Source organism: Stenotrophomonas thermophila (assembly GCF_001499715.1).
GTDB classification, from domain to species: domain Bacteria; phylum Pseudomonadota; class Gammaproteobacteria; order Xanthomonadales; family Xanthomonadaceae; genus Stenotrophomonas; species Stenotrophomonas hibiscicola.
Genome location: NZ_CVIW01000056.1, coordinates 113,337 through 168,470, shown reverse-complemented (window position 1 = coordinate 168,470; position 55,134 = coordinate 113,337). Strand labels below are relative to the sequence as shown.

Below are 55,134 nucleotides of genomic sequence, written 5' to 3'. Positions count from 1 at the left end.
GCGGGCCTTCGGGTGGTGCTGGAGATCCTGCTGGCCGCGCAGCGCGCCCGCGAGAACGGCGAGGTGGAGCAATACGTAGGCCCGCGCGTGATGGAGGGGCTGATCATGGCCGGAATCGGCCTTACCGCACACGCCAGTACCCGACTGCATCCGGAGGGCTGAGTGGCCTGGTGGCGCTGGGTGGCCACCGCGCTCTGTCTTGTGGTGGTGGTTGCGGCACAGACGCAGTGGCTGGCGCCGCCGGTGCACTCGCCTGTCGCGTTCCAAAACATCAACGACGATCGATTCTCACAGCTGCGCCGCTAGGCGATGCAGTTCGTGGACTCTCGGCCAGGACAGGGCTTCCAGTTCGTCGAGCGGCATCGAGATGCCGCGTTCCAGGTTCATTGCCGAGGCATACCCGTGCTGTGGCTGGAGAGGCGCTCGCACCATCTGCTGTTGCAGGTTTCACTAGACGCGGAGCAGCGGGGGCCCGCCGTTGTTCGGTTGCGGGCGCTCCTCCAATGGCAGTTGGAGCCGTTGGATTACCTGGAGCAGGTACTGGCTGGCGTGCCGGAGCCTGTTCTGTTGGATCGGGTGCTGCAGATTCTTGCTGGTGATGTGCCTGATGGGGCGCGATGTGGCGTGCCGTAGTCGAGCATGGCTCGACTCCACAGGGCTGCGGGCAGCGAGGGTTCGGGCTCCAGCTCTGCCGCTCGTCACCTGCGCGACAGGCATTGGCCTAGTGATCATGCGAGTCACCTCCCGGCATCGATCCAGCCCGCATCGCGCGAACGCGCAAGATCTTCTGGCGTATCGATATCCAGGCCCAGTTCCGGTGCCTGTAGGACATGCACCGTATCGACGGGAAGTTGCCGCAGGCGCGCTCCGAAGCCGCGGTCACCGGTTGCACCGACAGAGGTGAACCATGCACGCGGCACTACTGCAGGAATGCCAAGCGCGTCTCCATGACGCGTGCCAGCGCACCCTGACGCCGAGGCGCGGGCACCCGAAAGCAGCGCCTGCAGATGGGAGCGCTCGATTGCGGGCTGGTCGCATGCCACGACCATCACCGCGGTCACCGTGGGCAGCAGGTGTGCGCCGGCAACCTGCAGACTGCTCGCCAGGCCGCGTTCCCAGTGGGGGTTGGTTACCGGAGTGGCCTCCAGCCCGGCAATGCTGGATGTCACGGCCTGTGCCTTCGCGCCCACTACGACTAGGACCTGCGCTGGCGCGAGCTCCCGCGCCAACCGCGCCACGCGATGTACCAGGGTTTCGCCCTGCCGGGTCAGAAGCTGCTTGGGCTGGCCAAGTCGGGTGCTCCCGCCGGCAGCCAGCACGACGACCGCATGCGCGTCAGTCACCTGCCGTGCGCGCTTCGCCATTGCTGCAGCTGCGCGGCGATGCTGAGCGAAATTGCCTCGGGCCCTCGGCCGCCGATGTTCAGGCCGACCGGTGATTGAAGTCTCGGGGAAAGGCAGTGGCGCTGATCCGGTGTCAGCAGCTTGAACAGGTCCTCGCGCCTTCGACGCGGACCCAGCAGTCCAATGAACGCGACTTTGGTATCAGCCAGGGCCACCAGCGCCTCCCGGTCCAGTTCGAAGTCGTGATGCATCACCAGTGCCGCGTCGCACGGGTCGTCATGAAGGGCCTCGGCCGGGCTGGCCTGAAGATGCGCATCCGCGCACTGCCCGGCAGAGGCCCAGCGCGCTCGCCGTTCGGCCACGCTGACCCGCCACCCCAGGCCCCGCAGCAACGGAACCAGGAAGGGCGTTTCGGGACCGCCCCCCAACACCAGGACCCGCGGAAGCCGGAGCAACGGCAAATGCCATGCGCCCTCGCCAAAGGACTGCGCCCCGTCCATCGGATGCAGCTGCCATGCCTGCTCGCGATGGCCGGCGCGGAAAACGACCTGCCCCGACGTGCGAAGGTCGCGCTGGAGTGACACACCCTCGCGCAACCAGGCCTCGATGACGTCGTCGAGGCCGGACATGGCACGCAACGGCAGAAGCGCAATTCGCAGCCGGCCGCGGCAGCCGAGCGCGGACCCGCTCAACAGGTCGTCGTCACTGCGGGTGTCGATCTCGATCCAGTCGACCCGCCCTGCCGCGCTCACCTGCTCCGCGCGTCGCGCGAGCTCGGGCTCCAGGCATCCGCCGCTCAGCCAGCCGACCTGGCTGCCGTTGCAGAACAGCACCATGTCGCCGGCACCGGCGTAGGTGGAGCCATCGGTTTCCAGCACCAGCGCGAGCACGGCGTGCTCCCCCGCGCGCAAGCGCGTCAAGGCCGTCTCGAGTACGCCGCGCGGGCTGCCTTCGGCGAGGAAGCCCGGCGCTGCGGACAGGTCCTCGGCAAGATCGCCGGGCTCCCCTCCGCCTGCGGCGGAGACCTCCAGAGTGGGCGAGGCTACGGGTCGGTCCATGCGCAACGTCAACCTATGTCGGGCAAGCCGGGCAACAGCTTGTCCAAGGTGATGGGATAGCTGCGCACGCGCACGCCGGTTGCGTTGTAGATCGCATTGGCGATCGCGGCGCCAACCCCGCAGATGCCCAGTTCACCTACGCCCTTGGCCTTCATCGGCGAGATCACCGGATCCAGCGTGTCGAGGAAGACCACTTCCTGGTACGGGATGTCGGCGTGCACGGGAACCTCGTAGCCGGCCAGGTCGTGGTTGATGAACAAGCCCAGCCGTTTGTCGACCACCAGCTCCTCCATCAGGGTCGCGCCTGCACCCATCACCATCCCGCCGATGACCTGGCTGCGTGCAGACAGCGGATTGAGGATCCGGCCGCCATCGCATACGGCAAGCATGCGGCGAATGCGCGTCTCTCCCGTATAGGCATGCACGGCAACCTCGCAGAAATGCCCTGCATAGGTGCCGACGTCGTAGCCTTGCTTGAAGTCGCCGAAGGCAATGCCGTCCTCCGCCGACAGTGTGCCCGCCTCCGCCAGCTTGATCGTCCGCCCACCCGCCTGGATGCGGCCATTGGCGAAGTTTGCGGTGTCGCCGTCGAAGCCGAGTTTCTCGCCCACCTTGCGGCGCAGGCTGACGCACGCCGCGTACACGCCTGCGGTGGAGCTTGCCGCGCCCCACTGGCCGCCGGAACCAGCGGAGGCGGGATGACGGGAGTCGCCGAGGGTCACCTGGACCCGCTCCAGCGGCACGCCCATGGTCTCGGCTGCCGTCTGCGCGATGATCGTGTAGGAGCCGGTGCCGATGTCGGTCATGTCGGTCTCGACAATCACCCCGCCCTGGCCGTCAAGCCGGACCCGCGCCGCCGACTTCATCGTCGGTGCGCCGCGATAGCCCGCAGACACGCCCATACCGACCAGCCAGTCCCCTTCCCTGACCTGCGCCGGCCTGGGGTTGCGCTTGTTCCAATTGAAGCGCTCCGCGCCTTCGCGCAGGCAGCGCACCAGGTTGCGGTCGGAGAACTTCTTGGACGGATCGCCGGGTACTACCTCGGGCTCGTTGAGGATGCGGAACGCGATCGGGTCGAGGCCCAGCTTCTCGGCCATTTCGTCCATCGCAACTTCCAGCGCCATGTGGCCCGGTGCTTCGCCCGGTGCGCGCATCGCATTGCCTTCGGGCATGTCGAGCGTGGCGATGTAGTTGGCCACCAGGCGGTTGGCGCCTGCATAGAGCTTGGGCGTCTGCAGGGTGCCGTTCTCGCCGTCCTCGCCGTTGATGTTGCCCGACCAGTTCTCATGGGCGATGGCGGAGATCCGGCCATCCTTTCCGCAGCCGATCCGCACGCGCTGGAGGGTGGCGTGCCGGTGCGTGGTGTTGTTGGGCATCAACGGGCGTTGCAGCGCGATCTTCACCGGCCGCCCGACCTGCTTGGCCGCCAGCGCGGCCAGTACCGCGTCGGCACGGATGAACAGCTTGCCGCCGAAGCCGCCGCCGATATAGGGGGAGTCCACACGCACCTTGGCAGGATCGATGCCAAGGATCGCCGCGATGCCCTGCCTGGCCCAGTCGACCATCTGGTTCGCCGTCCACAGCGTGAGCGTGTCACCCTCCCAGGCGGCGATGGTGGCGTGCGGCTCCATCATCGAATGACTTTCGTCGGAGGTGTGGTAAGTCTCGTCGAGCTTGACCGCGGCGCTCGCGTAGGCGGTGTCGAAATCGCCCAACGCCTGCCGGTCGGGCTTGCCGTCACGCCCCTTTGCCAGCGGCGCGGTTGGTGCCAGAGCGGGGAAATCGAAGCGGCCCTTGCTGCGCTCGTAGCGGGTGCGGATCAGCGCCGCGGCGGCGCGGGCCTGCTCGAAGGTCTCTGCCACCACGCAGGCGATGGCCTGATGGTAGTGCGCCACCTCGGCTCCGCCGAACAACGGTGCATTGTTCCAGTTCGATGTGCCGACCGGCTTGGTTTCCGGTGCGGTGATGACCGCCAGTACGCCGGGCGCGGCACGTGCGCGGGAGGCATCCATCGAAATGATGCGCCCCTTGCCGATGCCCGCACCGACGATGTAGCCGTAGGCCTGGTTCGGCGCCACGTCATGGCGCTCGTAGGCATAGGGGGCGGTACCGGTGGTCTTGCGTGGACCGTCGATGCGCGGCGTCGACTTGCCGACGACCTTGGCCTTGTCGAACAGGTTGTCGCCGGCGGGGGCGTTGAATTCAAGGGGCATCAGCGCTCTCCTTCCACCAGCACGGCTGCGAGAGTGCGCTCGGCGAGCGCGATCTTGAACGCGTTCTCCGGCGTCGGACGGGCACCGGCGAACACCTGCCGGGTCGCGGCCTTTACACCATCGCGCAGCAGCGGTTCGGCTGCCTCGACGCGCCACGGTTTCGGCGCGACCCCACCGAAGGCGAACCGCGCCGAGCCGTCTCGCTGCACGACCGCGGCGACCGACACCAGTGCGAACGCATAGGACGCGCGGTCACGTACCTTGTGGTACACGTGCCGACCGCCCAGGGGTTGTGGCAGCGTGACGTGGGTGATCAGCTCACCGCGCTGCAGCACGTTGTCCTGCTGCGGCTTGTCGCCGGGGGAGCGATGGAAATCGGCAATCGGGATGCTGCGCGTACTGCCGTCACCCCTGACGGTCTGGATCGAGGCGTCCAGCACCCGCAGGGCCACCGCCATGTCGCCCGGATAGGTCGCGATGCAGCTGTCCGAGGTGCCGATCACGCCCATCTGCCGGGAGAACCCCTCGAGTGCGCCGCAGCCTGATCCGGGCAGGCGCTTGTTGCAGGGCAGATTGGGATCGTAGAAATACGGGCAGCGCGTGCGCTGCAGCAGGTTGCCGCCGGTAGTGGCTTTGTTGCGCAACTGCCCGGAAGCGCCTGCCACGATCGCGCGGGTCAGCACCGCGTAGTCGCGGCGCACGCGCTCATGCGAGGCCAGCGCGGTATTGGTGACCAGCGTGCCGATGCGCAGGCCGCCGTCGTCGGTGGGTTCGATCCTGTCCAGGCCGATGTCCTGCACATCGACCAGGTGCGCTGGCGTCTCGACCTCCAGCTTCATCAGGTCGAGCAGATTGGTCCCTCCGGCCAGGAACTTCGCGCCCTCGATACCGGCGACGGCCTTGGCGGCCTCGGCCGGGGATTTGGCGCGTTCGTAACTGAAGGCCCTCATGAGCGCCTCCCTGCAGAGGTCACGCCAGCAACCTCTTCCATCGCCTCGGCAATGTTGGAATAGGCTCCGCAGCGGCAGAGGTTGCCGCTCATGCGTTCGCGCATCTCCATGTTGGTGGCCCGGGGCCGTGCACTGACGTCTGCCTGTACATGGCTGGGGACACCCCGCTTGATCTCGTCCAGTACCGCCACCGCCGAGCAGATCTGCCCCGGCGTGCAATACCCGCACTGGTAGCCGTCATGCTTGATGAAGGCGGCCTGCATCGGATGCAGGTCATCGGGGGTGCCGAGGCCTTCGATGGTGGTGATGGCATCGCCCTGGTGCTGCACCGCCAAGCTGAGGCAAGCGTTGATGCGCTCACCGTTGACCAGCACGGTACAGGCACCGCATTGACCGTGATCGCAGCCCTTCTTGGTCCCGGTCAGCTTCAGATGTTCGCGCAGGGCATCGAGCAGCGTGGTCCGGGTGTCGAGTTCAAGCTCCCGCCGCTTGCCGTTGATGGTGAAGGCCACCGTGTTGATGACCGGCGGCCTGGGCGGCGGTGGCGTCGCCAGTTCGGCGGCGAGCGATGACGCCCCCGGTGCGGCGGACATTGCCACGGTCGTGACGCCGCCGGCGATCACCTGGCGACGCGTCAACTTCATTCCTTCATCACAACTTGGCACAGTGACCTCCTGGCGTTCGGGAAAATCCCGTGGCTGGATGGACGCGCTCACACTACCCAAGGGCCACTATGCCCATCTGCGGGGTACAGGTCTGTGAAGTCGGTCGGAGGCGCGCCGGCATCATCGGCCGAGCCTACTGGCCTTCCTCGGCTACCAGCTCTACTACCCGACCCGGTAAACATCCCTAATCTCAAAACTCGAAGGCAGCCGAAGGAGCACTTTCCCGACCATCATTCTTTTCGAACCTCAAGCTGACGTTGAATCGCGACGCGAACACGTTCGGCAGCCTCGAGGCTGACGCGCTCCTCAAGCACATCGGCCAGATCGTATAGCTGCCCCGGCCGCAGGCCGATGTTCATGCTGATTCCAATGTGGGACTGCAATTGGGGCTCCACCCCGTACATGGCGGCCAGCATGCTGACCGTAGCCAATTCGCGGCTTTGCCAATCAAGATTGTCGCGCTCGAAGATGTCGCCGAAGAGGTGCGTACGGAGGTATTGATTTGCTTGCGGGGCAAAATCGAACAAAGGCCCTGAGACAGGAGCGCCGGCCAGCCTGGTCTGGTTTGCCGTGCCTGCAGCGAGCAAGGCATCGCCTGTGGGAATCGGCTTGCGGGGCTCGCGGCCGGCGTGATCCTGGATGCCCTGCTGTCTACGCGCATCCGCCACCTTCATCAGTTCGCTCAACGCGTTCAGGCTCCGAGGAAACCCCGCATAAGCGTAGAGCTGCATCAGGAGCTCTCGCGTTTCGGCCAAACTCAATCCCGCGTCCAGGCCCTGGTTCAACGCCTGACGAAGGCCATCCAAGTCGCCGGCCGCTGCGAAGGCGCCGATCGGAATGATGGCTTTCCGGCGCGGATCCAGTTCAGTTGTGGGGGCTTGATTTGATTTGGTGTGCATCGCTATTCCTTCGTGTGCGAAAGCCATCTGACCAGGAACGGCAGCAAGCGTCGCCGCGACCAGCAGATTGGCAAGAAGGCTGGGCCCCAAGATGGGCAGCCAGCCTCTAGAACGACTCAATGCGGACCTCTACGGCCCCGGTCTTGCGAAGGAGCTGCAGCCCTCCTTCGATGCGACCCAGCCTTACGAGACCCTTTGAATAGCCAAAAGGCCTGTGAAAAATCGCCAGGTTTCCCCAAGGCGCATAGAAGGCCATATCACCTGCCACGGGCGTGATTCCCTCCGGCTCGCCCTCCACGTTCAGACTGCGCGGCAGCTGCGCAATCTTCTCAGTCGCGGCGTAGTCTTCAAGTTGTAGGGTCAGCGGCAACTGAGCAATGAACTCGCGTGCAGGAAGGCTGTCCTCCAGGGTGGCTGACAGCACTTGATCATTGATGATCAGTCGAATTTTCATGGGATGAATCTCCTGATTGGCCTCAGTTCTGGCGGCAGCCACGGCTGGATGATCGGGCGCGGCTGAGCAAGCTGCTACCGCCCCAAAAGCAACAAGGAGCACGAGCAGCTTCGCCGCTATGGAAGTGAGGCGCGTCATCGTCTCCGGGCCTGTGTGGCAATCCCCGCGGCTGACGTGTGCATCTCTTCAGCCGCAGTGGCGTAGGCAAGCAGCGCGGCAAGCAACAGGATGCCCGCACTGGCCAGGAACGTACTGGCAAAGCCAAGGCTGTCGAACAGCAGTCCGCCGAGGGTGGCGCCCAGCGCGATGGAGCACTGCACCACCGCAACCATCAGCCCGCCGCCGGCCTCGGCGTTGTCGGTGAAGGTGCGCGCCAGCCAGCTCCACCAGCCGACCGGTGCGGAGGTTGCCAGCAGACCCCACGCCGAGAGCAGTGCGGCGGTCGGCCAAAGATGGGGCCCGAGTGGAACCAGAGTGACGGCAATCAGCGCCATGAGCGCGGGAACAATCACCAGCGTGCGGTAGAGTCCGCGCCTGATGAATGCCCCGATGGCAAGTGTGCCCACGAAACCGCTCACTCCGATCGCCAGCAGAACCCACGGAACAGCAGGTACCCCAGCATGCGTGACCCGCTCCAGGAACGGCCGCACGTAAGTGAACAGGGCAAACTGCCCCATGAAGAACGCAGCGCAGGCCATCATGCCCAGTGCCACCACGCGTCGCCGCAGCAACACGACGACTCCGCTGTGTGATCGGCCTTCCTCCGCTTCCATGGACGGCAGACAAATCCACTGCCAAGCCAGGGCGACAGCTGCCACCGGCAGAAGACAGAGGAATGCGCCGCGCCATCCGATCATGCTGCCGAGATAGCTGCCCAGTGGCGCCGCAATGACCGTTGCAAGGGCGTTGCCACTGTTGAATATCGCCAAGGCTCGCTGGACCTCGGCCTCCGGTACCAGCCGCATCGCGGTTGCGGCAGACAATGACCAGAAGCCGCCGATCACTACGCCGATCAGCGCACGGCCTGTCATGTAGACCGGATAGTTCTGGGCCAGCGCCACCACCAGTCCCGACACCGCCATCAACGCCGTGAGAGTCAACAGCAACGTTCGGCGGTTCACGCTACCCGCCAATCGCGAGATCGACAGGCTGGTCAACACTGCAAATACACCCGAAATGGCAATACCGTAGCCGGCAAGGCCTTCGCTCACGTCCAGGTCTGCTGCCAAGGGAGTGAGCAGGCTCACCGGCATGAATTCCGAGGCGATCAACGCGAAGACGCACAGCGTCATTGCGAGCACGCCGCCCCAGTTGGCGCGATGTGCGAGGGCGTCGGTGCGGCTCATTTCCCGGCCAGGCCGCGCTGGAAGAACGTGGCCAGCTTGTCAAAGGGAATCAGCTGGATGCGGTCGTACAGATCCACGTGGCCAGCACCCTTCACCCAGTAGATCTCCTTCGGCTGCCCTGCCCTTCGGTAGGCGTCTTCGCTGAACTCGCGGGAATGCGCGACGTCGCCGGAGACGAAGAGCATTGGCCGGGGCGAGATCGTCTCAATGTCGTTGAAGGGATAGAAGTTCATGAATTTGACCAGGCTGCTGAAGAGCGGCTGGGTTGTCAGTTCGGCCTTGTCACCCTTTGGCGTATAGGCGCCGCGCGGGGTGCGGTAGAAGTCGAAGAACTCACGCTGGATGGCGGGCGTGTCAGCATCGAGGTGGTTCACGGTGCCAGGCACGAACACCGGCGGTCCGCCCTTGAATTCGGCCAGACGCTGGTCTGTTGCGGCCTGGATCACCGCCTTCCGCTGCTCCAGCGACTGGCCACTGTTCAGCCCCTGCCGTGCTGCCGCGCCCATGTCGTACATGCTGACCGTGGCGATGGCCTTGATGCGTGGATCGATCCTGGCGGCGCTGATCACAAAGCTGCCGCTGCCACAGATGCCCAGGCCGCCGATGCGGTCCGGATCGACAAAGGACTGCGTGCTCAGGAAATCCACGGCCGCACTGATGTCGTCCGAATAGATTTCCGGCGCCACCAGGTGTCGCGGTGCGCCGCCACTCTCGCCCCAGAAGGAAAGATCGATCGCTAGCGTGACGAAGCCCTGCTCGGCCAGCTTCTGCGCGTAGAGCAGGGAACTCTGCTCCTTCACTGCGCCCATCGGGTGGCCAACTACCACTGCGGGGGCGCGGCTGCCGTCGGGCAGGCATTGAGGGCGGTAAAGCGTACCCATCACCTGCATCTGGTACTGGTTGTGGAAGCTCACGCGCTCCCCCTTGACCGTGGGGCTGCGGTAGAAGTTGTCGGATCCATGGGGCGGGGCCGGCACCGGTGCGTCAGCGGCCATGGCCGAAGCTGGAACGTAGAGGCTGGCGAGCAGCGCCAGTAATAGCGTGGTGCGTTTCATCGGCGTATGGCCTCGGTTGGGGACTCGGGTCGCCACGATAGGCCCCAGCCCCTATATCGATAAGCCGGTTGAAAGTTGATGCATTACTGAGTTGCGCTCACAATTGACCCATGAGCACCGTGAAGACCCATGACCTGCAAGCGTTCCTGGTAGTGGCGCAGGAGCAGAGTTTCACCAAGGCGGCCGTTCGTCTTGGGGTAACGCCCTCTGCGCTGAGCCATTCGATGCGCCTGCTGGAAGAGCGCCTGGGAATTCGCCTGCTCGCGCGGACCACGCGCAATGTCTCTCCCACTGAAGCGGGCGAGCGCCTGATGCGCTCCATCGCACCACATTTCGAGGCCATCGGTGCCAGCGTGGAGGCGCTGGGTGACCTGCGCGACCGCCCAGCTGGAACGCTACGAATCTCCTGCACGGATGATTCCATGGAGACCATCATCCGTCCGCGGCTTGCCGGATTCCTGGATGCATACCCGGACATTACGCTTGAGTTCTACGTAGATTACGGCTTTACCAATGTGGTGGAGCAGCGCTTCGATGCGGGCATCCGGCTCGGAGAGGCACTGAGCAAGGACATGGTTGCTGTCAGGGTCGGCCCCGATTGGCGTCTGGTCGTGGTGGGCTCACCCGACTACTTCGAGAAGTTTCCGAAGCCGAAGAAGCCTGCCGACATTACGCGCCACCGCTGCATCCACATCCGACATCGCCCAAACGGTGCCATCTATGCGTGGGAGTTCGAAGAGAAGGGCAAGGAATTCACCGTGCGCGGCGACGGGCCGTTGGTCTTCAACAGCATGACCCACGTTATCAATGCCGCACTGGATGGCTTGGGCTTGGCATATGCACCGGAACCGCTGGTGGCCGAGCACATCGCGCAAGGCAGGTTGGTGGCAGTGCTGGACAGGTGGTGCGTCCCCTTCCCCGGCTATCACCTTTACTACCCGAACCGTCGGCAGCCATCACCCGCATTTGCGGCACTGGTTGCGTGGTTGAAGCTGGATAGGTGAAGCGGGCCGCAGTGTAGTTCCCCTTAAGTGTCCTGTATGGGCTGGAAATCGGCACCCGCCTTTTCCCGATGAACATCCCTGATCAGTACTGACCACTAGTCCCACTGTGACCAATCATCATCAGGGCATGGAGCGATCTTGGAACATGGGACGGGGCGCTAATCCGCCATATCGGGAGAGCCTCAGCTGGCGGGGGTGGGGTGCCTTCTCGGGATTGCCAGCCATGGGGGATTAGGAAGGAGCAAATACAGGGTTGAGGGCTAGACCTTTGGCACCAGCCGCATCTAGAGCTTGTCAAAGCGACGGGCAAGTCAGTCACGCTGCGGTGACAGAAGGCACACGCCGCTTCAGGCTGCGCCGGCGCATGTTGAGCCCGCAGCCGAGGATGTTCCTTGGTGCTACCGGAGATCGACATGGCACAGAACAATCAGAACCAGCAGAACCAGCAGAACCAGCAGAACCAGGATCAGCGCAATGAGCGCAATGAGCAGAATCAGCAGGAACAGCGCAACGAGCGCAATGAGCAGAACCAGCAGGAACAGCGCAACGAGCGCAATCAGCGCTGAGTTACGCCGGGGGCGGGTCGACTGACCCGCCCTTTCCCAATCTGGTGGAGGGTGCCATGAACTTCTCGATTGATAGCCTCTTCAAGCACCGAAAGGTGCTTTTTTTGTCTTCGCACCACCGAAATGCGGGCCTTGCCTACGTAGTGTCTGCGCCTGACGCTGGGACAGACGACTATCGGTCCTCGCTCTGGTTTACCCCCTCTGCCGGTTCAGTCGCCCCGGTGTTGCTGGCGTCCCAGGGGGGTGTCAGCTCCCCGCAGCTAAGCCCCGACGGTCAATCAATCGCCTTCCTATCCAGCCGCGGCTCGGCCGGTCGCCCAGAACCCCATTTGATTCGCACCACTGGCGGGGAGGCTCAAGCGCTGGCGGGTGTGTCCGAGTTGAATGTATCCAGTCTCCTGCAATGGCACCCCGACGGCCGTCGCCTCCTTGCCTTGGTCTCCCTTCCCCATGCCGAGGACCCCGACGATGATGCCGCGCATGCTCAGCGCCCACTGGTAATCAACCACTTGCCCTACAAGCTGGATGGAACGGGGTATACAGTCGGCACCCGAACCCATTTGTTCTCCTTGGACGCACAAGGCTGCACGAGGCCGCTTCCCCTGACAGCAGGAGATTACGACGTGCGGTCGGGAGCTTGGTCGCCAGACGGACGAACGTTGGCCTATGCACGAACATCTTCTGGTTGCCTTCGTCATCGCGTGAACCTGTGGCTGGTTGGGCCAGAATCGAACCATGGGCAGATCACCGCGGACTTTGCGACTGTGGCCAGCGTGTGCTGGTCACCGGATGGGTCGCGCCTTGCATTTGCCGGCAACAAGCGGGAAGGCGACTCAGCGACGTTTCTCTACATCTGGTCCCACGAGGAAGGCGTGGTTGGCCCCGTCCTGCCCTTCACTTTGGAAGGCATGCAGATTGCGTGGGCCCCCGATGGCCGATCAATTGCCACCGTGATCACGCATCGAGGCTGCTTTGAAGTGGCCGTTGTCGCTCTCGAATCCGGAGAACACTATTTGCTTCCGGCACATCAGGACCAGGTTTCAACGATGCGTCCATGCGGTGAATCGTTGGTGCTCGGTGCATCTAGCTACACACAGCTGGACGAACTCTACCTCTCAGCGTGGGCACCGGAAGCAGAACGTCGCCGCCTGACTTCGCTCAATACAGAGTTAAGCGCGACCCTGCCGGTGTCCTGCACCCTGCGCTCCTTTGAGGTGCCGAGTGGGAACGGGTCGGCGGAGTCCGTGGACGCTTGGATTCTACAGCCTACAAAGCAGCAGAAGGGCCCGTTACCCCTCTTGGTAGATTTCCATGGCGGCCCCCACAGCGTTGCACTTATGGACTTCGCTGCGCACGTCTACGTTTATCAGGCAGTGGCGGAAGGCTGGACCGTGGTGGCGCCCAATCCGGTCGGTTCAAACGGATACGGCAAGGACTTCGAGAAGCGTCTGATCGGTCGGTGGGGCGAACTGGACCTCCCTCAAGTCGAATCCATCGTTGAGCAGCTGCGCCTGGAGGGGATCGCTGGCGAAACGGTGGCCTGTGCAGGGAAATCCTACGGGGGTTTTCTCAGCGCTTGGGCAATATGCCACAGCGACACCTTCTCGGCGGCCGTGGTCAGCGCGCCCGTGGCCAACATGCAGTCACATGCCGGCACCTCAGATTCGGGCTACTACGTCACCCCGTATGCGATGGATGGCCAACCGGACGCGTGCCCTGACCGCTACCGCAGACTTTCTCCTCTGTCCCATGTGTCGTCCGCCAGAGGACCAGTACTGTTGCTCAACGGAGCGGAAGATCAGCGTTGCCCTACGGGACAGTGTGAAGAGCTCATGGCTGGCCTGGCATGTAGATCGAGGCAACCGGTGCAGATGGTCGTATACCCGGGAGGCACCCATTCGTTGGCAGCCACAGGCCGACCCAGCCATCGTCGCGACTACCACCAGCGCATCGTCCGATTCCTAAACCGCGCTCGAAAAGCAGAACAAGAACAGGGGAAGGAAGTGGCCCAGGAGACAACGTTGACGTAGTCGACGAGTCTGGATGGATCGGATGCTGCGGGTTGTTGCTGGTGAGGTGCCTGACGGGGCGCGATCCGGCGCACAGTAGCCAAGCGTGGCTCGGCTCTACAACGGCGTTGGCTGCGCGGGCTCGGGTTCGTGGATGGACCCTTCAAGCAGGGCGACGTAGGTATCCAGCCGGGTACGCAAGCCGATCAGCATCCAGCCCAGCACGTACAGCAGCACCATGGCGAAGATCAGTAGTGCGCCCAGCAATCCAACATCAAAAGCGCCCGCCCAGTCGCCCCATTTCCATCCGCGGAACTGCAGGTAGAGGGCAATCAGCAGCGGAAATGGCCCAAGCCGCTGCAGGCCCCCATACATCATGCCCATGCGCTCCATCATGTTTGTGCGCAATGTGCTGACGAACTTGAGTCGCCGCTCGCGCTGGACGCGCGGGAATCCGCGAAGCTCGGTCACCACCGCTTGCCAGTGAGCGAAGTCTTCATCCATCTCCCGGGCGTGCGAGAGCCGCGGCTGGCTGAACTGGCGAATGCCCCTGCGGGCGGCCAGGACGCCACCGACAATGAACCCACCGATTTCGATTGCCAGGCAGGCAACAACCACCTGGAGCACTACGCCAAGAGGCAGCCATCGATCCGGAAGCTGACCCATGAGAATGCCGATGATCGCCGCACCCACGCCGATGCGAAACGCCCACGTCTCCACCCTGCCCGCCTTGGGGTAGATGCTGTGCTCAACCAGTCCCTGCACCCGCTGGTAGAGCCAGTGGAATGTCAGTTCCTGCGAATCGGTCTTTGCCGACGGATCGAATTCGCCCCCTGCCTGCATGTCCATTGCATCCCCTGCCCCACCGGCCAGGTTGCCGGCGCCACCCTCGTAGCCGAGCTGGGTTGTGGCGGAATACGGCCTAGCCGTGTAATCGTCAGGGCCAGGACCTTCCCGGAGTCGAGCGTGGCTCGATTCTACAGAGGCGGAGCCTGCGGGCCGACCCGAACATGCACCACATGGCTGACGCCGCGATGGAACATCTTGGCGTATGGGCAGACGCGTTCGGTGTTGCGAACGAGTTCGCAGGCCAGGTTCTCATCCATGCCGGGAAGATGTACCACGATCTCGGCCGACAGCAGGTACAGCCCATCTGCCGGATCACGGGCGAAGGTGACCGCCACTTCGATGCTGGGGTTATGCAGCAGCAGGCCAGCACGCGCGGCCACTAGCACCAGAGCGCCATGAAAGCAGCCGGCGTAGCTCGCGGCCAGCAGCTGCTCGGGATTGGCGCCGCCGCCAGGCCCGCCGAGTTCCGGCGGCAGGCGCAGGTCCACCGCCAGTGCACCGTCGTCCGACCGCACGACGCCGGACGCCCGCCCGTGCTGGGCCTGGCCACCGCTCACCCGCACGCGGCCGGTGTACAGCGGCTTCACGTCGTCGCCCTGGTAACGGTCCAGCATGGCGGGCGAAGGAGGCTTCAGCTCGGTCATTGCGCGGCTCCATCAGGCGCAGCTGCGGCAGGCGATCGATTCGCCGCTCAGGCAGGCTGCCGCTGCAACAGCCCGGACTGCTGCAGCCAGGCGTCGAAATCGACCTGCCCCAGCCACGCGTGTCCGACCGGCACCAGCGTGTCGATCTGCAGCGGCGCGCCGAAGTACAGCGCCTGGGCATCCGCAACGACCTGCCGGGAATCACCCGTCATTTGCAGATACTGCCTGGCCAGATCCGCCATCGCGCTACGCTGCGGCCCGGCGATTTCCAGCACGCCATTGGCCGGCGGCTGCTGCGCGATGCGTGCCACCGCTTCGGCAACATCCTCGGCGGCAATCGGCTGCACGTCGGCGGCCGGCAGCCGCAGGGTCTCCCCATCGCCGGCGGACTGGATGATGCCCGGCAAGAACTCGAAGAACTGCGTGGAATGGATGATGGTGTACGGCAGGCCCGAGTCGCGGATCAGCCGCTCCTGGGCGATCTTGCCGCGGAAATAGCCACTGGCTGCCAGCATGTCGGTGCCTACGACGGAAAGCGCAACGTGGTGATGTACGCCGGCACGGATAGCGGCCGCAAGTATGTTGTGGCCAGCGGTCACGAAGAACGAAAGCACTGCCGCATCTTCGAACGAGGGCGAGTTGGCCAGGTCCACCACCACGTCGACGCCGTCCATGGCGGCATCCAGACCTTCACCGGTCAGCACATCCACCCCGGTCGAGGGCGCTGCCACCACGATCTCATGCCCGGCTACGCGCAGGCGCTCCACCACCCTGCTGCCGATGCGGCCGGTACCACCGATGACGAGGAACTTCATTGCATGTCTCCTGGAATGTGAAAGGGCTACTGGGGTGTGGCCGGGTGCAGGCATCGTAGGTAGCGCGGGCGCGAGGCAGTATGTACGTGACGGGCCGCGCACTGTTGCCCGGCACGCACCAGTACGCTCAGGCCAAGGCAGGCTGTGCGCCTGGCTTTAGAGCGGCGCCCTGCTGGCGTGCTTCCCAGTGCGAGATCACATCCAGCTCGAGCGCGCGCACCCGCTGCGTGCTGAAGTCGATGAAGGCCCGCACGCGCTTGGGCAGCTGGCGGCGGCTGAGGTAGCACAGGTAGTGGCCGCGATCGAGCGGCGCATGCCGATCCAGGCAGGTCACCACCCTGCCCGCCCACAGCGCTTCACGCACCTGATAGCTGGGCAGCTGGGCGATTCCGAGCCCGTCGATGACGGCCTGCAGGACCAGGTCGGCATCATTGAACACCAGTGTGGCCGGCGGCTGCAGGTGCACTTCGGCACCGTCGACACGGAATTCCCAGGGCTGCATGCGTCCGCCCGGCAGGCGCCGCCCGATGCAGGCATGTGTGGACAGCGCATCCACCGACACCGGTAGACCGTACGCCTGCACGTACGCTGGTGAAACACATACGACCAGCTGCATCGGCACCAGCTGCTTGGCGATCACTTGGCTGTCTTCCAGCAGGCCGTCGCGAAACGCCACGTCGATGCGGTCACCGGCCAGGTCGGGGGCCTGCTCGTCCAGCAGCAGTTCTACAGAGACCTGCGGGTACTCGGCGCGGAATGCGGCCAGCAAGGGGGCGATCACCCGCCGGCCGAAGCCGTGGCTGGCACTGATGCGCAGGTGCCCGCGCGGCGGACCCTCGCGCAGGTCGCGCATTTCCTCCAGCGCCTGCAGGATGCAGGTCACGCCCGGGTTGCAGCCCTCCAGGAACAGCTCGCCTTCCCGGGTCAGCGTGGTCGAGCGCGTGGTGCGCAGGAACAACCGCACGCCCAGCTGGCTTTCCAGCTTCTGCACGCTGCGGCTGACGGCCGAGCGGCCGATGCCGAGGCGATCGGCCGCGCGCGCGAAACTGCCCTCGGAGGCCACTGCAATGAAGGCCAGCACGCCGGCGTAGCTGGTGGAGAAGGACGCATTGAGCGCATCGTGGCTGTCGCTGGCCGCGCGGGGCGTTGGGGCGTTCATGGGTGGCCTGGTTCCAGGCGGGCACGTTGTGCGTGCAGGTGGCTCCGCGCCAGCGCCAACCGTTGCCTGCACGCGGCAAGATCGAGCCCCAGCAGGGGCACGATGTCCTCGAATCCGGCACCCAGCACGTCGTGCAGCAACAGCACCGCACGTGCATCGGGCGGCAGTTCGCGCAATGCGGCGAGGAAGGCCTGCCAGACCTGTTCGCTTGCAGGGCGCGATGCGGTGCGCAGGTGCGATGAGGTGTCCATGCCCGGCAGACGGCCGAGCATCGGCCGCTGTGACAGGACATTGGTGTTTTTCATGCAACAGCGTGCGGCCCGGCCCCCGCCTACCGGCATTGCGAATGCAGGCCTAGCCTCGCTGTGCCCTTCACACGCTACAGGAACACACCATGACCGCACGCCTGGATTACGCCGCGCAATCCCCCGAACTGTTCAAGAAGCTCGGCCTGTACTCGCATGCCGCCCACACCGCCTCGATCGAAGGGGCCATCATCGATCTGGTCAACATCCGTGCGTCGCAGCTCAACGGCTGTGGCTTCTGCCTGGACATGCACGTGAAGGAGGCCACCGTGCGTGGTGAGCGCCCGCTGCGCCTGCATCACCTGGCGGCATGGCGTGAATCAACGCTGTTCAGCCCGCGCGAGCGCGCCTGCCTGGCCTGGACTGAAGTACTGACCCAGCTGCCGGCGCAGGGTGTGCCCGACGAGCTGTACGCGCGCGTGCGCGGCCAGCTGTCCGATCAGGAAATGGTCGACCTCACCCACGCGGTGATGGCGATCAACGCCTGGAACCGTGCCAATGTGGCCTTCCGTACCACGCCCGGCACCCTGGATACGGCCTTTGGCCTGGACAAGGCCGGCCTGGCCTGACCCTTCCGCCGCTGCCCCATGCAGCGGCCCTCCTCCACCGCTTTGGAGACCTGCCATGCGTCGTCCTGTTCTGGCCCTGTTTGCGCTGCTGCCACTGTGCGGCGCTGCCACCACCCCACCCTCTGCAGCGCCCGAGCCCCGGGTGCGCGAGGTGATGACCCGCGCCCTGCCGGAGCAGCCCGGCAAGGAAGCGCTGATCCTTACCGTGGAGTACCCGCCGGGTGGCGCCGATCCTGTCCACCGCCACGATGCCCATGGCTTCGTCTATGTCCTGGAAGGGCGGATCGTGATGGGTGTGGCCGGCGGCAAGGAAGTCACCCTTGGCCCGGGCGAAGCCTTCCATGAGGGCCCGGCCGATCTGCACACCGTAGGCCGCAACGCCAGCGCCACCGAGCCGGCGAAGTTCGTGGTGTTCCTGATCAAGGACATCGGCAAGCCGGCGGTGCTGCCGCCGCACTGATCGCACGTCCGGCGCTGGCACCAACGACAGGTTCCCGGGTGTCACAATCCGGGGACCTGTCCCGTCTACGCTGGCATGGACGAATCCACTGCGCTGTTCTCACGCCTCCGCCCACGCCTGTTCGGCGTGGCCTACCGCATGCTTGGGTCTTCGCACGAAGCCGAAGACGTGGTGCAGGATGTCTGGCTGCGCTGGCATGGCGCCGACCAGTCACAGATCGAGAATCCGGAAGCCTGGCTGGTGGCGGCCACCACCCGTCGCGCCATTGATGGCCTGCGCCTGGCCCGGCATGCGCGCGAACACTATGTGGGCATGTGGTTGCCCGAGCCGCTGCTGACCGATGACACCGCCACGCCCGAGTACGTGCTGGAAACCGCCAGCGATCTGTCGGTCGCTTTCCTCAGTGTGCTGGAACGGTTGGCCCCGGATGCGCGTGCGGCTTTCCTGCTGCACGATGTGTTCGATCAGGATTATGCGGTGGTCGCGCGCACACTGGACAAGACGGAAGCCGCCTGCCGGCAGATCGTGCATCGCGCACGCCAGCAGCTCAGGCAGGAGCGTCCGCGCTACAACGTCCCGCAGGACGTGCACCAGAAACTGCTGCGCCGCTTCGCCGAGGCTGCATCCAGTGGAGATTTCCGCACGATGAAGGCGTTGATGGCCGAATCGGCCGAGCTGGTGGGTGACGGCGGCGGTATCGTCACGAGCTTTCCCGGGCCGATGCTCGGCGGCGCACGCATTGCCCAGCTCCTGTATGCCCCGCACCTGCGGCGCAGCGCGCAATTGCGGATGGTGCCGGCCATGCTCAACGGACGGCTGGGACTGCTGCGCTATTTCGATGGCGTTCTGGAGGCGGCGATGGCCTTCGAGACCGATGGCGAGCGGATCACGCAGGTCCTGGTGCAGCGCAACCCGCACAAGCTGCAGCGGTTGGCTCGCCCTACCGCCATCCAATAGTTCCACGCCAGGTGTGGATGGCGTCCGTTGTCGGCCTCGCCCTTGCGGGATTCGAGCGGGGCGCCGATGCGCCCCGTCGAAAACCCCTGCTTGCGCTTTATCCGATCAGAAGTCCCAGAACACCGGCACCCAGCGGAACGTCTCGCCCTCCAGCGACACCCGGCCCACTGACGGGAACGGAAGATGCGTAGCCACCAGCATTTCGCCGGTGCCGGCCAGTTCCTTCAGCAGAGCGATGCGTACGCGTGCGGATTCCTCCGGGTCGTGCTCAAAACCGTTGTGCCAGTTCGGCTGGTCGAAGCCGACCGCGAATACCGCGTCACCGGCGAAGGTCAAGGCGTGCCCCGCAGACGCCACGCGCACCACGCAGTGGCCCGGGGTATGCCCACCGGTACGGCGGGCCGTCACGCCAGGGGCGATCTGCTGTTCGTCCTGGAAGGTGTGCACATAGCTGCTGTACTCGGCCCAGAAGTGCTTGGCCGTGGCGCGTAGCGCATCGGGGAAACCCTGCGGCATGTTGGTGCGGCTGAAGTCCGGCGACTTCCAGAACTCCACCTCCGCTGCGGCCACGTGGATCTTCAGGTCCGGGCGCAGCTGTTCCTTCACACCTTCAACCAGCAGCCCGCCGACGTGGTCCATGTGCATGTGGGTGATCACCACATCGGTGATTTCGCCCAGGTTGATACCGGCAGCACCAAGGCGACGGATCAGCTGGCCGGCGCGCGGCAGCTGCAGGTCCGGGTCCATGCCCAGGCCGGCATCGATGAGAATGGTGCGATCCCCGCTGTGCACCACCATCACGTTCAATGCCCAGTCGAAGGCATCCTGCGGCAGGTACATCTCTTCGAACCATTCGGCACGGTCGGCCGCCGGTACGTTGTGGCCGAGCATCTGGGTGGGCAACGGCAGGACGCCATCGCTGATCACCAGCACTTCGACGTCGCCCACTTTCAGGGCGTAGCGCGAGGGCACCAGTTCATCGAGGGCAGGGGCAATGGGCGCGGCGGTGTTTTCCATACTGAACATGAGGGATCTCCACGAAGAGCCATTTGGCAGGCAGCAATGCAAGGCTGGCGCGAACGAATCCGGGCGCTTGCCCATGGCGCAGGCAGTGACATCGCCAGGGCACGGTTGCTTGGCAGGCCAGCGCTGCGGAGTTCATGGGAAGACGGGCCACTGCGCGGGCAATGGGCCCGGAACACGGCAGGTGCCGTGTGGGATCAGCCTAGGCAGTACGCCGCAGGTGCGGTAGCGCCGTGAAGGGGTACGTCATGTTGCGTTCCGGGAAGCAATGCGGAACCGGCTGCAATGCCACCATTGCAAGCGCCTCTGGCTCGTTCGGTAGCGCGCAGGCCCAGGTCGGGCAGCTTCGGATGATCATCCAGTCGACCCCACTGTGGATCCGTGCACTCAGGACGATCTATCAAGAAATTCGGACTTGTCATATCCCTGGCTCCTGATTGCAGGCGCAAAGTACGTCTCACCACCCGCCCATGAGAGTTCCCGCATGAACACCTTCGCCCGTACGCTGGCGGTTGCCGCCCTCGCCCTCTCGGTCCAGGCCGGCCTGTCCGCGCAGGCCGCCGAACCGGCCAAGCCGGTTCCGGTCACCGCCATCGCGCGCACCGCCAGCTACATCACCACCGCCGACGGCGTGCAGCTGTACTACAAGGACTGGGGCCCGAAGGACGGCCCGGTCGTGACCTTCAGCCATGGCTGGCCGTTGAATTCGGACAGCTGGGAATCGCAGATGATCTTCCTGGCCGACCATGGCTACCGCGTGATCGCGCACGACCGTCGCGGCCACGGCCGTTCCAGCCAGCCGTGGGACGGCAACGACATGGATCACTACGCCGATGACCTGGCCGCGGTGATCAATACGCTGGACCTGCACGATGTGACCCTGGTGGGCTTCTCCACCGGTGGCGGCGAAGTGGCGCGCTACATCGGGCGGCATGGCACCGGGCGGGTGAAGAAGGCCGTGCTGATCAGCTCGGTACCGCCGTTCATGCTGAAGACCGCCGACAACCCCAACGGCCTGCCGATCGAAGTATTCGATGGCATCCGCAAGGCACAGATGGAGAACCGCGCGCAGCTGTACCGCGACATTCCGTCGGGCCCGTTCTATGGCTTCAACCGCCCCGGCGCGAAGGTGTCGCAGGGACTGATCGATGCGTGGTGGGCGCAGGGCATGCAGGGCGGCCACAAGAACACCTACGATTCGATCGCTGCGTTCTCGGCCACCGACTTCCGCGCGGACCTGAAGAAGTTCGATGTGCCAACGCTGGTGATCCACGGTGACGACGACCAGATCGTGCCGATCGATATCTCCGGCCGCCAATCGGCAAAGCTGATCAAGGGCGCCAGGCTGATTGTCTACCCGGGTGCGCCGCACGGCCTGACCGACACCCACAAGGACAAGGTCAACCAGGATCTGCTGGCGTTCCTGCAGGAAAAGTGAGTGGCAGGGGCTCCGGCACTGCGCCGGAGCCAATCCCATACCAGAGTGTCTGCCCTGGCGCGCGCCCGTTCCAGGCCAGACTCAGCCCTGCGCGGATTCGGAAGGTGCGGGATTCATCCAGGTCCGGCTGCAAGGGCTTGAAAATGGTAATGCCAGAACCTCGGTTTCTGCCGGCAATGCCCCACCCCTGCTTCGCATGAGAAATCCGCGCTACAGGGATGGAGAGGGCAGCCCGAAAATGCACGTTCGTGAAGGTGGTCACAGTTGATGACAGGGAAAGTCAATACCTTCAGATCCGCTGCAACTTAATTGGCGATACTGCGATTTGATTCCAGGCGGTGCAACTACCGGTTGTGACATGGAGGTGGGGGATGTGCATGGTCTCTGGCAGCTCTTCAGCAATGCTGTCGGCTCTACTTTTTCTGATGGCTACCTGCGGCGCATCCGCGGCCCCGTCGGCAAGCGCCAAGGATGCCCGAGCACTGGTACTTGTCACGCTCTCGCCTGCCCAAAGCAGGGTCCTTGCAACGGGACTGCTCAGGGGGGTGCTGAAACCAATCAATGGTTGTGTCTACTTCGTGGACCCAGGTGGCACGGCATATCTTGCAGCATGGCCACATGGCTACACGCTGGCCATGAAAGGAGGTGCTCCCATAGGGGTGCAGGACGTACGATCTGGCGGAATAATGGAATTCGGGCTCGTTGCACCATTCGGAGGGGGGCATGGCAGCGAACTGCTCCGTTCGAGTCTCGCTGCGAGCATCCCGGCCGGCTGCACGGGCCCACTCATGACGATTCACTTGATGCGTCAGGCAAAGGAGCAGCCATGATCCATCTGCGCACGAAATCCATTCGCGCCCTGGCATTGTCCGCCCTCGGTGCGTTCGCGTTCTCCCTGCATGGCCAGCCGATAACTGGCAACCCCACGGCACACACCTACTCGCGAACTTTCAATGTATCTGAGGCCGAAGCAAAATACAGATCGATGAAATCGATCTCTGCGGCAGCGCTGGAAGCCAGGATTCAGACGTCTGAGCCGGACACGTTTGGTGGCTTGTACGTTGAGCACAAGCCAGAATTCAAAATCGTAGTGCTGTTCACAAAGAAGCCGAGAGAGACCCTGGCAAAGTACACGCAGGATCCTGTTTTTACCGGCCGCACGTCCTCTCAATCGTTCGAGATGCTCTTGGCGACCCAGGCCGAGGCGGAGGCCCAGCTTCTCGCAAAGAAGGTTGGGTTCGAGTCGGGAGTCGATATCAAGCGGTCCATTGTGACCTTTTACGTGAAGGATGAGGCGGCCGCTAGGCGTGCACTCCGGCCGCTGCTGGGCGCTGTTGATTTCATATCGATCAAGCAAGTGAAAGGCTTTACGATCACTACCGCCATCTCCGGCGGCCATAAGCTGACCGGTACTGCTTTCAATTGCACCACGGGCTTCAACGTCTTCGACGCAGATCGCGAGCTCGGCGTCCTCACGGCCGGTCACTGTGACAATACGTTGACCTATCAGGGCATTACCGCGCCTCTCGTTTTCCAGAGCGAGCAGAACGTAGGCGACTACGATGTCCAGTGGCACAAGGAGCCGCCCAGAGGCCCACGCCACGCACAGAAAAATGAAATCACCCTGATCAATGGCCCGTCGCAGACGCTCGAAATAACCAGCACGCTCCCCTCCAGTTCGATGCATGTGGGGGATGTGATCTGCAAGAGTGGAATTCATGGCCACTACGCATGCGGGACCATTGAAGATATGAACTCAAGGTCCAATCATAATGGAGCCATTGGCAGGTACATCCGTGCGCGCAACCTTTCCCCAGGCCCTCTCAGCGTCGAAGGTGACAGCGGTGGGCCGGTCTTTTCGAACAATGCGGCGGTCGGCGTTATTCACGGCAGGGGCGGTGAAGACACGGGATTTGAGAATGACCTGTTCTACATGCCCATCGAGCGGGTTTCAGTGCTTGGCGTTTCCGTATTGACGGAGGCCTTCAAAATTACCGGCATCGCAGATCGTACAGAGAATTATTTCAGGCCATTTTCCGTTCCGGTTGCGTACAAGGGGGTTCCCAAGTTCCCAATAGAGTTGACACTGGAGCGCCCCGTGTGTCCGAGCGGGCCCTGCGAACCCGCGATGGAAACGTTGCCGGACAAGATGCCCTCCCCGCTCAGCTACACATGGACCTGCTTCTATCCCATCGTGCTCTACCCGCCTCCCGTCATCCCACCGCCGCCTCTCACCTGGAGGGAGCGGGTCACGCTGAAAGACGCATCAGGAATCACTGCCGATCCAGTTGAGTACAACCTGCACTGCAGTGGATGTCCTGATTGCCCATAGGCTCACAGGTGCTGGCTGATGTGCCGGATGGATCGGGTGCCGCAGATGCTCACTGACAAGGTGTCTGATTGTGGTGATGTGGCGCTGTGTATTGGAGAGCGCTAGCCGAGCATGGCTCGGCTCTACAGTGGAGCCAGCTCGCGCGCAAGGAACGGCGCGGTCCTGCTGCCCTTGGCGCGGGCCACCTGTAGCGGCGTGCCAGCCGCCACGATGGTGCCGCCCGCGCTGCCTGCGCCAGGCCCGACATCAATCACCCAGTCCGCCTGTGCGACAGAACGCATGTCGTGCTCGATCATCACTACCGTGTTGCCTGCGTCCACCAGCCGCTGAAGCTGCACCAGCAGCCTGTCAGCGTCTGATGCATGCAGGCCGGTGGTGGGCTCGTCCAGCACGTACAGCGTGCGCCCGCGCTGGCTGCGCTGCAGCTCTGTGGCCAGCTTGATGCGTTGCGCCTCACCCCCTGAAAGCTCCGTGGCCGGCTGGCCCAGCCGCAGGTAGCCCAGGCCGATCTCCTGCAGCAACTGCAGCGGGCGGGCGATGGCCTCTTCCTCGGCGAAGAAGCCATGGGCCTGGTCCACCGTCATCTGCAGCACCTCGGCGATGTTGCGGCCGTTCCACTGCACCTTCAGCGTGGCTTCGTTGTAGCGGGCGCCATGGCAGGTGGGGCACGGCGCATAGACGCTGGGCATGAACAGCAGTTCGACGCTGACGAAACCCTCGCCTTCGCAGGTCTCGCACCGGCCCTTGGCCACGTTGAACGAAAAGCGGCCCGCATCGAATCGGCGGCGGCGCGCGTCGGGTGTCGCGGCGAACAGCTTGCGCACGTGGTCGAACAGGCCCGTGTACGTAGCCAGGTTGGAGCGTGGCGTGCGGCCGATGGGCTTCTGGTCCACCTGCACCAAGCGCTGGATGGCGTCCACGTCGCCGGCCAGCTGGCCGCGCGTGGCTTCGATCACGGTGGGTCCATCCGTGGGCGCGCTGTCGGCGCTGTCATCTACCGTCTCGTGCCCCAGGTGCAGCAGTATCAGCTCTGGCAGCGCCTGCGCCATCAGGCTGGATTTGCCCGATCCGGAAATGCCGGTCACTGCAGTCAGCAATCCCAACGGCACCTGCGCATCCACACCGTGCAGGTTGTGGCGATGGATGCCTTTCAGCGCCAGCCAGCTGTTGGCATTGCGCTGCCGGCTGGCCGGCGCGGGCACCCGGTCGAACAGGTACTGCGCCGTGCGCGAATCCTGAACGTTGCGCAGGCCATCGGGCTCGCCACTGTAGAGAACGCGTCCGCCATGCTCTCCTGCCTGCGGGCCCACATCCACCAGCCACTGCGCGCGGCGCATCAGCTCCAGATCATGTTCAACGACAAACACCGAGTTACCGCCGTCGCGCAGCCGTTCCAGCGCGTCGTACAGCGCCTGGCTGTCGGCCGGATGCAGGCCGGCCGAGGGTTCGTCCAGCACGTACAGCACGCCGAACAGCAACGAGCTGAGCTGGGTGGCCAACCGCAGGCGCTGCAGCTCGCCGGCCGACAGCGTGGGCGTGGCGCGATCCAGCGAGAGATAGCCCAGGCCGAGCGCGCGCAGTTGCGCCACCCGCGCCATTACCCCACCCGCCAGGCGTTGTGCCGCCAGGCGCTTTTCCTCAGACAAGGCTGAGGTCAGGCGCACGTCGGGGGCGCCTTCGTGGGTCGCGCGGCCACTTGCTGCCCGCTTGGCGCGATCGCGGGGCGTTGCACGCCTGCTGGTACGCGCGCCGTGGCTGTGCGCACTGAAGTCGCCCTGCGCGATGGGCTCGAGCAACGCCGCCAGCTGGTCCAGCGGCAGCCGCAGGAACTCGCCGATGTCCACGCCGGCGAAGGTGACCGAGAGCGCTTCCGGTTTCAGGCGCTTTCCGTTGCAGGCGGGGCACAGCCTGCCTTCCATGTAGCGCGACACACGCTTGCGCATCAGCGCGCTCTGGGTGTTGGCAAAGGTGTGCAGCACGTAGCGGCGTGCGCCGGTGTACGTGCCCATGTAGCTGGGCTCCAGCTTGCGCTTGAGCGCGGCGCGGGTCTCGGCGGGCGTGAAGCCGGCATAGACCGGCACGGTCGGGGTTTCCTCAGTGAACAGGATCCAGTCGCGGTCCTTCTTCGGGAGCTTCTTCCACGGCACATCGATGTCGTAGCCCAGTGTGACCAGAATGTCGCGCAGGTTCTGGCCATGCCATGCCGGTGGCCAGGAGGCGATGGCGCGCTCGCGGATGCTCAGCGATGGGTCCGGCACCATCAGCGCTTCGGTCACCTCATAGACGTGCCCCAGGCCGTGGCAGGTGCTGCAGGCACCCTGTGGGGTGTTGGGCGAGAAGTCTTCGGCGTACAGCATGGGCTGGTGGGCCGGGTAGGCTCCCGCCCGCGAGTACATCATGCGCACCAGGCTGGACAGGGTGGTCACGCTGCCCACCGATGAGCGCGCATTGCTGGCACCGCGCTGCTGCTGCAGGGCGACCGCCGGTGGCAGCCCGTCGATGGCATCCACATCGGGCACGCCAGCCTGGTCGATCAGCCGGCGTGCGTAGGGCGCGACGGATTCGAAATAGCGACGCTGCGCCTCGGCGAAGACCGTGCCGAAGGCCAACGAGGACTTGCCGGACCCCGACACGCCGGAGAACACCACCAGCGCATTGCGTGGAATGGAGACATCGACATTGTTCAGGTTGTGCTCGCGCGCACCGCGGACCTCGATGCGGCCGCTTGCTGCGGCAGCACATGACGACTCGCCAAAGGGGGTGTTGGACATCTCAGCATTCCTGCAATCGGTGGGCGGATCGCGCATGGTGCGCCCGCGGGGCCATTGTCGCCGCTGCGGAGTGAATGGCGCGAGGGCGCCGGAGGCGGGATGTTGTCTTCACCTCCCCTTCGTACGGCGTTGCCCAGCCAGGGGCTAGCGTGGGGTGCCCACACATCGGAGGCCCTCATGCACCCCGACGTACTTGGCTGGGCCGCCACGGCGGTGCTGATGGCAACCCTGATCCGGCAGATGGTGAAGCAGTGGCGGTCGTCCCACCCGGAAGCCGTATCCAGGTGGTTGTTCGCGGGCCAGATGACCGCTTCTGCGCTGTTCACGGTGTACAGCGCGATGCTGGGGAGCGTGGTCTTCGTGGTGACCAATGCGATGCTGCTGTTGACGGCGGTGGTGGGCCAGGTGATGGCGTGGCGCCGCCGCGGCCGACGCCGGGCTCCTCCACCCTGCTGATTGTTAACGCGTGTTGCCTGAAGGTTTGACGCCACGTTGCCCCGCCCTTGATGGGGCCGCTCACAGCGCACTCCTATGCTGGGCCCGCCACCTGAGGGGTGGTGATCAACCTGGAGATTCACCATGCAACGCGATCAGAAAGACCTCCCCCACCCGGACGCGGAAGCGCAGCGCCCCGATCCTGTCAGCCCGCTGCAGGCAAAGCTGCACAACCACCGCAATCATGACGAAGCGCTGCAGGAAACCTTCCCTGCCAGTGATCCGATCTCCCCCTTCGTCGCCGCGCCAACGCCGGAAGAGCAGGCCAAGCGCCTGGGTGAGCGGGTCAGGCTGCCAGATCGTCGAACGGATGAGGAGGCCGCGGGAGGTGACGAGTGATCCGGCGCGGCTTCGCCCGGGTCGCGGCCGCGACGGCACGATTGTCCGGCAGCCTGGGCGCATTCGTCGCGGCGCTGGGGGTGATCATCACCTGGGCCGCCAGCGGGCCGGCCTTCCACTTCAATGATACGTGGCAGCTGGTGGTGAACACGGGAACGACCATCGTGACCTTCCTGATGGTGTTCCTGATCCAGCATACGCAGAATGCCGATACGGCCGCGCTGCACATCAAGCTGGATGAACTGATCCGGGTCAGCAAGGACGCCAACCAGGAGTTGTTGAACCTGGAGTCGATGGAGCCGGCGCACCTTGAAGAGATTCGCCAGCGTTACGAGGCACTGGCGAAGACCGCTGCAGACATCAAGTCCAAGAAGGAACGCTGCATGCCCTGCGAGGCGGATGCGGCCGCCGAAGCCTGAGGGTCACCGCTGCAGCGGCTGCTCCGCCTGCAGCGGTTCTGGCGTGAGGCCCTGCCGGGCGGGGCCTTCCAGCAGCGCCCCGGTGGCGGAAAAGCGGCTGCCGTGGCATGGGCAATCCCATGTGCGTTCATGGCCATTCCATTGGACAACGCACTTGAGGTGTGGGCACAGCGCCGACATCGCGTGCAGCTGGCCGTGCTCATCGCGGTAGACGGCGGTCCGCTTTCCATCCACGTCCAGCAGTGCGCCACAGCCACGGCTTAACTCGCTGGGTGAGTGCGACGGCGCAGCACCAAGGCGATCTCCCACCATGTGCCGTGCAACCGTGCCATTGGTACGGGCCCAGCCGGCCGCCGAGCGCACTGGCGTGAAACGCATGGGGCTTAGCAGCTTCTCGATCTCGCTGGTCGTGCCCATGATTCCCTCGGTGATCGCACGAGCGGCCACGCCCGCCCAGGTCAAGCCATCGGGACCATAGCCGGTGGCGACCCACACATTGTCGTGCGCGCTGCTGCCGATGTAGGGCAACTGGTCGGCTGCACGGAACTGCTGCGCCGACCAGCACAGCGGTTCGCCCTGCACGGTGAAGTTGCGACGCGCCTCGGCGACCAGATGCTGTGCCGGATCCATCACCGGGGTTTCGCCGGTGCGATGTGTCTCGCCGACCAGCACCAGCCAGTCGCGGCCATCAGCGCCGTGCGCCCCGCGCAGTGAGCGCTGCCGGTCGGCGATCCAGTGAATGCCTGCCGCAGGTGGGTTGGCAACCTGTACCGCCACCCCGTACTCGCGGTACACCTCCATCTCGGCCTGCACCAGGTTGAAGCCTGCGGGCGAATGCGTAGCCAGCACGAACTGCCTGGCCTGTATACGGGCGCCATCGGCTGTCGCAACCCCGGCGGATGCCTCGATGCTGCTGATCCGGGTCCAGTCGTGGATGCGCACGCGACCGGCCAGATGACCTGCCAGTTGCCTGCAGAACGCCGCCGGATCCAACTGCGCCTGGTCGGGAACACGGAAAGCGTGGCCCAATGCAAACGGCAGCCCGGACTGCCGGTGTTCGCACTGCAGGCCGACGCGCTGATAGGCCTGCAGCTCACGCTCGAACTGCGCGGTGACCTCGCGGGTGCGCTCCTGCACGCCGTACTGCATGGCCACGCGTTCGAAGCCACAGCGCAGATCATAGCGATGCACCAGGGTTTCGATGGACCGCAGCGCCTGCTGCCGCCACTGTACGACACGGCTGGCCGTGTCACCGCCCCAACGGGAGACCAGATCGGCCAGCCGGGAGACGGGCGCATAAAGATTGCCGGTGGACATCACCGTGTTGCGCCCACCGATGGGCCCCGCATCGACCACCAGCACATCCAGCCCGGCATCGGCCAGGCGGGCCGCTGTCAACAGGCCGGTCATGCCGGCGCCAACCACCAGCACGTCCGCCCGCGTGGTTCCGGCAAGTGGGCGAAAGCTGTTCGAATCGCTGTCACGGGACCATAGGCTGGCGCGCGGTAACGGGTCGGTCATGAAATGCACCCTTGCAGAGTCAGCTGGAAGCCTTCCCTGATACGCCGCCGGGGGTGAAACAGCCGTGGTGCGTCCGTGCAGAAAATCCTCACACGCGTAGCCGTAGCGATGCCGAACAGGGGGTGGTGAACGTCGCGTAGACGGCACGCCTGCGTCCGCTGTGCGGCCCACAACACCGTCCTTGCGGTGTGGTTGCCAGCTTGCCCGGAAGGCGGAACCCGCAGTGAGCACGCACCTGGAGATTGACCTGATGATCGCGCAACTGGAGGAAATGCTGCCGGAATGGGCGGCGTTCTACCCCGAGCAGGAGTTCATGTGCATGCTCGCCGAAGCGCTGGACTACATTGCTGCCAGTGCGGACCCGGAGGCCCGGCTGCAACTGCATGATGCGCACCGGGCACCTCCATCTGTGCAGCGGAGAGATTCCGTGGCAGGCCGGCTATGGAGGCCCCTCGCCGTTTGCTACGGGTCTGACTGCGCCCATCGCGCGAGATTCTGTTTCACTTGCCCGATGCCGGCCCACGGGTCCTTGCGGCGTCGTTTGAGCTTTGCCGGCACATCCTTGATCGTGAACCCGTCGGCGCGCTTGAGTTTTGACAGATCACTCCATGCAATCGGCAGCGCCACCGGTGCCCCCGGCCTGGCCCGCAGCGAGTAGGACGCGACCGCCGTTGCACCGCGCCCATTGCGCAGGTAGTCGACGAAGATCCGCTTGTTGCGCAGGCTTTTGGTGGCCGTTGCCACGAACCGCTGGGGCTCGGATTGCGCCAGCGCTTCGGCGAAGCCTCTGGCGAAGCGCTTGGTCAGGTCCCAATCACATCCCGGATCGAGCGGCACAACCACGTGCAGGCCCTTGCCGCCGGATACCCGCAGGAACGACTCCAGTTCCAGCTGCGCCAGCAGTTTGCGGATGTCGGTGGCCGCTTTCCTGACCTCGGCAAAGGGAACGCCGGGTCCTGGATCCAGATCGAACACCACCCGGTTGGCCTTGTCGGGCGTTTCGGCGTGGCTGCCCCACGGGTGGAATTCCAATGCGTTGAACTGCACCAGTTCCAGCAGGCTGGCCGGGTCACGCACCACCAGGTAATGCGCGTTTACCCCGCTTTCTTCCTTGAGCTTTACTGCGTCGACCAGCTCCAGCCCGGCCGTATGGTGTTTCTGGAAGAAGCAGGGCTTTGTGGCGCCACTGGGGCATCGGATGATCGAGAGCGGGCGGTCAATCACCTCGGGAAGCAGGTGCTCCATCACTGCCGTGTAGTAATCCCACACGTCCTGCTTGGTGTAACCGTCGCCGGGGAACAGGATCTTGCCCGGCGAGGACAGCGATGGCGGCGCGCGATCCGCCACCGGTGCCAGCCTGGTCTTGCGCGCAGGTCGCGGGGGTGCCGGTGTGCGCGCCGCCGCCAGGGCCGTTCCAGCGCGATCGGAATCGGCGAGGTCGGCGATATCCTTGTCCGCGCGCACCGCCTTCAGCGACGCCTGGCGCAACAGCTTCTGCCCGCCGATCCCGCGGTAGAAGACCTCCACCACGAATCGCGGCTCGAACCAGGTCGCAGCGCGCAGGTCGGTGTCCTGGGTGGGCACGTACGCGGTTGGCTTGCGGCCGCCACCGCCCTTGATGCGCTTGCTGATGTCGCCGATCAGCTCGTCCGAGAACCCGGACCCCACCCGGCCGGCGTAAAGCCAGCCGTGCTCCGCATCTGGACGGGCCAGCAGCAGCGCGCCGAAGCCGGCACGGCTGCCTTTGGGTGCGGTGTAGCCCACCACCGCAAACTCGTCGCTGGCCAGCTGTTTGGTCTTGCGCCAGTCATCACTGCGGCCGCTGTGATAGCTGCCGTCGGCGCGCTTGGAAATGATGCCTTCGAAATGCTGCTCACCGGCCAGGCGATAGGCCTCGTCGCCATCGCCCTGCACATGGGAACTGAACGCCAACGGGCTGCCCTGCCCTTCCAGCATGGACTGCAGCAAGGCCTTGCGCTCCAGGAGCGGCGCATCGGCGACGTCCACGCCATCAAGATGCAGCAGATCAAACAGGGCATACGTCAGCACGCCCTGGCGCTCGCCGGAGAGCGTGGCCTGCAGCAGGTTGAAGTCCTCCTTGGTGCCGGCGCCGGCGATGAGCTCACCGTCCAGTGCGGCTGAAGTCAGGCCCAGCGCCGCCACCGCGTCACGTATCTCGGGGATCTTGCCGGTCCATTCCAGTGCATTGCGGGACCACAGCTGCACCTTGCCCTTGGCGACCGTGGCAAGGATGCGGTACCCGTCCCACTTGATCTCGTGGACCCACTGCTCGCCCTGGGGCGGCGCGTCTCCCAGCTTGGCCAACTGCGGTTCGAATGGACCGGACGGCGCTGCGGCCTTTCTTGCCTTGCTGAGCACCAGCGCCTTCTTCGCCCAGTTCGTTCGTCGGGTGCGCTTGACGGGTACCGCGGTGAGCCGCTTCTTCGCGCTCTTGCCGGCCCCGGCCCGCTTCAGATCCTCCGCGGGCGCTTCAGCGACATCCGCCAGCAGATCGTCTGCCTCGATGTCGCTGGCGAATTCGTCGTCATCCTTGAACAGCAGCCACTGCGGTTGGCGCGCCGGCTTCCCGGAGCGGACCAGATGCCATCCGCCCTTCAGTTTGGCGCCGAACAGTTCGAATCGCAGATGGCCCTTGGCGAGCTGGGCTTCCGGGTCGCCCTGCGTCGCCCACACGCCATGGTCGAACTGGGCCACATGGCCACCGCCGTACTGGCCTTTGGGGATTTCGCCTTCGAAAGTCGCATAGTCGACAGGATGATCTTCCACCTCCACCGCCATGCGCTTGACCTTCGGGTCGTAACTGGGCCCCTTGGGCACAGCCCAACTCTTCAGCGCGTCCCCTACCTGAAGGCGGAAGTCATAGTGCCGCCGGCTGGCATGGTGCAGCTGCACCACGAAAATGGCGCGTTGCCCTTTCGGCAGCGCCTTGCCCGGCTCGGGCTCCTTGGTCTTGTCAAAACTGCGCTTGCGGCGGTACTCGACCAGGGACATGGGCAACTCCGCGCTATTTTCCCAGATGCTTGCGGACAGCAACGGCGGTGGGTCCGACCGCCGCCACGGCAGCACGAAGTTCCTCGGCGGACACGCCCAGCGTGGTGGTCCAGTACTGCAGCTCGTAATCTTCGTTGACGTTGATGCGATCCCGGTCCGGGCGGCCGGTTTTCTGCTTGTCATCGCTCATGGGAGTCTCCGCGCGTGGTCGGGCGTGAAGTGACCGTACCGGCCGGTGCATGGGCACGAGGCGATGCCATTGTGAAGCCATGGCGAAGGCTTGGCGGCACCGGCGCCAACCCGCAGTGGCGGATCCCGCATCGTGAAGGGCACGCGCACGGTTCGCGTGGACCTTCACATGCCGCCTTCACCTGGCACCTGCCTGATCGCAACCGGGAAGACCCTACGCTGATCGCTCCACTCACTGCGGAGCCCAGTATGGCTATCAAGACGGCGGAAGACCTGTTCATCCACGAACTCTCGGATATCTACAGCGCCGAGAAGCAGCTGACCAAGGCCCTCCCACGCCTGGCCCGTGCGGCCGAGAATCCGGACTTGGCCACGGCGTTTGAGACGCACCTGGAAGAGACCCAGGGCCAGATCGAACGCATCGACCAGGTTGTCGAGATCCTGGGCATTCGCCTGAAGCGCATCAAGTGCGCGGCGATGGAGGGCCTGGTGGAGGAAGGCAAGGAAGTGATCGACAGCATCGACAAGGGCCCGGTGCGGGATGCTGCGCTGATCGGCGGCGCGCAGAAGGTCGAGCATTACGAGATTGCGTCCTACGGGACCATTGCCGCGCTGGCCAAGCAGCTGGGCTACAAGGACGCCCTGCCGCTGCTGCTGGAGACGCTTGAGGAAGAGAAGGCCACCGACGAAAAGCTGACCCTGCTGGCCAAGGGCGGCGGCAACGCCAAGGCCGCGCAGGCCGCCTGATCGGCGCGCCTTGGAACCCGGCTGCCACGGACGGCGGCCTCAGTGCCCGTAGAACACTTGATCATTGGGGCAGAAGAACGTGCGCCGCCGCGTGGTCCCCATGTAGAGCTTGCTGATTGGGCCACCGCACAGGGGACAGACCTTCTTCGTGTGCACCTGCCAATGCTTCTTCAGTTCGAAGCGCCGCTTCCATTCCAGGAAGTCGAAGCTGTAGGCGCGCGCCTGTTCGATCAGCGCGGTAAGCCTGCGTGGCGGCAGGTCGCCCAAGCGGGTGGCGGGATGCACGCCTATCCGGAACAGCACCTCGTTCTTGATGATGTTGCCCACGCCGGCAAAGACCGCTTGGTCCAGAAGCGCGTCACAGACCATGACGTCCGGCAGGGCCTTCAGCTTGCGCCGGGCCAACTTCGGATCCCAGACATCGTTCATGACGTCCGCGCGCCAATCGTAGACATCGTCCAACGGCTCGTCGATCAGCCGCACGGAACACGCATAGAAGTTCAGCTCGCCATTGTCGAACAGCAGGGATACACGCGCCGGGGTTGGCTTCCGTTCGTCGATGCGCCAGCTGCCGAACATCATCAGGTGGATGCGCAGCGTGTGGCGGCTGAATTCCAGCAGGAAGTGCTTGCCCCAACTGCGGACCGCCTTGACCCTTCGGCCCTGCAGCGGCGACAGGTCGATGCGGCTGTTTCCGGAGACGGTGCGGACCACGTGCCCTTTGAAATGGCTAGTGGCTTCGCGCAGCAGTACGATGGAAGGACCTTCAGGCATGGGCGTTCTCCTGCAGCAGCGCCTGCAGGCGCAGTGCGTTGCCGGTGGCATGGCCCAGTGCTGTATTGTCCAGTACGAACCAGGCCGGCCGTTGCGCATCAGCTTCGCGCCGCAGCCCTTGCGCCAGTTCCGCCAGGGCCTGTTCGCTGTACGCACTGCGATAGATCTGCGGCTGGCCGTGCCAGCGCCAGTAGCTCCACGCACGATCACCGCCGGGAACCGCTGCCGCCGGCACTCGTGCCGGATCTGCGGCTACCCGTGCAACACCATGCGCGCTCAGAAGCGCATCCACTTCCGGCGTGAACCAACTGGGGTGGCGCGGCTCGCACGCCACATCGGCCTGGGTGCGCGCGCGCAGGCCCCGCAGGAATGCGCTGGCCGTGGCCGTGTCGTACACCAGGCTCGGCGGCAACTGCAGCAGCAACGGACCGAGCTTTTCACCCAGCTCCAGCACGCCTTCAAGGAACCGCTCGAGCGGTTGCATTGGGTCGCGCAGCCGACGCTCATGACTGATCTCTCGCGGCAGTTTCACCGCGAACCGGAAGCCCTCCGGCACGCTCGCCGCCCATCGCGCGTAAGTCTTGGGCTGGTGCGATCGATAGAAGGAAGAGTTGATCTCCACCATCGACAGGCGTGTGGCATAGCGCTGCAGTAGGCTGTCGCCCGCGCCGAACGCTTCCTGATCCGCCCGCGGCAGCGACCATCCCGCACAACCGACGCGTGCTGGGCCGGACGCAACCGGGGCGGCTGTGGCCTTCATCGTGCCAGCTGCCCGTCTGGTTCGATGATGCCACCCGCGCTTGCTTCCGTCTGCGATTGCGAGACCGACAGTAGTCGATCCAGGGCACTGGTGCCCGACTGCAGCGCCGAGGCGCTGCGCACGAAGCCGGTCCAGTCGGAAATGGCGATCTTTCCCAGCGCGAGCTCATCCACCCGCACGCTGCGCATTCGCCAGCGCGGAAACTGTCGGCGACCCACCCTGCCCCGGTTCAGTTCGACGATTCCGCTGTGGCTGCTTGCAGCCAGAATGCGCGTGTACACCGCCTTGACCCCTGCCTCCGGGCCTTCCAGGTACTGCAGGAAGCGCGAGCCATCGAACAGCAATGTGCCGGTGACATCGGCGGACTCGTTGAACTGCACCGCCTCCGCCACGAGTTGCTGCAGCCGCTGTTCCGTCAGGTTGCGGGAGGCTTCACTTACATAGGCAATCGCTCTGAAGGGCATGGCACCACCGGTTGTTGCAGACCGCTCTACCTTAGCCACACCGATCGTACGCGCGGTGAGACCGGTGTGGAGGCTGCGTCGAACTGTGGCGTGTACCTTCCGCATCGCGTTGACGCACGGTTGGGCCGCGGAACGTGTGTCTGCCACTGTGCGCACGCGTGCAGGGATGTTCGTGGAGGACGGATGAGGAATCAGAGCCTTCCGGATGACACGACGTTGGCGGTCATGCCACCGCCGTCTAGCGCCGGATCTGGAAGATGGTCGCTGCCGCCAATGAGGCGGCTGAACCCAAGGAGACTTTCCATGGCCAACCAGAACCAGAACCAGGGCACCAGCAACCGCGGTTTCGCTTCGATGGACGAGGACAAGCAGCGCGAGATCGCCGCCAAGGGTGGACGTGCCGCGCACGAGTCAGGCAACGCCCACGAATTCAGCTCGGAAGAAGCACGCGAAGCCGGCCGCAAGGGCGGCGAAGCAGTGAGCCAGGACCGCCAGCACATGGCTGACATCGGCCGCGAAGGCGGCCAGAACAGTCGCGGTGGCGGCAACCAGGGCGGCAACCAGGGCGGCGGGCAGCAACAGCAGGAACGCGGCGGCGGCAACAACCGCGGTGGCCAGCAGCGCTGATCGGCGCTGAAACCCGTTGCATCCCTTCGTGGGCGGACGTGATGTCCGCCCACTTTTGTACGCCCCACGCGGCTCGGGGCGTTGCAACCGGAGCGCCGCGAACGGGCGCCCCGGCTTCTTTCACGGCTCGCGTGGCGGCAGGTCCAGTGCACCTGCACCCGGGCCTGCCCCCAGCTCGGCCCCGGTGGCCGGCCGCGCTTCCGGGTCGGAGAGCGTGCGCAGGGTCATGGCCTGCACCGCCGCTTGTTCGCGCGGGTCCAGGTCCACCGTGCCGCCGCCGTCGCCACCATCCACAGCGGCCTGTGCGTCGCGGTCGCTGACCCGCTCCCAGAGCTCGCCGCTGTTCCAGCTGCCCTGCAGATCGTCGGCGCCGTCACCCTGCGACATGTCCATGTACAGATCGGTGAACGCCGGATCCCCCGGCAGCTTGCCCGGTGGGAAGTTGGGCTGGATGCTGTGCAGCGCTTTCTCGAACGACTTCATGTGCGCGATCTCGCGGGTCATCAGGAAGCGCAGCGCATCCTTGATGCCCGGGTCGTCGGTAACGTTGATCAGGCGCTCATACACCAGCTTGGCGCGCGCTTCGGCCGCGATGTTCGAGCGCAGGTCGGCGGTGGGGTCGCCGATCGAGTCGATGTAGGCGGCTGTCCACGGCACCCCGCTGGAATTGACCAGCGCGGGGCCGCCGCCGTACAGGATCTGTTCGGTGTGGCTGGTGCTGTTCTGGCCCAGCAGCCGCATGTCCTCGGCCTCGGCAAGCCCTTCGGACTGGATCGCCTTGGGCCCGCGGTTGAGCATGGCGATGATGGTGCCGATGATCTCCAGATGACTGATCTCCTCGGTGGCGATGTCCATCAACAGGTCCTTGCGCCCGGGATCGCATTCGCCAAGTCCCTGGGTGAAGTAGCGCATCGCGGCGGCTAACTCGCCCTGTGGGCCGCCGAACTGTTCAAGCATGAGGCTGGCGAGCTGCGGGTTGGATTCGCGGACGCGCACGGTATACATCAGTTTCTTGTGATGAAAGAACATGAGGGCTTCTCCGGTGGCTGGTGTGGGCTGGCTTAGGGGTCAACGCTTGGCTTGGGCGCCGGGCGTTTCGTCACGGTTGAGGAACGCTCCGACCAGCCCGTCCTGGTGGTCCTCCAGCCAGCGCGCCATGGCAACCTCTTCCTGCAGGATCTGGCCGCACACCGCCGCAATGTCGGGCGCGCCAGCGCGCTCGGCAGCGATCACCAGCGCCCTGTACGTGGCGATCTCGGTGTTCTCGAAGCCAAATGAAAGGCCCACGCTCTTGACCACCTCGTCTTCCATCAGCGTGTTGCCGGCGGCGTGGATGGCGGCGGTCATGCTCGCGAACAATCCCTTCGCGGTGGGCACGCTTCCTCCCAGCGCCTCAATGCACTGCCGCAGTGAGGCGGACTGCCCCTGCGTCTCCTGGACGTGCTGGCTGATGCGTGCGGCAAGCTGGGGATAGTTCTCGATCCGCGAAGCCATGGCCTTCATCATGGTCTCCGCTTCCTGTTCCATGGCGTAGGCGTCCTGCAGCCACTTCAGCAGGCGCTCGCTTCGGGCGGTGTTCTGGTCTGCCATCTCGATCTCCGGTGCGGGGCGACATGCCTCCGGAGACATCGTGGAGCGAGCGCAATCACCGCGTTGTCGGGCGATGTGAGCCGCCGCAGGTTGGCATTGCACGCAGCGCTGATGCAGCGATAACATCCGCACCCCGGACTGGACCCGGGGCGCCCTCAGGTCGCCAGGGCGCTCGATGCGACCGCGCCCACCCTGGTGCCCCGGGGGCGGGTGTCCGAAGCGCCCCCGCCGTCCGCTGCCATCACGGCCTGCATCACGCGGTGTTGAGCGCGGTGCCCACCCCCGTCCACGCCCACGACATAGACAAAACGGCCATCAAATTTGGCCTGTGCGCCTTCAAGGGCATCGTCGGCCTGCAATGCCCGCTTCAGCGACTTCATCCATGTCCGTTCAGGCGTACGGTCCAGTTCCACGACAATGGCGGCGCCGCCACAATCGAGCGGCATGCACTCGATACGCAGCACGCCTGGAGAGGCCGCTTCGTTTCCGGATAGAGGCATGGCAGAAACTCCGATACAGGGGTCGGCGGCAGTATCCACAGCGCATGCCAAGAAGCCGTCAACGAAATCCATAAGGCCCTCCACGCCTCCTCCACGAGGTTGGTCACGCGCGCAAGGCTTCGCGCCGGACTGACAATGCGCACGCAGGATCTTGATGCAGCACAGCAGAAACTGATGTTCCCAGGACAACACAGGCATGTACGCATGCAATCCGCAATGAGCCAGCGCAGATGCAACCTGCTGCTGGTGGAAGACCAACTCGACCTGGCCGCACTCATGGAGCACGCCCTTGAGGACGTCGGTGATCAGGTGACGCATGCCTACAGCGTGTTCGACGCTCTCGGGCTGCTGGACACCCAGCGATTCGACGGCGCGGTGCTCGATGTCGAACTCCGCGACGGTGTGGTCTTTCCCGTCGCTGATCGCCTGGCAGAACTCGGCATCCCCTACCTGTTCGTCTCTGCGGTCTACGACCAGCTGGTGCCGCAGCGCCACCGGCGCGCGGCCTTCGTGGCCAAACCGTTCCATGTGAGTCAATTGCAGGACACGGTTCGGCGCGTGCTGGGCGATACCTGCGCGCAGCCGCCCGCGCATTGAATCCATGCAACCGTCACCCCAGGTGCGGGGCTACCACCAGGCCCAGCTGGCGCAGCGCGCCACCACGTGAGAGGCCATCCCAGTTGCCGTGCGCGACGCTGCGGATCTCGGAGGCCTCAACCCACAGCAATCGCATCGACCAATAGGGAAAGAACCTGCCGGAAACCCTGCCGCGGCCCAGCTCGATCAGCTCGCGATGGCTGCGGGCACTGAGAATACGGCTGTACACCACGTTGATGCTGTCTTCCGGCCCCTCGATGTACTGCAGGAAGCGGAGCCCGTCATAAAGAAGCACACCCGTAACGCCGGCTTCAAGGTTGAAGCGGGCGGCGGCCCTGGCGAGGTCATCCACATGGTCCATGGAAAGCCCCGATGTCGCCTCACTTGTGTAGGCGACTGCACGGAGGGGCACATTCGTTCCTTCTGGCGCAGGAAATTTCCTGCACTTCAATGATCGCCGCGCAGATGTAGGCAGGGATGAGGGGTTCAATCGCCGCGCTACCAGTGCCCTCCCCCGAGCTGCACGCTGCGATAACGTGTCGGCAGGCGGGAGCTTCTGCGCTCCCGGCCGAGCAGTTCAGCGCCAACAGCGTTCACGGCTGTAGATGGTAATGGGCGCAGGCGCCAGCGGCCACATCACTCGGCTGGAAGCGTGGCCTGCCCATGAATACCCTGTGCGGTGATCCTCACCCGGTCAGCGCGGGCGCCTCGCTCTAGCCCTCACGCACTGGAGAAGCTCCCACAGCCAAGGCAGCACCACCAGGCCAGACGCCGGCAGCAGGACCCACCACCAGATCCCGGGTGCTGCCGGTTCCACACTGAGCGACCATCGAGGATGGGCCTGCCAGGCCACCCAGGCCAACAGGACCCACGGCGCGGCATCCAGCACACTATGCACATGCTGCTCCGCCGGACTGATGCGTCTACGGCCGTCTGCGCTGACGGTGTCCAGGTAGCCGGCGATTGCGTGAGCAATGACCAGAAGCGCCAGGAGCGTGACCAGCGACAACGTGTTTTCCAGCAGCAGCCACGCCAGCACGCCGCTGCCGATCAGAAGCAGCTGCACCCCATGCAACAGGCTTTCGCGCATCGCGGAGGTGTGTGGAAGGTCGGTCCGGCGGTGAAAATGGAAGTCCAGCGAACCGGCCACCAACCACAGTGCGTACACACAGCCCACGACAATCGCACTCATGGCGCCACGCTCACGGTGTCAGAACGATCTTGCGGCAGTCGTCATCCTTGGCATCAAACATCGCATAGCCCTGCGCTGCATCGGCCAGGCGCATCCGGTGCGAGATGATGTCACCCGGGTCCAGCTTTCCTTCCATGATGGCGTCGAGCAGCTCCGGCATCAGTCCCTGCACGTGGGTCTGCCCCATCTTGAACGTCAAGCCCTTGTCGAACGCGTCGCCCAGCAGGAAACCGTGGATGAAGCCGGCATAGACACCGGGGATGCTGACCACGCCGCCGCGGCGGGCCGCGGCGATGCACTGCCGGATCGCCACCCCGCTGCTGCCTTCCAGTTTCACGGCGGTCAGCGCTGACTCCAGCGCACTGCCTTCGGCCTCGAAGCCAACGGCCTCGATGCAGGCGTCTGCGCCCCGCCCGCTGGTCTGGGTCAGGATGTAATCGGCCGGGTCCTCGATCTCCGTGAAGTCGATGGGGGTCACCCCGTAGGCGCGACGCGCGTAGTCAAGGCGGTAGCGAAGATGGTCCACCATGAAGATGGTCTCGGCCCCCAGCAGCCGGCAGCAGGCTGCGCTCATCAGCCCCACCGGCCCCGCACCGAAGATGGCCACCGTCGAGCCGGGCTTGACCCCAGCGTTCAGCGCGGCCTGGTAGCCGGTGGGCAGGATGTCCGAAAGGAACAGAACCTGCTCGTCGGCCACGCCTTCCGGGATGCGCAGCGGGCCTACATTCGCCTTCGGCACGCGTACAAATTCGGCCTGCCCGCCGGCCACGCCGCCATACAGATGGCTGTAGCCGAACAATGCGGCCGGAGGCAGTATGCCCTTCTGGTTCAGTGCGGCGCCCTTGCCCGGATTGGTGGTCTCGCAGGCGGCATACTCGGCCAGCCGGCAGTGGAAGCACTCGCCACAGGCAATCACAAACGGGATCACCACGCGATCACCGGGTTTCACCTGGGTCACGCCGCTGCCGACCTCTTCCACCACGCCCATGAATTCGTGGCCCAGCACATCGCCATCGTGCAGGTCAGGAATCTTGCCCCGGTACAGGTGCAGGTCCGAACCACAGATGGCGGTGGCGGTCACCCTCAGGATCAGATCATCCTCGGCCGCCAGCACCGGGTCCGGCACGGTCTCGACGCGCACATCCTTGCGGCCGTGATAGGTCAATGCCTGCATCGCGGTTCTCCAGAAAGATCGGAACACCAGCATCGCAGGGCAGTCCCCCCGCTGCGGTGACATCCTGGTGTGCGCGGCGTTCATTCCGCGGCGTCGTGGCGTTAACCCGGCGCGGTGCAGGCTTCAGGTTCTCGTCGCAGGAGCTGCTCATGAACGACAAGTTGCCTTTCAATCCAACCACGGACGTGGACGATCAGTCGAAGGCCCACACGCCGGACAAACGTCGCAACGACCAGGCCAGGTGGAAGGACCACGACATGCCCGACGATGGGGACGGCCCCAAGGCGGTACCTGAAGACTACGAGCGGCCGGATCCAGACCCGACAGGCAAGCGTTGAGCCCGCCTCACATCCTCGATGCGCAGTGATCACGAGCCCTGCGCTCCTGCCCGCGCATGCTTCCGCACGGTCTCTGGAACAGCTGATCGAGGTGTTGCATGTGGAAACGCAACGGTCTCTCGCTGGTGCTGCTTGCACTCACCGTCGTGTTCATCGTTGGGCAGGCAGTTGCGGGGCACCATGTCCACAACGAGGAGTTGACGCAGCACGGGCGCGCGCCGATCGATCTATGGCACTACCTGGCGACCGGCCACTTCGTCAGCGCCACATTCGAGAACTGGGAGAGCGAATTCCTGCAGATGGGCATGTATGTTCTACTGACCGTCACCCTTCGCCAGCGTGGCTCGGCTGAATCGCGGCCGTTGGATCCTGCACAGGAGCAGAGCCGCGTCGAGCCAGGACCCACGCCCTGGCCGGTGAGGCGTGGCGGCGTCTGGAAGGTGCTGTACGGTCATTCGCTTGCAATCGCCTTCGGGCTGTTGTTCCTGTTGAGCTTCACGCTGCACGCGTTGGGAAGCTGGCGAGCCGAGCAAGCCGAGCAGCTGTTGCGGGGCCTGCCCGCACCCGGCTTCCTGCAGCACCTGGCCAGCAGCACATTCTGGTTTGAATCGATGCAGAACTGGCAGAGCGAATTTCTCGCCGTGCTGTCCCTGGTTGTACTGACGATCTTCCTGCGCCAGAAGGATTCACCGCAGTCCAAGCCGGTCGAGGCCCCGCACGCACAGACAGGTGATTGAGCCATGGGACAGGATCCATCGACGGCCTTGCTGATCATCGACATGTTCAGCCGTTTCGACTTCCCCGGCGCGCAGGATCTTGCGCCCGTTGCGGAGCGGGCGGCCAGACAGATCCGGCGTTTGAGAGACCACTTCGATGACCGCAGGTGGCCGGTCATCTATGCCAATGACAATTTCTCCGACTGGAAGCGCGACTTCCGACAACAGGTTGCGCAGTGCAAGCGGGACGGCGGCGCAGCCGGGCGGATAGCCGACCTGCTCTCGCCCCTGCCCGATCACTACTTTGTACTCAAGCCCAAGCACTCGGCGTTCCTCGCCACCCCGCTGCCGGTCCTGCTGGCCAAGTTGGGCGTGCGCCGACTTTGGCTCAGCGGGATGACAGCCGATTCGTGTGTGCTGGCAACCGCGTTGGACGCCAACGCCAGGGAGTTCGACGTCGTCTTGGCAAGGGAGGCCGTGGCGGGGGTACCGTCACAGAAACAGCGGGCAATGGCGCTGCTCGCCGATTCGGGAGCAGCCCGGGTGGCACGAATTGCTTCTCTGGTGCCGGCATGACCGGCGGGATGGAGCAGTATTCGGCTCAAGCCCGGTCTGCGACACCCTTTACACCGGCATGACCGGCGCAATGTGCGCAGCAGAAAATCTGGCCGTTTCCCTGGACACCGTGTCCGATGACGGCGCAATCGCAGTGGGCGCAGCGCGGGGCGAACGCATGGATCGCGCATTCGAAGGAATCGAACGTGCCGCTACGCCCGCCTTGCTGTACGGTGAAGCTCTTGTCGTAGTCGTTGCCGCAGACATCACAGGTAGCCATCGGGCACCTCCTGCTCTGGAAGGAGCCTGCAGTGTGGCCATCACGGATGTCGGCGGCAGTGAAAGCACCGTGTCACGACTGTACAGGATCTTCACGCGGAGAGCGGCATGGCACCTGCCCTGCATCGTCCGTCCGGACCCGTCCAACGAACCGGCACGCCAGCGTGATCTGCACGATGCAGTGATCGCGGGCAGTGCGGGTTGACTGGAACTGCAGGAGATGACTGCTCGCCCGTAGCGTACGTTGGCAATCCCCTTGCGTTATGCGGCAAGGGCGTACGGCTCCACCAGTCCCACCAGCAGATCCATTGCCGATTGCCCACCGGCCGACGTATCGCCACGCTGCACGAAGCCGATCCAGTCCGCGTGGGCCAGCGACTTCAACTGCCCGGGCTCTACCGCAAGCCAGCGCATCGGCCAGAACGGCAGGCGCCGGTTGCCCACCCTGCCCCGCTGCAGCTCCACCAGCCCTGCGTGGCTGGTTGCGCCCAGCACACGCGCGTACGCTACCCGTAGCCCGTCCTCCGGTCCCTCCATGTACTGGAGAAACCGCCCGCCATCGAAGAGAAGCACGCCGGTAACGCCGGCGTCCCGGTTGAAACGTGCGGCGTCGTCGACCAGCTGGTCCAGCCTGTTGCCCTCTTTGCGCCCGTTGTCGCCCACAACAGTGGGGCTGGCTTCGCTGACGTATACCACTGCCCTGATAGGCATCGGTTGCTCCTGTGACGAATCCCCCCAGATTCCGATGGCCTCACCGTAGCCCATCCGAGGACCTGGGATGTTCCCATCGTGTGTATTCCGTGATCCGATCGCCACTATCCGACCAGCGGTGCACCTTTCCTCGGCGTGTTCAGGATCCGCAGCCGGTCGTCCTTCTGTGCCGGCACCGCACGTTCGGGGAGACGCATGCCAGTGCCAGGCTCACGCCCTGTCCGCTGCCCACGCGAGGTCGAACGTCAACGCGAGGCGCTGGCCGGGCTCCAGCCGGTGCGGCGCCAGCGTGAAGCCGTCCGGCGGGCCGCTCTGCGGCTCCACACAGGTGGCGTGCGGCGTGCCGTCGTAGATCACCCAATGGTCGTGGTCCGAGCGCAGCCGCAGGTGCTGGCCTTCGCGTATCAGCGTGATGTCACTGTCGGCGATGAAGCAGTCATCCCAGGGACCGGTAGTGGGAGCCACACAGGGCAGCGTGGCAATACCTTCCCCGTCCCGCGGGTACATCGCACGAGGCGTGAACAGCAGCCGGTCCGGCTTCCGGAACCAGGGATGCCAGCCCAGCACCGCCGGCATCGCCTGCTCGCCGGCCTGGACCGAAAGGCGCATCTGCAGGGCGTGAGCCTGCAGCTGCAGGTCCAGCATGGCAATGCCACCAAAGGGCCAGTAGCCGTCGCGCGGCAACGCCAGCGACAACCTGGCTGCCGCCGTATCCAGCCGGTCGATCTGCCACGGTCGCGAGAAGCCCAACCCATGAATGGCGTGCCCGTCGAAGTTGAGCGGCAGCCGATGCGGCCTGCCGCCAAAGTGGAACGTTCCATGGCGGATGCGCCCGGCCCAGGGCACCATCGGGTAGCAGCCCCAGGCGATCGCAGCCACCCCGCCCTCCTGCGCATCCACCAGCCACTCCACGCCCCGGTAACGCAGGTGCGCCACGCGCCCGCCCGCCCCTGCGGCGAGCGCAACCTCCAGTTCGCCGCATCTCAGCCAGTGCAGTTCACCGGCCGGCAGCGGGGCCAGCGCGTCATCCACCGGCAGCATGCGCTCAGGCCCCATACGGATTGATCGTGCGGATGCTTCCGTCCGGCTCCATGTGCAGCGGTGTGCACTTGGCCGAGCGCAGGTGGGTGATGCCGCCGGACATCAGTGCATCGTGATAGAACAGGTACCACTGCCCTTCGAACTGGCAGATGGAGTGGTGGGTGGTCCAACCGACCACGGGGGTGAGGATCACGCCAGCGTAGGTGAACGGGCCATACGGGCTGTCGCCGATGGCGTAGCACAGCTGGTGGGTGTTGCCAGTGGAGTACGACAGATAGTAGCGACCCTGGTACCTGTGCAGCCACGGGCCTTCGAAGAAGCGGCGCGCATGGTCGTCCGCACGCAGCGGCTGGCCATGCTCATCCAGGATCTGCACTTCGCGGGTGGGTTCGGCCAGCTCGGTCATGCAGGCGTCCAGGCGGCCCACGCGCGGCCCCAGCGCCGGCGCGCTGCCCTCGGGTTCCTCGTGGGCCTCGCTGTACTGGTTGTCACGATACTTCTGCAGCTGCCCGCCCCAGATGCCGCCGAAGTACAGGTAGTGGCTGCCATCCTCGTCTTCGAACACGGCAGGGTCGATCGAGTACGCGCCCTTGATCGGCTCCGGCTGGGGCACGAACGGGCCCTCCGGCCGCGTGCCGATCGCCGCGCCGATGCGGAACCGGCCCTCGGCGTCCTTGGCCGGGAAGTACAGGTAGTAGCGCCCATCGCGGCAGGCGGCATCGGGGGCCCACATCTGTTTCCGCGCCCAGGGCACGTCGCGCACGTGCAGCGCCATGCCGCAATCCACGGCCGTGCTTTCGGGCGTATCCATCTTCAGCACATGGTAATCCTGCATGCCGAAATGGCCACCTTCGTCGTCGAACGGCTGGCCACCATCGATGTCGTGCGACGGATAGATGTACAGGCGCCCCTCGAACACGTGCGCCGAAGGGTCGGCGGTGTAGATGTGGGTCACCAGCGGTTGCGAAATGGCGTGCGCGGTGAGCTGCGCAAGACGGGCTTCGCTGGCCTGGCCGTCTTCGCCGGCATGGAGGTCGATCATGGTTGTCATCTTGGCCTTACGCGGAAGCGTCGGCGGAACGGCGACGCAGGTGGAGGTCCTGCTCGATGCGGGTCTCGGTGCGCTTGTCGATCCTGTAGAGGAACAGCAGCGCCACGGCGAGCAGGAAAGGAAGGGAGCAGTAGACGCTTACGGTCAAGCGGATGCCCTGCACCACGCCCTCAGGCTGCTGCGCCAGTCCTGCCTGGTAGCCGTAGTGGGCAAGGATCGCGGCGACCAGTGCGCCGCCGACGCTGAGGCCGATCTTCAGCCCGCACAGCATCGCCGAGAAGATGATCGCGGTCGCCCGCCGATGGTTCTTCCACTCCGAGTAGTCCGCGACGTCGGCGATCATCGCCCACAGCAACGGGATGGTGATGCCATAGCAGAAGCCATGCAGCATGAAGGCAGCAAAGGCCACCGCCACGCCCGTGGGTGGAAACAGGTAGAAGGCAAGCAGGAACAGGGTCGAGACAAACAGGGCGCCACCGAAGACGTCGCGCTTGCCGAAGCGATCCGCCAGCCGTCGTGATGCGCCGATGCCCAGGATCATGCAGAGGATGCCGCACGCGTTGAACAGGCTGAACGCCGAGGTGGCCGCGTCCTTCGGCCAGGTGAACGCCGCGAAGCCGGCGCTGGCCAGGGCAGCATTCAAGGCGCTGATCAGGCCGTTGAAGCCTGAGCCGTCCAGGAAGCCGGCCAGCGCGGCTGCACTCATGTAGTACTGGAAGTAATAGATGTAGGTGCCGCCCTTCAACGCCAGGTTGATGAATACCAGCACGGTCAGGGCCAGCATCACCTGCCACGGGCGGTTGTGCAGCAGGTCCGACAGGTCCTGCAGTACGCCCCCGGTCTGCTCGCGCGTCGGCACGATGCGCTCGCGGGTGGTGGCGAACGTGATCAGGAAGAACGCCGTGCCGATGATGGCGAATGCGGTCATGACCTGCTCGAAGCCGCGCACCCGGTCGCCATCGCCCAGGATCAGCACCAGCGGCATCAGCAGCACCTGGATGATGAACTGCGCGACCATCACAGCCACGAAGCGGTAGGCCGAGAGGCTGTTGCGCTGGGCCATGCTGCCGGTCAGCACGCCGCTCAGCGCCGAGTACGGCAGGTTGTTCGCGGCGTAGACGCAGACCAGCAGCGCGTAGGTGGTCAGTGCATAGATCACTTTTCCGCGCTCGCCCAGGTCCGGGGTGCTGAACGCCAGCAGCGACAGCACGCCGAACGGAATGGCTGTCCACAGGATCCATGGGCGGAAGCGGCCCCAGCGTGTGGATGTGCGGTCCGCCGCGATGCCGATCAACGGCGTGAACACGAACGCACCCAGCAGGCCCACCACGAAGATGATCGTGGCCGCGGTGGCAGCCGGCAGGCGGTAGACGTCGGTGTAGAAGAACGCCAGGTAGGTGATCAGGGTCTGGAAGATCAGGTTGGCGGCGAGATCGCCCAGGCTGTAGCCGAGCTTCTCGCGGACCGATAGCGCGTGTTCAGTGCTTGCCATGCAGCGGACGTCCTTGAAAAGGAATCTGGTCGAAGCGGAATCGATGCCGGCGGGGATGATCAGTCATGCGCGGGCACCACGGTGAACCTGCCCTGCGCACGTATATCGGCGCTGGACGCCCCCACCCTGACCTCATAGGCACCGGGCTGCACCGCGTACGCCGCGCGCGCTTCGTCATAGTGGCGCAGGGCCTGCGCCGCCTCCAGGGTGAACGTCACCGTGCGGCGTTCGCCCGGGGCCAGCTGGACGCGCTGGAAGCCACGCAGTTCCTGCACGGCGTCGCCGCTGCCAGCGTGCTCGCGCCGCACGTACAGCTGCACCACTTCGTCACCGCTGCGGGTGCCCGCGTTGGTCACATCCAGCGCCACGCCCAGGCGGCCATCGGCACGGACACTGTCTGCATCGAGGCGAAGCGTTCCATAGTCGAACCGCGTATACGACAGACCGTGACCGAACGGATACAGCGGCGTGCCGCGGAAGTAGCGATAGGTGCGGCCCTCCATGGCGTAGTCGTCGAATGCCGGCATCGCTTCGCCGGCCTTGTAGAACGTGACCGGCAAACGGCCGGCGGGATTGACGTCGCCAAACAGCGCCTGACCGACTGCGGTGCCGCCGCGTTGCCCGGGGTACCAGCTCATCAGGATCGCCGGCAGATGCGCCTGCGCCCAGTCCACGGCGATGGCCGAGCCACCGGTAAGCACCATCACCACCGGCTTGCCGGTGCCGTGCAGGGCCTCCAGCAGGGTGCGCTGCGGCGCGGGCAGTCGCAGGTCGGTACGGTCGCCAACGGCAAAGCCCGGATAGTTGACCGTCATCTCTTCGCCTTCGACATCGCCGGTGAGTCCACCAACGAATACCACCACATCGGCCTCGCGTGCGGCATCGAGCGCTTCATCGAACGGCGCCTTGGCACCGGGCATGCGCCACCCCAAGCGCACGCCGGCATCGCGCTGGTCGTCGTAGTACTCCAGCTTCAGGTCATAAGTACGCCCGGCCTGCAGGTCGAGTTCGACACCCTCGGCATGCAGGCGATCCGTGTTCACCCAGTGATCGATCACGCGCTTGCCGTCCAGATACAGGCGGTAGCCATCATCGCCGGCCACCTCCAGCCGGTAGCGACCGGACGCGGGGGGCAGCAGCTGGCCGCTCCAGCGGATGCTGAAGCGGTCGTTGGGAATCCCCTGCCCCGGTGCCGCTTCGCCGCGTGCCAGCAGGTTATCGGTCGGCGAGCCGCGGTCCCAGCGGAAGCCGATCTGCGCGTCGGTACGCACCAGGGCCGGAGTGCCGGACAGGTCGGGCGTGCGGAAGTACTCACCGCGCAGGCCGCGCTCGGGCGACTCCGCCGAGGGCCGCAGGTAGGTCGGCTCGATCAGCGGTGTGGCGCCGGGATCGTCGCGGCCCTCCACCAGGTCGACGCCGCGGGCATAACGCACTTCAACGCCCTTGGCCGCCTCGCGTATGCCCTGCAGGATCGTCACCGGCGCCGCCGGTGTGCCGAAGTAGTTGCCGAGCAGTGCCATGGTGTCGTCGGCAGTGGGTCCGACCACGGCAATGCGCTTGATGTCGCGCGACAGTGGAAGGATGCCGTCGTTCTTCAGCAGCACGAGCGATGCCTGCGCGGCCTTGAGGGCCAGCGCATCATGGGCCGGCGCCTGGTTCACCGAGGCCGGAATGCGCGCCCAGCGCACCCGCTCCGGCGGATCGAACATGCCCAGGCGCATCCGTGCGGTGAACAGGCGGGTCACCGCATCGTCGATCTCCGCCTCGCTGATCAGCCCTTGGCGCACTGCGGCAGGCAGCGTTGCGTACTCCTGGCCGCATTCCAGCTCGGTGCCGTTCCTCACCGCCAGCGCCGCAGCGGCTTCGCGCGTGGTGACGATACGGTGGTGCTTCCAGATATCGACGATGGCCCAGCAGTCCGAGACCACGTAGCCCTTGAAACCCCAGTCGCGTCGAAGCACATCGTGCAGCAGGAAACGGCTGGCACTGGCGGACTCGCCGTACACGCGGTTGTAGGCGCCCATGACCGCATCCACTTCGCCTTCCTTCACCAGCGCTTCGAACGCCGGCAGGTAGGTGTCATACAGGTCGCGCCGGCTGGGCCGTGCATCGAAGTGATGGCGGTCGGCCTCCGGTCCGCTGTGCACGGCCAGATGCTTGGCGGTGGCGTCCAGCTTGCGGTAGACGGGGTCGTCGCCCTGCAGGCCACGTACGAAGGCCACGCCCATGCGCGCGGTGAGGTAGGGATCCTCGCCGTAGGTTTCCTGCCCGCGGCCCCAGCGCGGGTCGCGGAAGATGTTGACGTTCGGCGACCAGAAGGTCAGGCCCTGGTAACGGCCATGCGCGCCTTCCCGGAGGAACTGGTGGTGCTTTGCGCGGGCCTCGTCGCTGATGGTCGTGGCCACCTGCCCCATCAACGGTACATCGAAGGTCGCGGCCAGGCCGATTGCCTGCGGAAACACCGTGGCCTGCCCTGCCCGTGCGACGCCGTGCAGTCCCTCGTTCCACCAGTCGTAGGTGGGTACCCCCAGCCGTTCGATCGCCGGCGCGGCGTTCTGCATCTGCGCGGCCTTCTCTTCCAGCGTCATCTGCGCGACGAGTGCCGCGGCCCGTTGCTCGAAGCTGGCCGAAACGTCCAGCCAGGGCCGCGGCGCAGCCGCGGACGCGGCGGCCGCCACACAGGTCAGTACGAACAGGGCGATCCCACCGCGCCAGGTACGGCGGCGGGCCTTGGACGAAATCGACAGCCTCATTTGCTTCTCCCGTTGCGCTCGTCGCGCGCGAAAGGACCCAGCAGTGCGCCCACGAAGCCGCCTGCCCGGTCCGTACTCAGGACGGTGCCGTCCACCTCGCCTGCGAGCAGTTGCCAGCCCTGCCCATCGCCAGTGTCGAACGAGAACGCATAGTCGCCCTCGTTGCCGGCAATCTTCAGGCGCAGTGCTGCAGGCACCGGTACTTCACGGCTGGCCAGCGTCCGCGTGCTGCGGCCACCGTCGCGCGCTTCGAGGAAGAGCGAGAGGCGCCCCCCGCCAAGGTCCCGAACGCCAAGGAAGTACCAGTACGCCTCGCTCTGGAACGCCGCCAGACCGGCGGCGACTCCGGAAGCTGGCGGGGTCATCGCGGTGCTCGCCTCGAAGCGCAGATGCTGCTGGCGCCGGCCGAGAAACGCCGGATTGCGCAGCGTGTCCAGATCCTCGGCGAGCGGGTGCACGGCCAGATTGCCGGGGCGCTTGTGCAGGTCTGCCCAGGCATGCCTGGGCACGCGCACGCGCAGCCACTGGCGATCGAGCGTCGGGCCATCGAAATTGTCTCGCGCTACGAAATTGCCGGTCGACGGGGCCTGGGATGCCTCGCCCTGCATCCATGACGGCGCCTTGGCCACGTAGGGAATGGCCTGATCGGTCGGCAGGATCTGCGGCCAGCCATCCTGCCAGCGCACCGGCAACAGGTAGGTCTCGCGCCCAGTGTTGTAGTGGCGCTTCTGATAGTTGCGGCTGGCCAGGAACACCGCCCACCACGAGCCATCCGGGCCTTCGACCAGGTCGGCGTGGCCGGCATTGGTGATCGGAAGCGGACGGTCGTCCGGCAGTTCGCGCTGGGTCAGGATCGGATTGCCCGCATAGGGAACGTAGGGCCCCCACACCGCGCGGCTGCGCAGCACCACCTGCGAGTGCTGCGGCCCGGTGCCTCCTTCAGCGTCGGACAGGTAATACCAGCCCTCCCGCTTGTAGATGTGCGGTCCCTCGATCCAGATCGGATTCTTCGCCGGCTCCACGCCTCCATCAACCAGTACCCGGCGGGGCCCGACCGGCTTGAACGCCGCCAGATCGATCTGCTGCATCCAAATGGCGCGGTGCCCGTCATAGCGCGGCGGACCGGGCGGTGCATCGTTGTTGATCAGGTACACCTTGCCGTCGTCGTCAAAAAACAGTGATGGATCGATGCCATCGATGCCGGGCAGCCAGTGCGGATCGGACCACGGCCCGGCCGGGTCGCGCGCGGTGGCGATGAAGTTGCCACCGCTGTCGGTAGCGGTGGTGACGACGTAGAAGGTGCCGTCACGGTATTCGATGGTGGGCGCGAAGATGCCGCGCGAGACGCTCAGCCCGTCGAAATCCAGCTGCGTGGGGCGGTCAATCACATTGCCGATCTGCTTCCAGTGCACCAGGTCGGCACTTTCGAACACCGGAATGCCCGGGAAGTAGGTGAAGCTGGAATTGACCAGATAGAACCGGCCGTTCGCGCGCACGATGCTGGGATCGGCATGGAAGCCGGCCAGGACGGGATTGCGGTAGTGGCCGGCCGGCAGCGGCACTTCAAACGCCTGGTCATCGCCGCGGTACTCGAACCAGTCGAAGTACACCGGCGGAGCGTCCGGCGGCGCGCTGGACCGGGCGGCTGCGGCCGACAGCAGGCACAACGCCCCCAGCAGGCGGCGCGCCATCGACCTCAGGCCGGCCCTGTCGGGGGCCAGAGGGAACTTCGTGGACAGCGTCATCATCGTCGGGCCTCGGCTTCGGCAATGGGAAGTTCGAACGGGCCGGCCGGTGCCCCGCTGCGATCGCGCAGCGTGCACACCGGGCCATCGGCCCAGCAGTAGCGGACGTGCGTTGCGTGCGTCGACCGTGGGCCGCGCAGCAAGATCCGGCGCCCATCCAGTTCGGCGTCGCCGTAGTCGCAGTGGCCGGTATCACCCCTGGTCTCGCACAGTTCAAAGCCAATCGGTCGCAGCGCACCGGTTGCGGTGAGCGCGCCTTCGACATCCTCGAACGCGATGGACACGCCCGCGGGCGTCCGCACGGCCGTGACCGCCCGCGGACCTGACGGTGCCAGATCCTGCTCGCCGTACACCACGTGGCGGGCCACGCGCGCCAGGCGGCGCCCGAGCTCCTGCTTGTTCGGCGGGTGGATGTCGTAGGCATCGCCGATGTCGATGGCAATGGCGAGTCCGCTCCGCGCATCCTCGGCGGCGACGCGCCGCTGCGCCTCGCGCACCTGCGCCCAACCGCTGTCGGCAGGCGCAACCGGCGGCTGGCCATAGTTGGCCAGCTGCACGAGCAGCAGTGGCGTGCGTGCACCGAACTGACGCCGCCAATCGTCGCGCAGCGCACGCAACCGCGCCGCGTATGCCGCGCCATCACCGGTGTTCGATTCACCCTGGTACCACAGCATGCCGCGCAGCCCGAAATCGCCGAGCGGTGCGATCATTCCGTTGTACAGCGTCGACAGCCCGGTGGCCGCCTGCCAAGGGGCAAACGGCGGCGCCTGTTGGCCCGGCCCAACCCGATACATCCATGGTCCCTGCAGTGGCACCCGCTCGCCGGAATCGAACTGCAGGCCGTGTGCCGTTGAAGGACCGGCCAGGCCGCCTTCCCCGTAGGTGTCCAGCACGTTGACCGCAATGCTGTTGGATCCTGCCTTCAGCAGGCCATGTGGCAACGGGTAGCGCCTCTCGCCGGCGCCGTACTGGCTGCCGACGGCGACCCCGTTCACCCAGGTCACGTCCACCTCGTCGGCCGATGCCAGCTCCAGGGTCGCGCCGCGTGCGGCCTGTTCAGCGCTCAGCATCACCTGCGTGCGATACCAGACCATGCCGTTGTAGTCGGAAAGTGCGGGCTCGTTCCACCGCTCCCATGCGCCCAGTGTGGCCGGTGCGCGCGACCATCCGCGGTCATCGGCATCCGCCCGCCATGGGGCGTCGCCAGGCAGCGTGCCCTCGCGTGTGGCCCACCAGTGCTGCCAGTAGCGGCCCCAGGCCGCGCGTGCCTCCAGCGGATCACGCGCAGACCGCGCGAGGATATCGAGGGCCTCATCCAGGCCGCCCTGCCCGCGCAGTGCACCAACGCTGGTCCAGGCCTCGATCCGCGAGCCACCCCACGCCGCCTCGATCAGCCCCATCGGCACGTCGACCGTGCGCTGCAGTTCGCGCGCGAAGTAGAAGCAGGTGGCGGAGAAATCGCGCACCGCATCAGGCGTTGCCGATGTCCAGGCAGTGCTGTCGCTGAAGGTCTCCTGTGCCTGCACGGCGGCGTGCTGCGGCACGGTGAACAGCCGGATCCGTGGCATCGTGGCCGAGGCGATCTCGCTGGCAGCGTTGAGCGAGCGCCACACCGGCAGCTCCATGTTCGACTGGCCCGAGCACAGCCACACGTCGCCGACCAGCACGTCGCGCGCCGTCTGCCGGCGCGTTCCGTCGTTTACCTCCAGCGTGTAGGGACCGCCAGCGGCGACCGGGTACAGCATCGCCTGCCAGCGGCCTGCGGCGTCCGCCCGGCTGCTCACCGCCTGCCCCGCAAACGTCACGGAAACCGGCTGCCCAGGCCTTGCGTGCCCCCAGACCGCAATGGGCCGGTCACGCTGCAGGACGGCGTGATCCCTGAACAGCGGATGCAGCAGTCCTGTCGTCTCCCGCGCCGCGGCCGGCATCGCCACTACTGCCGCAGCCATCATCAACAGCACACACCCGACCGCTCCGAACCTGCTCATCGGCCATCCCCCGGTGCGAACGGAAACTGCAACGCCTGGTAGTACGACAATGGCTGCGGCGGGGGCCGTTCGCCGGCGGGCAGCGGCCGTCCGCTGCGTGACTGGAAGTACGCCACGCTGGCGTCACGCCACCATTGCGCTTCGTCGTGCTGGATCTGCAGGAACGCAGCAACGTGCCGATGCCGCTGCGGATCGATCCGGTCGCTCAGGCCGGCCCAGGTGTCCTGCATCGACCGCACCTGGCGCACACCCCGCGAATAGCGCCCGACCAGCTCATCCCAGAGCGTCCTGCCCGAGCGCATGCGGTGATCCCACGGCACATGATGGAACCACAGCAGCAGCGACTCGGGCACCCGCTCGGGGTCGCCATAGACCTCGGCGACCTGCGGGGCGTACTGGCCCACGGCGTTGCTTCCGCCGGCGCTGCGGTCAAAACCGATGCCCTGGCTGTCTGCGCGGTGGTAGTACACCGACGTCCAGTCCGCACGTGGGCCTCCGTCCACCCAGGGGCCGGGGCCGTAGTGATGGCCGCGTGCCATCAGGTGGTGCAGGCCCAGCGGCGTCATGTAATCCACTGCCGCCTCGCGCGAGTCCATCATCATCCGCACGATCGGGCCGGTCACCTGCGGGTCGGGCGAGAAGGTCAGCGCTGCCCAGTCTTCGGCAATCGTGCGCGCGGATTGCTGCGGGTTCCAGGCCAGCCGGCCGAAGGCGTACCAGTTGGCCTGGTCGAAGTGCGAGCCACTCCAGGTGCGGTCCACGCCGATGTTGGCGACGCCGGCGATACCGGTCAGTGCGTGGCCCTCCAGCGAGCCATCGATCACGCGGGCAACCGTGGAGCCTTCGCCACGGGCATGGGTGTCGGCCTGCAGCACTTCCTCGTAGAGCGCTCCCAGGTAGACCAGGTGCGTCGCAAAACCCAGGTATTCCTTGGTGATCTGCAGTTCCATCATCAGCGGCGTGCGTGGCATCGCGCCGAACAGCGGATGGAACGGCTCGCGCGGCTGGAAGTCGATGGGGCCGTTCTTCACCTGCACGATCACGTTGGGGCGGAAGGCACCGTCCAGCCTGACAAACTCGCTGTACGCCTGCTTGGCGCGATCTTCGGGAACCTCGTGCGAATACACGAAGGCCCGCCACATCACCACACCATTGTAGGGCGCCAACGCGTCGGCCAGCAG

General features: G+C 65.4%; 55 protein-coding genes (2 of these 55 running past the window's edge). 18 read left to right on the top strand and 37 right to left on the bottom strand.

The genetic code is table 11. From position 1 onward, the window contains the following. Positions 1-162, top strand: the final stretch of a protein-coding gene (locus BN1263_RS17750) for a hypothetical protein (RefSeq protein WP_058983041.1). 195 nt of this gene lie to the left of the window's left edge; 162 of the gene's 357 nt are visible here — the last part of the coding sequence; its start codon lies beyond the left edge, outside the window; the stop codon is at positions 160-162. Between the two features lie 575 nt (positions 163-737). Here the strand turns inward: BN1263_RS17750 and BN1263_RS17740 are convergent. The 9 genes from BN1263_RS17740 to BN1263_RS17700 all read right to left on the bottom strand — a co-directional run bounded on the left by BN1263_RS17740 (position 738) and on the right by BN1263_RS17700 (position 9,983). Further along, positions 738-1,364 carry a nucleotidyltransferase family protein gene (locus BN1263_RS17740; RefSeq protein WP_058983038.1) on the bottom strand — a complete coding sequence of 209 codons (627 nt, stop codon included), beginning with the start codon at positions 1,362-1,364 and terminating at the stop codon, positions 738-740. After that, positions 1,340-2,401 (bottom strand): XdhC family protein, encoded by a 1,062-nt coding sequence (locus BN1263_RS17735; RefSeq protein WP_058983035.1) that lies wholly within the window; start codon positions 2,399-2,401, stop codon positions 1,340-1,342. The genes BN1263_RS17740 and BN1263_RS17735 overlap by 25 nt, the downstream gene beginning before the upstream one ends. Before the next feature lie 8 nt (positions 2,402-2,409). Continuing rightward, on the bottom strand, positions 2,410-4,614 hold the full coding sequence (gene paoC, locus BN1263_RS17730) for an aldehyde oxidoreductase molybdenum-binding subunit PaoC (RefSeq protein WP_058983034.1): 2,205 nt from the start codon (positions 4,612-4,614) through the stop codon (positions 2,410-2,412). Next, on the bottom strand, positions 4,614-5,564 hold the full coding sequence (locus BN1263_RS17725) for an FAD binding domain-containing protein (protein ID WP_058983032.1): 951 nt from the start codon (positions 5,562-5,564) through the stop codon (positions 4,614-4,616). The genes paoC and BN1263_RS17725 overlap by 1 nt, the downstream gene beginning before the upstream one ends. Then, positions 5,561-6,208: an aldehyde dehydrogenase iron-sulfur subunit PaoA gene (gene paoA, locus BN1263_RS17720; RefSeq protein ID WP_058983030.1), complete on the bottom strand. Its 648-nt coding sequence runs from the start codon at positions 6,206-6,208 to the stop codon at positions 5,561-5,563. The genes BN1263_RS17725 and paoA overlap by 4 nt, the downstream gene beginning before the upstream one ends. 251 nt (positions 6,209-6,459) lie before the next feature. Then, the gene (locus tag BN1263_RS17715) at positions 6,460-7,128 is read right to left on the bottom strand and encodes a carboxymuconolactone decarboxylase family protein (RefSeq protein WP_058983028.1); all 669 of its coding nucleotides are present in this window, start codon (positions 7,126-7,128) and stop codon (positions 6,460-6,462) included. Between the two features lie 106 nt (positions 7,129-7,234). Further along, entirely contained in the window at positions 7,235-7,720 is a 486-nt protein-coding gene (locus BN1263_RS17710; RefSeq protein ID WP_080398875.1) for a cyclophilin-like fold protein, read from the bottom strand. Further along, positions 7,717-8,928: an MFS transporter gene (locus BN1263_RS17705; protein WP_058983024.1), complete on the bottom strand. Its 1,212-nt coding sequence runs from the start codon at positions 8,926-8,928 to the stop codon at positions 7,717-7,719. Before BN1263_RS17705 ends, BN1263_RS17710 begins: the two co-directional genes overlap by 4 nt. Then, positions 8,925-9,983 carry an alpha/beta hydrolase gene (locus tag BN1263_RS17700; protein ID WP_058983022.1) on the bottom strand — a complete coding sequence of 353 codons (1,059 nt, stop codon included), beginning with the start codon at positions 9,981-9,983 and terminating at the stop codon, positions 8,925-8,927. Before BN1263_RS17700 ends, BN1263_RS17705 begins: the two co-directional genes overlap by 4 nt. Before the next feature lie 110 nt (positions 9,984-10,093). Here BN1263_RS17700 and BN1263_RS17695 point away from each other — a divergent pair, with 110 nt between their 5' ends. From BN1263_RS17695 to BN1263_RS17685, 3 genes are all read left to right on the top strand, one after another. Continuing rightward, positions 10,094-10,987 carry a LysR family transcriptional regulator gene (locus BN1263_RS17695; protein WP_058983021.1) on the top strand — a complete coding sequence of 298 codons (894 nt, stop codon included), beginning with the start codon at positions 10,094-10,096 and terminating at the stop codon, positions 10,985-10,987. Between the two features lie 413 nt (positions 10,988-11,400). After that, positions 11,401-11,553, top strand: coding sequence for a hypothetical protein (locus BN1263_RS20750; RefSeq protein WP_186008983.1), 153 nt, complete (start codon positions 11,401-11,403; stop codon positions 11,551-11,553). A 701-nt stretch (positions 11,554-12,254) separates the two neighbouring features. Next, positions 12,255-13,583, top strand: a complete 1,329-nt coding sequence (locus tag BN1263_RS17685; protein WP_058983017.1) for a S9 family peptidase — start codon at positions 12,255-12,257, stop codon at positions 13,581-13,583. Positions 13,584-13,679: 96 nt separating this feature from the next. On the opposite strand, the gene BN1263_RS17680 is transcribed toward BN1263_RS17685, so the two are convergent. The 5 genes from BN1263_RS17680 to BN1263_RS17660 form a co-directional block, all read right to left on the bottom strand. After that, the gene (locus BN1263_RS17680) at positions 13,680-14,411 is read right to left on the bottom strand and encodes a hypothetical protein (RefSeq protein WP_058983014.1); all 732 of its coding nucleotides are present in this window, start codon (positions 14,409-14,411) and stop codon (positions 13,680-13,682) included. 128 nt (positions 14,412-14,539) lie between these two features. Beyond that, on the bottom strand, positions 14,540-15,055 hold the full coding sequence (locus BN1263_RS17675; RefSeq protein ID WP_057494771.1) for an OsmC family protein: 516 nt from the start codon (positions 15,053-15,055) through the stop codon (positions 14,540-14,542). A gap of 47 nt (positions 15,056-15,102) precedes the next feature. Beyond that, the gene (locus BN1263_RS17670) at positions 15,103-15,870 is read right to left on the bottom strand and encodes an SDR family oxidoreductase (RefSeq protein WP_058983012.1); all 768 of its coding nucleotides are present in this window, start codon (positions 15,868-15,870) and stop codon (positions 15,103-15,105) included. A gap of 127 nt (positions 15,871-15,997) precedes the next feature. Further along, on the bottom strand, positions 15,998-17,029 hold the full coding sequence (locus tag BN1263_RS17665) for a LysR family transcriptional regulator (RefSeq protein ID WP_058983010.1): 1,032 nt from the start codon (positions 17,027-17,029) through the stop codon (positions 15,998-16,000). Next, positions 17,026-17,334 carry a sigma factor-like helix-turn-helix DNA-binding protein gene (locus BN1263_RS17660; protein WP_058983009.1) on the bottom strand — a complete coding sequence of 103 codons (309 nt, stop codon included), beginning with the start codon at positions 17,332-17,334 and terminating at the stop codon, positions 17,026-17,028. Before BN1263_RS17660 ends, BN1263_RS17665 begins: the two co-directional genes overlap by 4 nt. A gap of 89 nt (positions 17,335-17,423) precedes the next feature. Between BN1263_RS17660 and BN1263_RS17655 the strand changes: the two genes are divergently transcribed. The 3 genes from BN1263_RS17655 (at position 17,424) to BN1263_RS17645 (ending at position 19,320) form a co-directional block, all read left to right on the top strand. Next, positions 17,424-17,903 (top strand): carboxymuconolactone decarboxylase family protein, encoded by a 480-nt coding sequence (locus BN1263_RS17655; RefSeq protein WP_058983006.1) that lies wholly within the window; start codon positions 17,424-17,426, stop codon positions 17,901-17,903. A 55-nt stretch (positions 17,904-17,958) separates the two neighbouring features. After that, positions 17,959-18,363, top strand: a complete 405-nt coding sequence (locus tag BN1263_RS17650) for a cupin domain-containing protein (protein WP_058983004.1) — start codon at positions 17,959-17,961, stop codon at positions 18,361-18,363. Between the two features lie 75 nt (positions 18,364-18,438). After that, positions 18,439-19,320 (top strand): RNA polymerase sigma-70 factor, encoded by an 882-nt coding sequence (locus BN1263_RS17645; protein WP_058983002.1) that lies wholly within the window; start codon positions 18,439-18,441, stop codon positions 19,318-19,320. Between the two features lie 105 nt (positions 19,321-19,425). On the opposite strand, the gene BN1263_RS17640 is transcribed toward BN1263_RS17645, so the two are convergent. Next, on the bottom strand, positions 19,426-20,346 hold the full coding sequence (locus BN1263_RS17640) for an MBL fold metallo-hydrolase (protein ID WP_058982997.1): 921 nt from the start codon (positions 20,344-20,346) through the stop codon (positions 19,426-19,428). A gap of 481 nt (positions 20,347-20,827) precedes the next feature. On the opposite strand from BN1263_RS17640, the gene BN1263_RS17635 reads away from it, so the two are divergent. Both BN1263_RS17635 and BN1263_RS17630 read left to right on the top strand, forming a co-directional pair. Further along, positions 20,828-21,781 carry an alpha/beta fold hydrolase gene (locus BN1263_RS17635; protein WP_058982996.1) on the top strand — a complete coding sequence of 318 codons (954 nt, stop codon included), beginning with the start codon at positions 20,828-20,830 and terminating at the stop codon, positions 21,779-21,781. Between the two features lie 826 nt (positions 21,782-22,607). Further along, complete coding sequence (locus BN1263_RS17630; protein WP_058982994.1) at positions 22,608-24,113, top strand: S1 family peptidase; 1,506 nt, start codon at positions 22,608-22,610, stop codon at positions 24,111-24,113. A 122-nt stretch (positions 24,114-24,235) separates the two neighbouring features. Here BN1263_RS17630 and BN1263_RS17625 read toward each other — a convergent pair whose 3' ends face one another. Beyond that, a complete protein-coding gene (locus tag BN1263_RS17625; RefSeq protein ID WP_058982992.1) occupies positions 24,236-26,884 on the bottom strand; it encodes an excinuclease ABC subunit UvrA in 2,649 nt (882 codons plus the stop codon). A 177-nt stretch (positions 26,885-27,061) separates the two neighbouring features. On the opposite strand from BN1263_RS17625, the gene BN1263_RS17620 reads away from it, so the two are divergent. From BN1263_RS17620 to BN1263_RS17610, 3 genes are all read left to right on the top strand, one after another. After that, on the top strand, positions 27,062-27,340 hold the full coding sequence (locus BN1263_RS17620; protein ID WP_058982990.1) for a hypothetical protein: 279 nt from the start codon (positions 27,062-27,064) through the stop codon (positions 27,338-27,340). Positions 27,341-27,463: 123 nt separating this feature from the next. Beyond that, entirely contained in the window at positions 27,464-27,718 is a 255-nt protein-coding gene (locus BN1263_RS17615; RefSeq protein WP_005409683.1) for a hypothetical protein, read from the top strand. After that, positions 27,715-28,137, top strand: a complete 423-nt coding sequence (locus tag BN1263_RS17610; RefSeq protein ID WP_005409684.1) for a low affinity iron permease family protein — start codon at positions 27,715-27,717, stop codon at positions 28,135-28,137. The genes BN1263_RS17615 and BN1263_RS17610 overlap by 4 nt, the downstream gene beginning before the upstream one ends. Positions 28,138-28,140: 3 nt before the next feature. Here BN1263_RS17610 and BN1263_RS17605 read toward each other — a convergent pair whose 3' ends face one another. The 3 genes from BN1263_RS17605 to BN1263_RS20280 all read right to left on the bottom strand — a co-directional run bounded on the left by BN1263_RS17605 (position 28,141) and on the right by BN1263_RS20280 (position 32,860). Continuing rightward, positions 28,141-29,658 carry an FAD-dependent oxidoreductase gene (locus BN1263_RS17605; protein ID WP_058982988.1) on the bottom strand — a complete coding sequence of 506 codons (1,518 nt, stop codon included), beginning with the start codon at positions 29,656-29,658 and terminating at the stop codon, positions 28,141-28,143. 462 nt (positions 29,659-30,120) lie between these two features. After that, positions 30,121-32,670: a DNA ligase D gene (ligD, locus tag BN1263_RS17600; RefSeq protein ID WP_058982986.1), complete on the bottom strand. Its 2,550-nt coding sequence runs from the start codon at positions 32,668-32,670 to the stop codon at positions 30,121-30,123. Positions 32,671-32,683: 13 nt separating this feature from the next. Then, entirely contained in the window at positions 32,684-32,860 is a 177-nt protein-coding gene (locus BN1263_RS20280) for a DUF3606 domain-containing protein (protein ID WP_080398873.1), read from the bottom strand. A gap of 248 nt (positions 32,861-33,108) precedes the next feature. On the opposite strand from BN1263_RS20280, the gene BN1263_RS17595 reads away from it, so the two are divergent. Next, entirely contained in the window at positions 33,109-33,606 is a 498-nt protein-coding gene (locus BN1263_RS17595; RefSeq protein ID WP_019659711.1) for a YciE/YciF ferroxidase family protein, read from the top strand. 39 nt (positions 33,607-33,645) lie between these two features. On the opposite strand, the gene BN1263_RS17590 is transcribed toward BN1263_RS17595, so the two are convergent. From BN1263_RS17590 to BN1263_RS17580, 3 genes are read right to left on the bottom strand one after another with little or no spacing between them, the layout of a single operon-like run. Beyond that, on the bottom strand, positions 33,646-34,380 hold the full coding sequence (locus BN1263_RS17590; protein ID WP_058982984.1) for a DNA-formamidopyrimidine glycosylase family protein: 735 nt from the start codon (positions 34,378-34,380) through the stop codon (positions 33,646-33,648). Continuing rightward, positions 34,373-35,140: a DUF72 domain-containing protein gene (locus BN1263_RS17585; protein ID WP_058982982.1), complete on the bottom strand. Its 768-nt coding sequence runs from the start codon at positions 35,138-35,140 to the stop codon at positions 34,373-34,375. Before BN1263_RS17585 ends, BN1263_RS17590 begins: the two co-directional genes overlap by 8 nt. Further along, entirely contained in the window at positions 35,137-35,604 is a 468-nt protein-coding gene (locus tag BN1263_RS17580) for a BLUF domain-containing protein (RefSeq protein WP_019659714.1), read from the bottom strand. Before BN1263_RS17580 ends, BN1263_RS17585 begins: the two co-directional genes overlap by 4 nt. 303 nt (positions 35,605-35,907) lie before the next feature. On the opposite strand from BN1263_RS17580, the gene BN1263_RS17575 reads away from it, so the two are divergent. After that, on the top strand, positions 35,908-36,231 hold the full coding sequence (locus tag BN1263_RS17575; RefSeq protein ID WP_058982980.1) for a KGG domain-containing protein: 324 nt from the start codon (positions 35,908-35,910) through the stop codon (positions 36,229-36,231). A 120-nt stretch (positions 36,232-36,351) separates the two neighbouring features. Here BN1263_RS17575 and BN1263_RS17570 read toward each other — a convergent pair whose 3' ends face one another. The 3 genes from BN1263_RS17570 to BN1263_RS20960 form a co-directional block, all read right to left on the bottom strand. Next, on the bottom strand, positions 36,352-37,260 hold the full coding sequence (locus BN1263_RS17570; RefSeq protein ID WP_019659716.1) for a manganese catalase family protein: 909 nt from the start codon (positions 37,258-37,260) through the stop codon (positions 36,352-36,354). Between the two features lie 39 nt (positions 37,261-37,299). Further along, positions 37,300-37,821, bottom strand: coding sequence for a ferritin-like domain-containing protein (locus BN1263_RS17565; RefSeq protein WP_019659717.1), 522 nt, complete (start codon positions 37,819-37,821; stop codon positions 37,300-37,302). 155 nt (positions 37,822-37,976) lie between these two features. After that, positions 37,977-38,393, bottom strand: coding sequence for a hypothetical protein (locus tag BN1263_RS20960; RefSeq protein ID WP_260832994.1), 417 nt, complete (start codon positions 38,391-38,393; stop codon positions 37,977-37,979). A 132-nt stretch (positions 38,394-38,525) separates the two neighbouring features. Between BN1263_RS20960 and BN1263_RS17555 the strand changes: the two genes are divergently transcribed. After that, on the top strand, positions 38,526-38,918 hold the full coding sequence (locus tag BN1263_RS17555) for a response regulator (RefSeq protein ID WP_058982978.1): 393 nt from the start codon (positions 38,526-38,528) through the stop codon (positions 38,916-38,918). Between the two features lie 13 nt (positions 38,919-38,931). On the opposite strand, the gene BN1263_RS17550 is transcribed toward BN1263_RS17555, so the two are convergent. The 3 genes from BN1263_RS17550 to BN1263_RS17540 all read right to left on the bottom strand — a co-directional run bounded on the left by BN1263_RS17550 (position 38,932) and on the right by BN1263_RS17540 (position 41,284). Next, positions 38,932-39,330 (bottom strand): BLUF domain-containing protein, encoded by a 399-nt coding sequence (locus BN1263_RS17550; protein ID WP_080398872.1) that lies wholly within the window; start codon positions 39,328-39,330, stop codon positions 38,932-38,934. 282 nt (positions 39,331-39,612) lie between these two features. Then, positions 39,613-40,110 carry a hypothetical protein gene (locus BN1263_RS17545; protein WP_058982975.1) on the bottom strand — a complete coding sequence of 166 codons (498 nt, stop codon included), beginning with the start codon at positions 40,108-40,110 and terminating at the stop codon, positions 39,613-39,615. Positions 40,111-40,120: 10 nt separating this feature from the next. After that, a complete protein-coding gene (locus tag BN1263_RS17540; RefSeq protein WP_058982974.1) occupies positions 40,121-41,284 on the bottom strand; it encodes a zinc-dependent alcohol dehydrogenase in 1,164 nt (387 codons plus the stop codon). 149 nt (positions 41,285-41,433) lie between these two features. Here BN1263_RS17540 and BN1263_RS17535 point away from each other — a divergent pair, with 149 nt between their 5' ends. The 3 genes from BN1263_RS17535 (at position 41,434) to BN1263_RS17525 (ending at position 42,914) form a co-directional block, all read left to right on the top strand. Further along, positions 41,434-41,622 carry a hypothetical protein gene (locus BN1263_RS17535; RefSeq protein ID WP_019337695.1) on the top strand — a complete coding sequence of 63 codons (189 nt, stop codon included), beginning with the start codon at positions 41,434-41,436 and terminating at the stop codon, positions 41,620-41,622. A gap of 98 nt (positions 41,623-41,720) precedes the next feature. After that, the gene (locus tag BN1263_RS17530; RefSeq protein WP_058982972.1) at positions 41,721-42,359 is read left to right on the top strand and encodes a DUF6766 family protein; all 639 of its coding nucleotides are present in this window, start codon (positions 41,721-41,723) and stop codon (positions 42,357-42,359) included. Between the two features lie 3 nt (positions 42,360-42,362). Continuing rightward, entirely contained in the window at positions 42,363-42,914 is a 552-nt protein-coding gene (locus tag BN1263_RS17525) for a cysteine hydrolase family protein (protein WP_058982970.1), read from the top strand. Positions 42,915-42,939: 25 nt separating this feature from the next. On the opposite strand, the gene BN1263_RS20275 is transcribed toward BN1263_RS17525, so the two are convergent. The 9 genes from BN1263_RS20275 to BN1263_RS17485 all read right to left on the bottom strand — a co-directional run. Next, a complete protein-coding gene (locus tag BN1263_RS20275; RefSeq protein ID WP_080398871.1) occupies positions 42,940-43,173 on the bottom strand; it encodes a metallothionein in 234 nt (77 codons plus the stop codon). A 260-nt stretch (positions 43,174-43,433) separates the two neighbouring features. Beyond that, complete coding sequence (locus BN1263_RS17520; protein WP_058983065.1) at positions 43,434-43,883, bottom strand: BLUF domain-containing protein; 450 nt, start codon at positions 43,881-43,883, stop codon at positions 43,434-43,436. A 210-nt stretch (positions 43,884-44,093) separates the two neighbouring features. Beyond that, complete coding sequence (locus BN1263_RS17515) at positions 44,094-44,939, bottom strand: aldose epimerase family protein (protein ID WP_058982968.1); 846 nt, start codon at positions 44,937-44,939, stop codon at positions 44,094-44,096. Continuing rightward, positions 44,929-45,966, bottom strand: coding sequence for a glycoside hydrolase family 43 protein (locus BN1263_RS17510; protein ID WP_058982966.1), 1,038 nt, complete (start codon positions 45,964-45,966; stop codon positions 44,929-44,931). Before BN1263_RS17510 ends, BN1263_RS17515 begins: the two co-directional genes overlap by 11 nt. 16 nt (positions 45,967-45,982) lie before the next feature. Then, complete coding sequence (locus BN1263_RS17505; protein WP_058982965.1) at positions 45,983-47,467, bottom strand: MFS transporter; 1,485 nt, start codon at positions 47,465-47,467, stop codon at positions 45,983-45,985. Positions 47,468-47,526: 59 nt separating this feature from the next. Next, positions 47,527-50,220 carry a glycoside hydrolase family 3 protein gene (locus BN1263_RS17500; protein WP_058982962.1) on the bottom strand — a complete coding sequence of 898 codons (2,694 nt, stop codon included), beginning with the start codon at positions 50,218-50,220 and terminating at the stop codon, positions 47,527-47,529. After that, on the bottom strand, positions 50,217-51,911 hold the full coding sequence (locus BN1263_RS17495) for a glycoside hydrolase family 43 protein (protein ID WP_058982960.1): 1,695 nt from the start codon (positions 51,909-51,911) through the stop codon (positions 50,217-50,219). Before BN1263_RS17495 ends, BN1263_RS17500 begins: the two co-directional genes overlap by 4 nt. A gap of 53 nt (positions 51,912-51,964) precedes the next feature. Beyond that, entirely contained in the window at positions 51,965-53,917 is a 1,953-nt protein-coding gene (locus tag BN1263_RS17490; RefSeq protein ID WP_080398870.1) for a sialate O-acetylesterase, read from the bottom strand. A 32-nt stretch (positions 53,918-53,949) separates the two neighbouring features. Beyond that, on the bottom strand, positions 53,950-55,134 hold the 3' portion of the coding sequence (locus tag BN1263_RS17485; protein ID WP_058982956.1) for an alpha-glucuronidase family glycosyl hydrolase. Its footprint extends 990 nt past the window's final position; 1,185 of the gene's 2,175 nt are visible here — the last part of the coding sequence; the start codon falls outside the window, past its right edge; its stop codon occupies positions 53,950-53,952.

Coding starts and splice junctions, on each gene's coding strand:
- paoC (WP_058983034.1), bottom strand. CDS start 4,614: ATGCCCCTTGAATTCAACGCCCCCGCCGGCGACAACCTGTTCGACAAG.
- BN1263_RS17660 (WP_058983009.1), bottom strand. CDS start 17,334: ATGAAAAACACCAATGTCCTGTCACAGCGGCCGATGCTCGGCCGTCTG.
- BN1263_RS17665 (WP_058983010.1), bottom strand. CDS start 17,029: ATGAACGCCCCAACGCCCCGCGCGGCCAGCGACAGCCACGATGCGCTC.
- BN1263_RS17505 (WP_058982965.1), bottom strand. CDS start 47,467: ATGGCAAGCACTGAACACGCGCTATCGGTCCGCGAGAAGCTCGGCTAC.
- BN1263_RS17510 (WP_058982966.1), bottom strand. CDS start 45,966: ATGATCGACCTCCATGCCGGCGAAGACGGCCAGGCCAGCGAAGCCCGT.
- BN1263_RS20960 (WP_260832994.1), bottom strand. CDS start 38,393: ATGGATTTCGTTGACGGCTTCTTGGCATGCGCTGTGGATACTGCCGCC.
- BN1263_RS17555 (WP_058982978.1), top strand. CDS start 38,526: ATGCAATCCGCAATGAGCCAGCGCAGATGCAACCTGCTGCTGGTGGAA.
- BN1263_RS17525 (WP_058982970.1), top strand. CDS start 42,363: ATGGGACAGGATCCATCGACGGCCTTGCTGATCATCGACATGTTCAGC.
- BN1263_RS17645 (WP_058983002.1), top strand. CDS start 18,439: ATGGACGAATCCACTGCGCTGTTCTCACGCCTCCGCCCACGCCTGTTC.
- BN1263_RS17710 (WP_080398875.1), bottom strand. CDS start 7,720: ATGACGCGCCTCACTTCCATAGCGGCGAAGCTGCTCGTGCTCCTTGTT.
- BN1263_RS17705 (WP_058983024.1), bottom strand. CDS start 8,928: ATGAGCCGCACCGACGCCCTCGCACATCGCGCCAACTGGGGCGGCGTG.
- BN1263_RS17640 (WP_058982997.1), bottom strand. CDS start 20,346: ATGTTCAGTATGGAAAACACCGCCGCGCCCATTGCCCCTGCCCTCGAT.
- BN1263_RS17605 (WP_058982988.1), bottom strand. CDS start 29,658: ATGACCGACCCGTTACCGCGCGCCAGCCTATGGTCCCGTGACAGCGAT.
- BN1263_RS17595 (WP_019659711.1), top strand. CDS start 33,109: ATGGCTATCAAGACGGCGGAAGACCTGTTCATCCACGAACTCTCGGAT.
- BN1263_RS17615 (WP_005409683.1), top strand. CDS start 27,464: ATGCAACGCGATCAGAAAGACCTCCCCCACCCGGACGCGGAAGCGCAG.
- paoA (WP_058983030.1), bottom strand. CDS start 6,208: ATGAAGTTGACGCGTCGCCAGGTGATCGCCGGCGGCGTCACGACCGTG.
- BN1263_RS17715 (WP_058983028.1), bottom strand. CDS start 7,128: ATGCACACCAAATCAAATCAAGCCCCCACAACTGAACTGGATCCGCGC.
- BN1263_RS17630 (WP_058982994.1), top strand. CDS start 22,608: ATGATCCATCTGCGCACGAAATCCATTCGCGCCCTGGCATTGTCCGCC.
- BN1263_RS17540 (WP_058982974.1), bottom strand. CDS start 41,284: ATGCAGGCATTGACCTATCACGGCCGCAAGGATGTGCGCGTCGAGACC.
- BN1263_RS17635 (WP_058982996.1), top strand. CDS start 20,828: ATGAACACCTTCGCCCGTACGCTGGCGGTTGCCGCCCTCGCCCTCTCG.
- ligD (WP_058982986.1), bottom strand. CDS start 32,670: ATGTCCCTGGTCGAGTACCGCCGCAAGCGCAGTTTTGACAAGACCAAG.
- BN1263_RS17620 (WP_058982990.1), top strand. CDS start 27,062: ATGCACCCCGACGTACTTGGCTGGGCCGCCACGGCGGTGCTGATGGCA.
- BN1263_RS17580 (WP_019659714.1), bottom strand. CDS start 35,604: ATGCCCTTCAGAGCGATTGCCTATGTAAGTGAAGCCTCCCGCAACCTG.
- BN1263_RS17655 (WP_058983006.1), top strand. CDS start 17,424: ATGACCGCACGCCTGGATTACGCCGCGCAATCCCCCGAACTGTTCAAG.
- BN1263_RS17490 (WP_080398870.1), bottom strand. CDS start 53,917: ATGATGGCTGCGGCAGTAGTGGCGATGCCGGCCGCGGCGCGGGAGACG.
- BN1263_RS17575 (WP_058982980.1), top strand. CDS start 35,908: ATGGCCAACCAGAACCAGAACCAGGGCACCAGCAACCGCGGTTTCGCT.
- BN1263_RS17545 (WP_058982975.1), bottom strand. CDS start 40,110: ATGAGTGCGATTGTCGTGGGCTGTGTGTACGCACTGTGGTTGGTGGCC.
- BN1263_RS17650 (WP_058983004.1), top strand. CDS start 17,959: ATGCGTCGTCCTGTTCTGGCCCTGTTTGCGCTGCTGCCACTGTGCGGC.
- BN1263_RS17735 (WP_058983035.1), bottom strand. CDS start 2,401: ATGGACCGACCCGTAGCCTCGCCCACTCTGGAGGTCTCCGCCGCAGGC.
- BN1263_RS17590 (WP_058982984.1), bottom strand. CDS start 34,380: ATGCCTGAAGGTCCTTCCATCGTACTGCTGCGCGAAGCCACTAGCCAT.
- BN1263_RS20275 (WP_080398871.1), bottom strand. CDS start 43,173: ATGGCTACCTGTGATGTCTGCGGCAACGACTACGACAAGAGCTTCACC.
- BN1263_RS17570 (WP_019659716.1), bottom strand. CDS start 37,260: ATGTTCTTTCATCACAAGAAACTGATGTATACCGTGCGCGTCCGCGAA.
- BN1263_RS17495 (WP_058982960.1), bottom strand. CDS start 51,911: ATGGCGCGCCGCCTGCTGGGGGCGTTGTGCCTGCTGTCGGCCGCAGCC.
- BN1263_RS17695 (WP_058983021.1), top strand. CDS start 10,094: ATGAGCACCGTGAAGACCCATGACCTGCAAGCGTTCCTGGTAGTGGCG.
- BN1263_RS17530 (WP_058982972.1), top strand. CDS start 41,721: ATGTGGAAACGCAACGGTCTCTCGCTGGTGCTGCTTGCACTCACCGTC.
- BN1263_RS17670 (WP_058983012.1), bottom strand. CDS start 15,870: ATGAAGTTCCTCGTCATCGGTGGTACCGGCCGCATCGGCAGCAGGGTG.
- BN1263_RS17725 (WP_058983032.1), bottom strand. CDS start 5,564: ATGAGGGCCTTCAGTTACGAACGCGCCAAATCCCCGGCCGAGGCCGCC.
- BN1263_RS17680 (WP_058983014.1), bottom strand. CDS start 14,411: ATGGACATGCAGGCAGGGGGCGAATTCGATCCGTCGGCAAAGACCGAT.
- BN1263_RS17675 (WP_057494771.1), bottom strand. CDS start 15,055: ATGACCGAGCTGAAGCCTCCTTCGCCCGCCATGCTGGACCGTTACCAG.
- BN1263_RS17535 (WP_019337695.1), top strand. CDS start 41,434: ATGAACGACAAGTTGCCTTTCAATCCAACCACGGACGTGGACGATCAG.
- BN1263_RS17625 (WP_058982992.1), bottom strand. CDS start 26,884: ATGTCCAACACCCCCTTTGGCGAGTCGTCATGTGCTGCCGCAGCAAGC.
- BN1263_RS17740 (WP_058983038.1), bottom strand. CDS start 1,364: ATGGCGAAGCGCGCACGGCAGGTGACTGACGCGCATGCGGTCGTCGTG.
- BN1263_RS20280 (WP_080398873.1), bottom strand. CDS start 32,860: ATGAGCGATGACAAGCAGAAAACCGGCCGCCCGGACCGGGATCGCATC.
- BN1263_RS17585 (WP_058982982.1), bottom strand. CDS start 35,140: ATGAAGGCCACAGCCGCCCCGGTTGCGTCCGGCCCAGCACGCGTCGGT.
- BN1263_RS17700 (WP_058983022.1), bottom strand. CDS start 9,983: ATGAAACGCACCACGCTATTACTGGCGCTGCTCGCCAGCCTCTACGTT.
- BN1263_RS17515 (WP_058982968.1), bottom strand. CDS start 44,939: ATGGGGCCTGAGCGCATGCTGCCGGTGGATGACGCGCTGGCCCCGCTG.
- BN1263_RS17520 (WP_058983065.1), bottom strand. CDS start 43,883: ATGCCTATCAGGGCAGTGGTATACGTCAGCGAAGCCAGCCCCACTGTT.
- BN1263_RS17565 (WP_019659717.1), bottom strand. CDS start 37,821: ATGGCAGACCAGAACACCGCCCGAAGCGAGCGCCTGCTGAAGTGGCTG.
- BN1263_RS20750 (WP_186008983.1), top strand. CDS start 11,401: ATGGCACAGAACAATCAGAACCAGCAGAACCAGCAGAACCAGCAGAAC.
- BN1263_RS17500 (WP_058982962.1), bottom strand. CDS start 50,220: ATGAGGCTGTCGATTTCGTCCAAGGCCCGCCGCCGTACCTGGCGCGGT.